The sequence below is a fragment of the Pseudomonas sp. QD4 genome, assembly GCF_049199125.1.
GTDB lineage: Bacteria > Pseudomonadota > Gammaproteobacteria > Pseudomonadales > Pseudomonadaceae > Aquipseudomonas.
On record NZ_JBLZOM010000001.1, the window covers coordinates 2199086 to 2256000 of the forward strand.

General features: G+C 61.7%; 51 protein-coding genes (2 of these 51 running past the window's edge). 28 read left to right on the plus strand and 23 right to left on the minus strand.

Annotation, left to right across the window (positions count from 1 at the left end):
• The 3 genes in view from mfd to ACOZJV_RS09980 are tightly spaced (at most 11 nt apart) and all read left to right on the plus strand, a layout consistent with a single transcriptional unit that may run on beyond the window.
• On the plus strand, window positions 1–1487 hold the 3' end of the coding sequence (gene mfd / locus ACOZJV_RS09970) for a transcription-repair coupling factor (RefSeq protein WP_421547506.1). 1963 nt of this gene lie to the left of the window's left edge; the window shows 1487 of its 3450 coding nt (coding positions 1964–3450); its start codon lies beyond the left edge, outside the window; the stop codon is at window positions 1485–1487.
• A 10-nt stretch (window positions 1488–1497) separates the two neighbouring features.
• Entirely contained in the window at window positions 1498–2064 is a 567-nt protein-coding gene (locus tag ACOZJV_RS09975) for a CsiV family protein (protein WP_078471218.1), read from the plus strand.
• 11 nt (window positions 2065–2075) lie between these two features.
• Window positions 2076–4766 (plus strand): DEAD/DEAH box helicase, encoded by a 2691-nt coding sequence (locus ACOZJV_RS09980; RefSeq protein ID WP_421547507.1) that lies wholly within the window; start codon window positions 2076–2078, stop codon window positions 4764–4766.
• A 47-nt stretch (window positions 4767–4813) separates the two neighbouring features.
• Here ACOZJV_RS09980 and ACOZJV_RS09985 read toward each other — a convergent pair whose 3' ends face one another.
• From ACOZJV_RS09985 to ACOZJV_RS09995, 3 genes are all read right to left on the minus strand, one after another.
• Window positions 4814–5557: an S-methyl-5'-thioinosine phosphorylase gene (locus tag ACOZJV_RS09985; protein WP_421547508.1), complete on the minus strand. Its 744-nt coding sequence runs from the start codon at window positions 5555–5557 to the stop codon at window positions 4814–4816.
• Window positions 5558–5569: 12 nt separating this feature from the next.
• On the minus strand, window positions 5570–6568 hold the full coding sequence (nagZ, locus tag ACOZJV_RS09990; RefSeq protein WP_178102962.1) for a beta-N-acetylhexosaminidase: 999 nt from the start codon (window positions 6566–6568) through the stop codon (window positions 5570–5572).
• 204 nt (window positions 6569–6772) lie between these two features.
• Window positions 6773–7480 carry a TetR/AcrR family transcriptional regulator gene (locus tag ACOZJV_RS09995; protein WP_078471214.1) on the minus strand — a complete coding sequence of 236 codons (708 nt, stop codon included), beginning with the start codon at window positions 7478–7480 and terminating at the stop codon, window positions 6773–6775.
• A gap of 252 nt (window positions 7481–7732) precedes the next feature.
• On the opposite strand from ACOZJV_RS09995, the gene lexA reads away from it, so the two are divergent.
• Together lexA and sulA are read left to right on the plus strand one after the other, a co-directional pair.
• Entirely contained in the window at window positions 7733–8341 is a 609-nt protein-coding gene (gene lexA, locus ACOZJV_RS10000) for a transcriptional repressor LexA (RefSeq protein WP_078471213.1), read from the plus strand.
• A 10-nt stretch (window positions 8342–8351) separates the two neighbouring features.
• Window positions 8352–8825, plus strand: coding sequence for an SOS-induced cell division inhibitor SulA (gene sulA, locus ACOZJV_RS10005; protein ID WP_078471212.1), 474 nt, complete (start codon window positions 8352–8354; stop codon window positions 8823–8825).
• Between the two features lie 106 nt (window positions 8826–8931).
• On the opposite strand, the gene ACOZJV_RS10010 is transcribed toward sulA, so the two are convergent.
• The 10 genes from ACOZJV_RS10010 to ACOZJV_RS10055 form a co-directional block, all read right to left on the minus strand.
• Window positions 8932–9165, minus strand: a complete 234-nt coding sequence (locus ACOZJV_RS10010) for a hypothetical protein (protein WP_078471281.1) — start codon at window positions 9163–9165, stop codon at window positions 8932–8934.
• Window positions 9166–9312: 147 nt separating this feature from the next.
• A complete protein-coding gene (locus tag ACOZJV_RS10015) occupies window positions 9313–9870 on the minus strand; it encodes a LemA family protein (RefSeq protein ID WP_421547509.1) in 558 nt (185 codons plus the stop codon).
• 2 nt (window positions 9871–9872) lie between these two features.
• Window positions 9873–10889 carry a hypothetical protein gene (locus ACOZJV_RS10020; RefSeq protein ID WP_421547510.1) on the minus strand — a complete coding sequence of 339 codons (1017 nt, stop codon included), beginning with the start codon at window positions 10887–10889 and terminating at the stop codon, window positions 9873–9875.
• A gap of 154 nt (window positions 10890–11043) precedes the next feature.
• Entirely contained in the window at window positions 11044–12060 is a 1017-nt protein-coding gene (locus ACOZJV_RS10025) for a hypothetical protein (RefSeq protein WP_421547511.1), read from the minus strand.
• A 49-nt stretch (window positions 12061–12109) separates the two neighbouring features.
• Window positions 12110–12634: a DUF6586 family protein gene (locus tag ACOZJV_RS10030; RefSeq protein ID WP_421547512.1), complete on the minus strand. Its 525-nt coding sequence runs from the start codon at window positions 12632–12634 to the stop codon at window positions 12110–12112.
• Between the two features lie 156 nt (window positions 12635–12790).
• Window positions 12791–15400 (minus strand): type I DNA topoisomerase, encoded by a 2610-nt coding sequence (topA, locus tag ACOZJV_RS10035; protein WP_078471207.1) that lies wholly within the window; start codon window positions 15398–15400, stop codon window positions 12791–12793.
• Window positions 15401–15514: 114 nt separating this feature from the next.
• Window positions 15515–15751, minus strand: a complete 237-nt coding sequence (locus tag ACOZJV_RS10040; RefSeq protein WP_421547513.1) for a DUF1653 domain-containing protein — start codon at window positions 15749–15751, stop codon at window positions 15515–15517.
• Between the two features lie 100 nt (window positions 15752–15851).
• Window positions 15852–17027, minus strand: coding sequence for an acetyl-CoA C-acyltransferase FadA (fadA, locus tag ACOZJV_RS10045; protein WP_008028488.1), 1176 nt, complete (start codon window positions 17025–17027; stop codon window positions 15852–15854).
• Window positions 17028–17059: 32 nt separating this feature from the next.
• The gene (gene fadB, locus ACOZJV_RS10050; protein WP_421547514.1) at window positions 17060–19207 is read right to left on the minus strand and encodes a fatty acid oxidation complex subunit alpha FadB; all 2148 of its coding nucleotides are present in this window, start codon (window positions 19205–19207) and stop codon (window positions 17060–17062) included.
• 579 nt (window positions 19208–19786) lie between these two features.
• On the minus strand, window positions 19787–20224 hold the full coding sequence (locus ACOZJV_RS10055; protein ID WP_201130228.1) for a hypothetical protein: 438 nt from the start codon (window positions 20222–20224) through the stop codon (window positions 19787–19789).
• A 104-nt stretch (window positions 20225–20328) separates the two neighbouring features.
• Here ACOZJV_RS10055 and ACOZJV_RS10060 point away from each other — a divergent pair, with 104 nt between their 5' ends.
• Window positions 20329–20766, plus strand: a complete 438-nt coding sequence (locus tag ACOZJV_RS10060; RefSeq protein ID WP_078471202.1) for a universal stress protein — start codon at window positions 20329–20331, stop codon at window positions 20764–20766.
• Window positions 20767–20833: 67 nt separating this feature from the next.
• On the opposite strand, the gene ACOZJV_RS10065 is transcribed toward ACOZJV_RS10060, so the two are convergent.
• Window positions 20834–22750: an ATP-binding cassette domain-containing protein gene (locus ACOZJV_RS10065; protein ID WP_078471201.1), complete on the minus strand. Its 1917-nt coding sequence runs from the start codon at window positions 22748–22750 to the stop codon at window positions 20834–20836.
• A 213-nt stretch (window positions 22751–22963) separates the two neighbouring features.
• Here ACOZJV_RS10065 and ACOZJV_RS10070 point away from each other — a divergent pair, with 213 nt between their 5' ends.
• Window positions 22964–24892, plus strand: a complete 1929-nt coding sequence (locus ACOZJV_RS10070; RefSeq protein WP_078471200.1) for a transglycosylase SLT domain-containing protein — start codon at window positions 22964–22966, stop codon at window positions 24890–24892.
• A gap of 138 nt (window positions 24893–25030) precedes the next feature.
• On the opposite strand, the gene ACOZJV_RS10075 is transcribed toward ACOZJV_RS10070, so the two are convergent.
• Window positions 25031–26797, minus strand: coding sequence for an ABC transporter transmembrane domain-containing protein (locus ACOZJV_RS10075; RefSeq protein ID WP_161955747.1), 1767 nt, complete (start codon window positions 26795–26797; stop codon window positions 25031–25033).
• A 255-nt stretch (window positions 26798–27052) separates the two neighbouring features.
• On the opposite strand from ACOZJV_RS10075, the gene ACOZJV_RS10080 reads away from it, so the two are divergent.
• Window positions 27053–27232, plus strand: a complete 180-nt coding sequence (locus ACOZJV_RS10080; RefSeq protein ID WP_078471199.1) for a PA1571 family protein — start codon at window positions 27053–27055, stop codon at window positions 27230–27232.
• A 95-nt stretch (window positions 27233–27327) separates the two neighbouring features.
• On the opposite strand, the gene pdxB is transcribed toward ACOZJV_RS10080, so the two are convergent.
• Window positions 27328–28470 (minus strand): 4-phosphoerythronate dehydrogenase PdxB, encoded by a 1143-nt coding sequence (gene pdxB, locus ACOZJV_RS10085; RefSeq protein WP_421547515.1) that lies wholly within the window; start codon window positions 28468–28470, stop codon window positions 27328–27330.
• 190 nt (window positions 28471–28660) lie between these two features.
• Between pdxB and ACOZJV_RS10090 the strand changes: the two genes are divergently transcribed.
• Window positions 28661–30070: an MATE family efflux transporter gene (locus ACOZJV_RS10090; protein WP_421547516.1), complete on the plus strand. Its 1410-nt coding sequence runs from the start codon at window positions 28661–28663 to the stop codon at window positions 30068–30070.
• On the opposite strand, the gene tusA is transcribed toward ACOZJV_RS10090, so the two are convergent.
• Together tusA and rlmM are read right to left on the minus strand one after the other, a co-directional pair.
• Window positions 30067–30318, minus strand: coding sequence for a sulfurtransferase TusA (gene tusA / locus ACOZJV_RS10095; RefSeq protein ID WP_078471196.1), 252 nt, complete (start codon window positions 30316–30318; stop codon window positions 30067–30069). The two genes, ACOZJV_RS10090 and tusA, sit on opposite strands and share 4 nt — an antisense overlap.
• Before the next feature lie 113 nt (window positions 30319–30431).
• Window positions 30432–31505: a 23S rRNA (cytidine(2498)-2'-O)-methyltransferase RlmM gene (rlmM, locus tag ACOZJV_RS10100; RefSeq protein WP_421547517.1), complete on the minus strand. Its 1074-nt coding sequence runs from the start codon at window positions 31503–31505 to the stop codon at window positions 30432–30434.
• Window positions 31506–31709: 204 nt separating this feature from the next.
• On the opposite strand from rlmM, the gene acnA reads away from it, so the two are divergent.
• From acnA to ACOZJV_RS10115, 3 genes are all read left to right on the plus strand, one after another.
• Window positions 31710–34451, plus strand: a complete 2742-nt coding sequence (acnA, locus tag ACOZJV_RS10105) for an aconitate hydratase AcnA (protein WP_201130221.1) — start codon at window positions 31710–31712, stop codon at window positions 34449–34451.
• 157 nt (window positions 34452–34608) lie between these two features.
• The gene (locus ACOZJV_RS10110; RefSeq protein ID WP_421547518.1) at window positions 34609–35400 is read left to right on the plus strand and encodes a CPBP family intramembrane glutamic endopeptidase; all 792 of its coding nucleotides are present in this window, start codon (window positions 34609–34611) and stop codon (window positions 35398–35400) included.
• A gap of 231 nt (window positions 35401–35631) precedes the next feature.
• On the plus strand, window positions 35632–37197 hold the full coding sequence (locus ACOZJV_RS10115) for a methyl-accepting chemotaxis protein (protein ID WP_078471192.1): 1566 nt from the start codon (window positions 35632–35634) through the stop codon (window positions 37195–37197).
• Between the two features lie 90 nt (window positions 37198–37287).
• Here ACOZJV_RS10115 and ACOZJV_RS10120 read toward each other — a convergent pair whose 3' ends face one another.
• Window positions 37288–37980, minus strand: coding sequence for an alpha/beta family hydrolase (locus tag ACOZJV_RS10120; RefSeq protein ID WP_421547519.1), 693 nt, complete (start codon window positions 37978–37980; stop codon window positions 37288–37290).
• Between the two features lie 99 nt (window positions 37981–38079).
• On the opposite strand from ACOZJV_RS10120, the gene ccoN (ACOZJV_RS10125) reads away from it, so the two are divergent.
• The 14 genes from ccoN (ACOZJV_RS10125) to hemN all read left to right on the plus strand — a co-directional run bounded on the left by ccoN (ACOZJV_RS10125) (window position 38080) and on the right by hemN (window position 52310).
• Window positions 38080–39504 carry a cytochrome-c oxidase, cbb3-type subunit I gene (gene ccoN / locus ACOZJV_RS10125; protein WP_078471190.1) on the plus strand — a complete coding sequence of 475 codons (1425 nt, stop codon included), beginning with the start codon at window positions 38080–38082 and terminating at the stop codon, window positions 39502–39504.
• 10 nt (window positions 39505–39514) lie between these two features.
• Window positions 39515–40123 (plus strand): cytochrome-c oxidase, cbb3-type subunit II, encoded by a 609-nt coding sequence (gene ccoO / locus ACOZJV_RS10130; RefSeq protein ID WP_020300406.1) that lies wholly within the window; start codon window positions 39515–39517, stop codon window positions 40121–40123.
• A 3-nt stretch (window positions 40124–40126) separates the two neighbouring features.
• A complete protein-coding gene (locus tag ACOZJV_RS10135; protein WP_020300405.1) occupies window positions 40127–40345 on the plus strand; it encodes a cbb3-type cytochrome oxidase subunit 3 in 219 nt (72 codons plus the stop codon).
• Complete coding sequence (ccoP, locus tag ACOZJV_RS10140) at window positions 40342–41289, plus strand: cytochrome-c oxidase, cbb3-type subunit III (protein WP_020300404.1); 948 nt, start codon at window positions 40342–40344, stop codon at window positions 41287–41289. The genes ACOZJV_RS10135 and ccoP (ACOZJV_RS10140) overlap by 4 nt, the downstream gene beginning before the upstream one ends.
• Window positions 41290–41776: 487 nt before the next feature.
• Window positions 41777–43219, plus strand: coding sequence for a cytochrome-c oxidase, cbb3-type subunit I (ccoN, locus tag ACOZJV_RS10145; protein WP_078471188.1), 1443 nt, complete (start codon window positions 41777–41779; stop codon window positions 43217–43219).
• The gene (gene ccoO, locus ACOZJV_RS10150) at window positions 43219–43827 is read left to right on the plus strand and encodes a cytochrome-c oxidase, cbb3-type subunit II (protein WP_011060240.1); all 609 of its coding nucleotides are present in this window, start codon (window positions 43219–43221) and stop codon (window positions 43825–43827) included. Before ccoN (ACOZJV_RS10145) ends, ccoO (ACOZJV_RS10150) begins: the two co-directional genes overlap by 1 nt.
• Window positions 43828–43832: 5 nt before the next feature.
• Entirely contained in the window at window positions 43833–44018 is a 186-nt protein-coding gene (locus tag ACOZJV_RS10155; protein ID WP_003175465.1) for a CcoQ/FixQ family Cbb3-type cytochrome c oxidase assembly chaperone, read from the plus strand.
• Window positions 44015–44998: a cytochrome-c oxidase, cbb3-type subunit III gene (ccoP, locus tag ACOZJV_RS10160; RefSeq protein WP_421547520.1), complete on the plus strand. Its 984-nt coding sequence runs from the start codon at window positions 44015–44017 to the stop codon at window positions 44996–44998. The genes ACOZJV_RS10155 and ccoP (ACOZJV_RS10160) overlap by 4 nt, the downstream gene beginning before the upstream one ends.
• A gap of 271 nt (window positions 44999–45269) precedes the next feature.
• Complete coding sequence (ccoG, locus tag ACOZJV_RS10165) at window positions 45270–46685, plus strand: cytochrome c oxidase accessory protein CcoG (protein WP_020300401.1); 1416 nt, start codon at window positions 45270–45272, stop codon at window positions 46683–46685.
• Window positions 46686–46696: 11 nt separating this feature from the next.
• Entirely contained in the window at window positions 46697–47236 is a 540-nt protein-coding gene (locus ACOZJV_RS10170) for a FixH family protein (protein WP_421547521.1), read from the plus strand.
• A 163-nt stretch (window positions 47237–47399) separates the two neighbouring features.
• A complete protein-coding gene (locus ACOZJV_RS10175) occupies window positions 47400–49850 on the plus strand; it encodes a heavy metal translocating P-type ATPase (RefSeq protein ID WP_421547522.1) in 2451 nt (816 codons plus the stop codon).
• Window positions 49851–49872: 22 nt separating this feature from the next.
• On the plus strand, window positions 49873–50103 hold the full coding sequence (gene ccoS / locus ACOZJV_RS10180; protein ID WP_078471184.1) for a cbb3-type cytochrome oxidase assembly protein CcoS: 231 nt from the start codon (window positions 49873–49875) through the stop codon (window positions 50101–50103).
• Window positions 50096–50779 (plus strand): sulfite exporter TauE/SafE family protein, encoded by a 684-nt coding sequence (locus ACOZJV_RS10185; RefSeq protein WP_078471183.1) that lies wholly within the window; start codon window positions 50096–50098, stop codon window positions 50777–50779. The genes ccoS and ACOZJV_RS10185 overlap by 8 nt, the downstream gene beginning before the upstream one ends.
• Window positions 50780–50927: 148 nt before the next feature.
• A complete protein-coding gene (gene hemN, locus ACOZJV_RS10190) occupies window positions 50928–52310 on the plus strand; it encodes an oxygen-independent coproporphyrinogen III oxidase (RefSeq protein ID WP_201130209.1) in 1383 nt (460 codons plus the stop codon).
• Here hemN and ACOZJV_RS10195 read toward each other — a convergent pair.
• Window positions 52307–52783 (minus strand): hypothetical protein, encoded by a 477-nt coding sequence (locus ACOZJV_RS10195; RefSeq protein WP_421547523.1) that lies wholly within the window; start codon window positions 52781–52783, stop codon window positions 52307–52309. The genes hemN and ACOZJV_RS10195 overlap by 4 nt on opposite strands.
• Before the next feature lie 154 nt (window positions 52784–52937).
• Here ACOZJV_RS10195 and fnrA point away from each other — a divergent pair, with 154 nt between their 5' ends.
• Complete coding sequence (gene fnrA / locus ACOZJV_RS10200) at window positions 52938–53672, plus strand: Crp/Fnr family transcriptional regulator FnrA (protein ID WP_201130207.1); 735 nt, start codon at window positions 52938–52940, stop codon at window positions 53670–53672.
• An 81-nt stretch (window positions 53673–53753) separates the two neighbouring features.
• Window positions 53754–54302 (plus strand): adenine phosphoribosyltransferase, encoded by a 549-nt coding sequence (locus ACOZJV_RS10205; RefSeq protein WP_078471179.1) that lies wholly within the window; start codon window positions 53754–53756, stop codon window positions 54300–54302.
• Window positions 54303–54374: 72 nt separating this feature from the next.
• Here ACOZJV_RS10205 and ACOZJV_RS10210 read toward each other — a convergent pair whose 3' ends face one another.
• The 3 genes from ACOZJV_RS10210 to ACOZJV_RS10220 all read right to left on the minus strand — a co-directional run.
• Complete coding sequence (locus ACOZJV_RS10210; protein ID WP_421547524.1) at window positions 54375–55523, minus strand: acyl-CoA dehydrogenase family protein; 1149 nt, start codon at window positions 55521–55523, stop codon at window positions 54375–54377.
• Window positions 55524–55609: 86 nt separating this feature from the next.
• A complete protein-coding gene (recR, locus tag ACOZJV_RS10215; protein WP_421547525.1) occupies window positions 55610–56212 on the minus strand; it encodes a recombination mediator RecR in 603 nt (200 codons plus the stop codon).
• A 65-nt stretch (window positions 56213–56277) separates the two neighbouring features.
• Window positions 56278–56915, minus strand: partial view of an NADP-dependent oxidoreductase gene (locus tag ACOZJV_RS10220; protein WP_078471176.1) — the 3' portion only. The gene runs 397 nt beyond the window's last position; the window shows 638 of its 1035 coding nt (coding positions 398–1035); its start codon lies off the right edge, out of view; it ends in the stop codon at window positions 56278–56280.

A 56915-nucleotide genomic window follows, 5' to 3' on the forward strand; every position in this document is an offset into this window, starting at 1 on the left:
CGATCCTGGTGCCAACCACCCTGCTCGCCCAGCAGCACTACAACAGCTTCCGCGACCGCTTCGCCGATTGGCCGGTGACCGTGGAAGTGATGAGCCGCTTCAAGTCGGCCAAGGAAGTGAATGCCGCCATCGCCGACCTGGCCGAAGGCAAGATCGACATCGTCATCGGCACCCACAAGCTGCTGTCGGATGACGTGAAGATCAAAAACCTCGGCCTGGTGATCATCGATGAAGAGCACCGCTTCGGGGTTCGCCAGAAGGAGCAGCTCAAGGCCCTGCGCAGTGAAGTCGACATCCTGACCCTCACCGCCACACCGATCCCGCGCACGCTGAACATGGCAGTCTCGGGCATGCGCGACCTGTCGATCATCGCCACGCCGCCGGCACGCCGGTTGTCGGTGCGCACCTTCGTCATGGAGCAGAACAAGAGCACGGTCAAGGAAGCCCTGCTGCGTGAGTTGCTGCGCGGCGGCCAGGTGTACTACCTGCACAACGATGTGAAAACCATCGAGAAGTGCGCCGCCGACCTCGCCGAACTGGTGCCGGAAGCACGGATCGCCATCGGCCACGGCCAGATGCGCGAACGCGAACTCGAACAGGTGATGAGCGACTTCTATCACAAGCGCTTCAACGTGCTGATCGCCTCGACCATCATCGAGACCGGCATCGACGTGCCCAGTGCCAACACCATCATCATCGAGCGTGCCGACAAATTCGGCCTGGCCCAGTTGCACCAGTTGCGCGGCCGGGTCGGGCGCAGTCACCACCAGGCGTATGCCTACCTGTTGACGCCACCGCGCCAGCAAATCACCCCGGACGCGGAAAAGCGCCTGGAGGCGATCGCCAACACCCAGGACCTCGGTGCCGGTTTCGTGCTGGCCACCAACGACCTGGAGATCCGTGGCGCCGGCGAACTGCTGGGCGACGGCCAGAGCGGACAGATCCAGGCCGTGGGCTTCACCCTCTACATGGAGATGCTCGAACGCGCGGTGAAGGCCATCCGCAAGGGTGAACAGCCGAACCTGGACCAACCCCTGGGCGGCGGCCCGGAAATCAACCTGCGCCTGCCGGCACTGATTCCCGAGGACTACCTGCCGGACGTGCATGCGCGGCTGATTCTGTATAAGCGCATCGCCTCGGCCACCGACGAAGACGGCCTCAAGGACCTGCAAGTCGAGATGATCGACCGCTTCGGCCTGTTGCCGGAACCGACCAAGAACCTGGTGCGCCTGACCCTGCTCAAATTGCAGGCCGAGCAACTGGGGATCAAGAAGGTCGATGGCGGGCCGCAGGGTGGTCGCATCGAGTTCGCCGCCGACACTCCGGTCGACCCGCTGGCACTGATCAAGCTGATCCAGGGCCAGCCCAAACGCTACAAATTCGAAGGCGCTACGCTGTTCAAATTCATGGTGCCGATGGAGCGCCCGGAAGAGCGCTTCAATACATTGGAGGCGCTGTTCGAGCGCCTCACTCCGAAATCTGCTTGAAGGACGCCACATGCGCCTGTTTCGCTCGCTGACCCTGCTTCTGGTCCTGGTCGCTCCTGCCGTCCTGGCCGACGACCTGTACCAGGTGGAAATGATCCTGGTCCGGCAGAACGCCGAGCCGGCCATCATCAGCCGGGCAGCGCCCGAGGACTGGGCCGCCGGGGCGCAGCGCCTGTCAGCGGACAGCCAGCGCACCCCGGCCCTGGGCGGTATCGTGGAGAAACTCGCCGCCAGCAGCGACTACAGCGTGCTGATGCACAAGGCCTGGCAACAGCAACTGGGTGAGAACCCGGTCAAGGTGGCCGTCAGCGACGGCCAGGAACAGTTCGGCCAGTTCCCGATCGAAGGCACCCTGGGCCTGAAGCTCGGGCGCTTTACCGATGTCGATGCCGACTTCTGGGTCAACCAGATCGATGGCAACGGCCTGGTCACCGCCAGCGAACGCCTGAAGCAGCAAAGCCACACCCGAAACGGGCAGCTCAACTACCTCGACAATGGCCACCTGGCGCTGCTGATCAAGATCACCTCACTCTCCGCACCTGCGCCACGCCAAGCGCCTGCTGAAATACCGGACTGAATCAAGTCCCCATGCCCTCGACCCTGACCAAACCCCTGGCGCCTTCGTGGGTCAGCCGTTTCAAGGAACAAGCCCTGGAGCGTGGCCGACGCTACGCCCTGGAAAACCGCGTAAGGATTGTCCAGGCCGGCGACAGTACCATCACTGCCAGCTGTGAAGGCTCCGGCGGCAACGTTTACCGCCAGACCATCCACTTGCGCGAGTCGGCCAAGGGCACCCTGCTGCTGGGCGAATCCAGCTGCAGTTGCCCGGTGCACAACCACTGCAAACACCTGGCGGCGGTGCTGCTGCAGGTCCAGGAAACCCTGGCCTACCCCGCAGCCGCCAAGGACGCCGAACTGCTGGAGAAGCTGCAGGCGGTGCTCGACAATCGCAACCCCGCCGCCCTGCCGCAGCAGCTGCTGGACAACGTGCAGCCGGTGCCGCGCCTGTGGCTGGCGAGTGTCGAGTTCAGCGCCTTCGAGCCGCGCAACGGCAAGATGCAGCGCTATATTCAGCACCGCGCCGCCCTCTCCTTCAGTTACCTGGACGAGTACGTCAGCGGGCAGAAAAACGCTGACATCCTGATCCGCCAGGAACATCAGGTCCTGCGCATCAAGCGCCAGCCCGAGGTCGAGCAACGTCATCGGGAAACACTGCGCGGCCTGGGCTTCAAGATCGCCACTCGGCAAAGCAAGGCCCTGCCGGAAAGCGCCGGCGAACTGTTCGAGATGGTCAATGACAGCGCCTGGCTGACCTTCACCCTCAATGAGCTGCCGAAGTTGCGCAGTCAGGGCTGGGAACTGCAGATCGACGAAGATTTCGGCTTCGACCTGACCACCGTCGATGACTGGTACGCCACTGTTGAAGAGGCACCCGGTCGCGACTGGTTCGACCTGGAGCTGGGGATTATCGTCAACGGCGAACGCCTGAGCCTGCTGCCGATCCTGCTTAACCTGATGCGCTCCCACACCGAACTGCTCAACCCGGAACGCCTGGCCAAACGCCGCGACGACGAGCTGGTTCTGGTGAACATCCCCAATCGCCCCAACTCACCCCACGGCGCGCTGCAGGTGGCGCTGCCCTATGGCCGCTTGAAACCGGTGCTGGCGACCCTGGGCGAGTTTTACCTGCAAGAGCCGGGTGAAACCGCCCTGCGCCTGAACAGCGCCGATGCGATCCGCCTCAATCCGCTGGAAGAACTGCCCCTGCTGTGGGAGGGCGGTGATCACATCCGCACCTTTGCCCAGCGCCTGCGGGATATCCGCGACTATTCAGCCCCGGCCCCCGAGGGCCTGAATGCCACGCTGCGGCCCTATCAGCTGGAAGGCCTGAACTGGATGCAGTCGCTGCGGCAACTGGAAGTGGGCGGCATCCTCGCCGATGACATGGGCCTGGGCAAAACCCTGCAGACCCTGGCCCATGTCCTGAGTGAGAAAAACGCCGGGCGCCTGGATCGCCCGTGCATGGTGGTGATGCCCACCAGCCTGATCCCCAACTGGCTGGATGAGGCGGCGCATTTCACGCCGCAGCTCAAAGTCCTGGCGCTGTATGGCGCGGGGCGTAAAAAGCATTTCGAGCAACTGGCCGACTACGACCTGCTCCTGACCACCTACGCCCTGCTGCCCAAGGACATCGATCAGCTTAGCGCCGTGGCGCTGCATGTGCTGGTGCTCGATGAGGCGCAGTACATCAAGAACCCGTCGAGCAAAGCCGCCCAGGCCGCCCGCGCGCTGAACGCCCGGCAACGCCTGTGCCTGTCCGGCACGCCCCTGGAAAACCACCTGGGGGAACTGTGGTCGCTGTTCCACTTCCTGCTGCCCGGCTGGCTCGGCGACGTCAAAAGCTTCAACCGCGACTACCGAGTCCCGATCGAGAAACACGCCAGCGAAGTGCGCCTGCAACACCTGAACGGCCGGATCAAACCCTTCCTCCTGCGCCGCACCAAGGAGCAGGTCGCCACCGAACTGCCGCCCAAGACCGAGATCATTCACTGGGTCGACCTCAATGAAGCCCAGCGCGATGTGTACGAAACCATGCGCCTGGCCATGGACAAGAAGGTCCGCGACGAAATCACCCGCAAGGGCGTGGCCCGCAGCCAGATCATCATCCTTGAAGCCCTGCTCAAGCTGCGCCAGGTCTGCTGCGACCTGCGCCTGGTGAATGACACGCCACCACCAAGGGGCAGTACCTCGGGCAAGCTCGACAGCTTGATGGAAATGCTGGAAGAGCTGTTCGAGGAAGGTCGGCGAATTCTGCTGTTCTCCCAGTTCACCTCGATGCTGACCCTGATCGAGGCCGAACTGAAACGCCGCAACATCGCCTACGCCCTGCTGACCGGGCAAACCCGCGATCGGCGGACACCGGTCAGGGACTTCCAGAGCGGCAAACTGCAGATTTTCCTGATCAGCCTGAAAGCCGGCGGGGTCGGCCTGAACCTGACCGAAGCCGACACCGTGATCCACTACGACCCGTGGTGGAACCCGGCCACTGAAAACCAGGCCACCGACCGCGCCTACCGCATCGGCCAGGAGAAGCCGGTATTCGTCTACAAGATGATTGCCCGGGGCACGGTGGAGGAGAAAATCCAGCACCTGCAAAAGGAAAAGTCCGACCTGGCGGCGGGCGTGCTGGATGGGCGCAAGGCCGGGGACTGGAAACTGCAGAGCGAAGATATCGAGGCACTGTTTGCGCCCCTGCCAGACAAAAAGACCGGCCGCTGAAACAGCCTGCGCCCCCCCCCTGAGGCACGCAGGCTCTTCGTCGCTGCTTAAGCGTTGGCCGCCAACACCCGGGCCAAGGTTGACTTCACCTTGCCCATGCCGTCATGCAGCGCCTGCTCGATCTCGGCCATGGTAATCACCGCGGTGGACTTGCCAGCCGCCGGGTTGACCACCAGCGCCAGACAGGCGTAATCCAGCTCCAGCTCACGGGCCAACGCCGCTTCAGGCATGCCGGTCATGCCAACGATGTCGCAGCCATCACGCTCCAGGCGCGCGATCTCGGCCACGGTCTCCAGGCGCGGGCCCTGGGTGCAGGCATACACGCCATGGCTGCTGTAGGCGGCGCCTTCAGCGGCCAACGCGGCAATCAACTGCTGGCGCAGCAGCTCACTGTAGGGGTAGCTGAAGTCGATATGGGTGACCTGCTCCAGATCATCCGCAAAGTAGGTGTGTTGGCGCCCGCTGGTGTAGTCGATCAGTTGGTGCGGCACACAGAAGTGCCCGGTACCCATTGCCGAATGAATGCCACCCACCGCGTTGACCGCCAGGATCGCTTCGGCCCCGGCCTGCTTCAAGGCCCAGAGGTTGGCCCGGTAGTTCACCTGATGCGGCGGCAAGCGGTGCGGGTGACCGTGGCGCGCCAGGAACAGCACTTCACGGCCGGCATACTCGCCGATCTGGATCTCGGCCGAAGGCGCGCCATAGGGCGTGTCCAGCGGCAACGACTGGCGAATGCTCAAGCCTTCGAGCTGAGTCAGGCCGGTACCACCGATAATCGCGTAAACCGTCATTGTGAAAAGTCCTTAATCGATCAGTTGGGCATCTTTGAGCGCGCCAAGCGCAGTCAGCCAGCGCGGGTTCTGGCGATATTCGGTGCTGGCAACGGCCTGCCCGCGCATCCGCGCAATCCGGGCCGAGGGCTTGACCTTGAGCCGCTGGGCAGCACTGAGGGCCAGCTCGGCGGCAGCACGGTCGTTGCACACCAGCCCCATGTCACACCCGGCCGACAGCGCCGCCTCGATCCGGCTGGCCGCATCGCCGACCACGTGGGCGCCTGCCATCGACAGGTCGTCGCTGAAGATCACGCCATCGAACTGCAATTCGCCGCGCAGGATGTCCTGCAACCAGCGCCGGGAGAAGCCGGCGGGCTGGGGGTCTACCTGTGGATAGATCACGTGGGCCGGCATGACTGCGGCGAGCTGCCTGCTCAGGCGGGCGAAGGGAACCAGGTCCTTGGCGCGAATCTCGTCGAGGCTGCGCTCGTCATTGGGAATCGCCACATGGGAATCCGCCTCGGCCCAACCGTGCCCGGGGAAATGCTTGCCGGTAGCCGCCATGCCCGCGCTGTTCATCCCGCGGATAAAGGCGCCGGCCAGCAGCGCAGCACGCTCTGGATCGCCCTCAAAGGAACGGCTGCCGACCACCGCACTGCGCTGATAGTCGAGGTCCAGCACCGGGGCGAAACTCAGGTCCAGCCCGACCGCCAGCACTTCTGTGGCCATGATCCAGCCACACTGCTCGGCCAGGTACTCGGCATTCGGATTGTCGGCAATAGCGCGCATGGCCGGCAGCCGCACGAACCCCTGGCGCAGGCGCTGCACACGGCCGCCCTCCTGGTCCACAGCCAGCAACAGGTCGGGGCGAATGGCACGAATGGCTGCGCTCAACTCGCGCACCTGGCGTGGATGTTCGATGTTACGGGCAAAAATGATCAGGCCGCCCACTTCGGGCTGGCGCAGAAGTTGGCGATCTTCGGCCGTCAGCCAGGTACCGGCGACGTCCACCATCAAGGAGCCTTGCAGGCCAGCGCTCATAGAAAATCCTTAGTAACCCGGTGCATGCCCGGCGCCGAACATCGTGCCGGCAAGACGCGGGCACAGCAACGGCTTGCCACGAATACAACCCGGCAAACCGCAGTCGGCGAAGAGAGTGAAAAGAGGTGTAAAACCAGAGTCGGCATGGGCGGCTAGCTTAGCGGATGTAAGCTGCCGCGCCCACCCGTGCGATCAGGCCTTGGCGACTGCCGGGGCCGATTTGCTGCGCGGCTTCAACTGCGCGCTGGCCATGGCGTCATCGGTGACGCCGGTTTCGGCGCGCATCCCGGCCGCGAGGAACGGTACCATCAGGCGCATCACCTGCTCGATCGAGGTATTGACCCCGAAATCGGTCTCGGCAATGGCCCGCAACGCCTTGATCCCGGACATGCTGAACGCCGCAGCACCGAGCATGAAGTGCACGCGCCAGAACAATTCGATGGGAGGAATACGCGGAGCCGCTTCGTTGACCAGCAACATGTAGCGGCGAAAGACCTTGCCGTACATATCTTCCAGATAACGCCGCAAGTGACCCTGGCTCTGACTGAAGGCCAGCCCCAGCAAACGCATGAAGATCGACAGGTCGTTGCCGCTGCGTGGTTGCACCACCAGCGCCTGCTCGACGAGGATTTCCAGCAGTTCTTCGAGGCTTGGCTTGTTGTCCGGCTTGGACTGGCGACGTTCGAGCTCTCGATCGAGGCTCGCGCAGAACGGCCCCAGGAAGCGTGAAAACACTGCCTGGATCAGGGCCTTTTTTGAACCGAAATGATAATTCACCGCCGCCAGGTTGACCCCGGCCTTGCTGGTGATCAGCCGCAATGAAGTCTCGGCAAAACCTTTCTCCGCGAACAACTGTTCCGCAGCATCAAGAATGCGTTCAACGGTTTCCGACTGGGCCATGACTACTCCGCCTGACAAACACTTGTTTGAAACATACGTTTCAGCCCTTGTATTGTCAAGCCTGCCGGTCCGTTTTGCGGCCGGCCAGTCAGCTATTTAATCACACCTGCAGCCCGCTGTAGCCAGCCTCGCCCGGCAAGGCCCCGCCACCCCCACGGTGACCGCCCGGCGGCAGCGGAAAAAAGGAGGATTGCCAAGTACGATTCACTGTATATAATCCCAGTCACTGTATAAAAAGACAGAGCGATCGAGATGATAAAACTGACGCCACGCCAAGCTGAGATTCTGGCCTTTATCAAACGCTGCCTTGACGACAACGGCTATCCGCCAACCCGTGCGGAAATCGCCCAGGAGCTCGGCTTCAAATCGCCCAACGCCGCCGAGGAACACCTCAAGGCCCTGGCCCGCAAGGGCGCGATCGAGATGACCCCAGGCGCCTCTCGCGGCATCCGGATCCCCGGCTTCGAAGCCAAGAATGACGACTCCACCCTACCGATCATTGGTCGTGTTGCGGCCGGCGCGCCGATTCTTGCCCAGCAGCACATTGAAGAGTCCTGCAACATCAACCCGACCTTCTTTCACCCCCGTGCCGACTACCTGCTGCGCGTCAACGGCATGAGCATGAAAGACATCGGCATTTTCGACGGTGACCTGCTTGCCGTTCACACCACTCGCGAGGCCCGTAACGGCCAGATCGTGGTGGCGCGCATCGGTGATGAGGTCACGGTAAAACGCTTCAAGCGTGAAGGCAGCAAAGTCTTCCTGATTGCCGAAAACCCTGAGTTTGCCCCCATCGAAGTCAACCTGAAAGATCAGGAACTGGTGATCGAAGGCTTGAGTGTCGGCGTGATTCGCCGCTAAAGGAGGCTTTATGCAGTTCCCACACGCACCACAGCAAACACAACTGCCACTGTTCGAAGCATTCATGATGCAGCCCCTGGCACCGCTGCTCAACGAAGTAGTCGAGACGCCCTGGAATAACGATCCGGAAGTTTTCAGTGAACTGTCGTTACGCGGTGCGGCGGGGAGCTGCCTGAGCTTGCTGGCCCCAATCCTGAGGGAGCTGAGCGAAGAGCAGGATGCACGCTGGCTGACCCTGATCGCCCCACCCTCCAGCCTGACCCAGGCCTGGTTGCGAGATGCCGGGCTCAATCGCGAGCGGATCCTACTGCTGCAGCCAAGGGGCTCGCAAAGTGCTCAACAACTGACCTGCGAGGCACTGCGCCTGGGCCGTAGCCATACCGTGGTCAGTTGGCTCAACCCGCTGAGCAGCAACGCCAAGCAGCAATTGATCAGCGCCGCGCGCACGGGTGATGCGCAGAGCCTGAATATCCGCCTGGGCTAGTAGAGAGGGGTCTCGACCCGTAGTCGTTCAAATGACACAGGGCTTCTCCAGGATTGAGAAGCCGATATAAAGCGACGAATAACCGCTGAAAAACCGACAAACGGACTCAGTGAAGAACCCGCGGCCCATCTTCCTTCTCGATTTCGCCTTCAACCAGACGTCCAGCCATCTGTACGCCGACGCTCAACATGGCTTTTGCCACTTCCACGTGCTGACCTTGCAAAAAGGCTTTGGCATCCTCGGAGAAATCCAAAGTAACCAGAGAACCCTCGTCCTCAGCTCTGCGCAGCTCGATACGGCCGTCTGGCAACTCGACAATTTCTAGAAAGGACGTTGGCATAAAGGTCTGTTCTCCACGAAAGGGCGCGATTATATCAGTCATCGCCCCCGCCCCGCTCAGGATCTTGCGTATGGGGCGCGAGAGCTTCCACCCTGGCCCCACACATCAAACCTCTAGCCGAGCCGACAGCGCAGCATGCCAGGGCCTTCAGAAATTGGGTTTGTATCCAAAACCTGCCGAGGCCTGGCTGTCGGAGAACGGAGTGATCAGCGACTTCTTCAGGGTCAGTTGATTGACCACGGAACCAGGGAACAACTGAATGGTGTTATTGAAATTCTCCACACTCAGGTTGAACAGCGTAATAGCGCCACCGATATTGCTCTCCTGCTCGGCAACCTCGCGCATCAAGTTGTTCAACAAGCCTGCAGACTTGAGATCCGGGTACGCCTCAAACGCCAGGTTCAATCCCCCCAGCAACGCTTTGGTGCCCTGATCCACCGACTTCAGCGCATCGCCATCCGCAACCGATGGCAAGCTGGTGATGGCCGTGCGCAGCCCGACTATCTTCTCCAGCAACTGACTTTCGTACTCCTGAAAACCAGCCACCTGCGGCTCTAGCACATCCAGCACCTTGATCTTCTGCCGCTCATAGGTCAGCACATCCGACCAGGCGCGTTGCACGCGGTTATAGGCACTGACGATCTTGTTGTAGTGCACATAGGCCAGGACTCCCACGGCAACCGCGATGATCAACAACAATTCCATACTTACCGCTCCATTTCATCAGTGGCTTTCAAGGCAGGCTCGAAATTATTGTCATGCAACTCTGCCAGCTCGTGCACCAACGCCAGGACTGGGAACAGACCCGGCAGTTCCAGTCCTTGTTTGATATTGGCGTAGAAGGCCGACAGGTCTTTTAGCGTCCCAGGGTCCTTGTAGGCCATGACCTCGGGATTATCGAAACTCAGGCACAGGCGGCCTTGATCGGAAAATTCCAGATTCACATTCGTCAGCCGTCGGGAAAGGTTGAGCAAGAACGCCAGGGTGGTGGGCGTCGCGAACTTCGCGCAAGCCAACTCGCTCTCGCCACTCAGGCTGAACACCCGATTGAATTCATCGGACGTAGTGTCGAACCCCTTGAGCTTGGTTCTTTTTTTATTCGAAGGATGAGTGCGCGCCTTCACACCTTTGACCCAGGGAAAATCCACCACCAGGCTGTAGCGATCAAAACCGGTATAGATCCTCTCGGTCTTGCCGTCAGAGTCGGTTTTATCGCGGGAATTCACGTAATACAGGTGGTGAAAAACAAAGGACAGCTGGTGCAGCGTCCCCTGATAGACACCTTTGGCCGAGTCCGTAATGCGGCGGCTGTCATTGCCGCGGTCATAGTCATCGAACTCTTCGCTCAATCGCTGGAAACGCTCATCGGCGGAACCGCCCGGATCGCGCAGGCCGTTACTGAGAAAGGAGCATTTGCGGGCTATTTTCTTCGGCAGATCATCAATGACATTGGCGCGGCTCATCCAGGTATACAGGCTGGCAAACCCCAGGCATCCGGTGGCAAACCACATCCAGATCACGCCCGCCATGGCCGGTATCGCCGAAACGATGGCCAGCAGCAGCAACACCAAAGGCAGAGCATGATCGAACGTCAGCCCCCCCTTGAACGACTTGAGGTTATCGATGATTTGCAACAGATCGTCATTGGACCTGGCGCGTGCGACCTCTGAGTCACTGCGCTCCAGGAGCCGGACCAACTCAGCATCATGTTTCAGAAACTGCATCACTCTTCCTTGATCAATCTGCTGGATTCAGAACTTTCTGTAGATGGCGCAGGCCTGATGGCCGGCTTCCACGAAAGGTCGGAATTGTACCAGCCATGGCCGGTCGCTCTTTCGGGTTTTTCAGGTGAGGGAGCCACGTCAAAGCCTGCGCAGGTTACAGCGCCACTTTCTTGGTGACGGCCAAAAGATGATCAAGCGGATGGTCGTGCAGCTCCGCCAACCGATGCATGCGCTCCAGTACCGGATTAAGCCCCGGTAACGCGATGCCCTCGATCATCCGCTGGCGAAACGCCGCCAGGTCACTGAGCGACCCCGGATCGGCATGGGCAAAGACTTCTGCATTATCAAAGCTCAGGCAGAGCCGGCCCTCACTGGAGAACTCCAGATTCACCTTGTTCAAAAGCCGTGATAAGTCCAACAGCAGGCTCAAGGTCGCGGGCGTGGCGAAGCTTTCGAAACGGGCCTGATCACTGCTTCGCAGCAGAAAAGCGCGATCGAATTCGTCGCAGTCGGTTTTGAAGCGCTGACCCGCCAAGGGCATTTCCAGAGGGTCGGACTGGACCGAAATCCCCTTCAACCAGGGAAACTCCAGCACCAGGCTATAGCGATCGAAGCTTTTATAGGCGGTCCTGTAACCGCTGGCGCCCCGCTCACTGACGGCGTTTACGTAAAGCAGATGGTGATACTCGAACGCCAGCGAATGGCGGGCGCCTTGGTAGACACCCTGGGCCGAGGCCACAATATGACGCCGCTCATTACCGCGCCGGTAATCACCGAATTGGCTGTCGAGCTTCGTCAGGCACCAGTCAGCACTGCTGTCTGGCTCGCTCAAGCCATTGCTGAACAGCGCACACTTGCGGGCGATACTCGCCGACAGCTCCGTCAGCGAACCAGAGAGTCCTTTCTTCACGTAGTAGCTGAAAATACAACACGCCACGGCCACCCAGACCATGCCACCCATGCCGTCCATCAACAGCGCAACGACCAGCGAAACAAAGGCCACTACCAGCAGCAGTATTGACTGCGCGTGATCAAACTCCAGCTCACCGGGGAAGACTTCAAGCCTGTCCAGCACGTCTAACAGGTCGGCCGTGGACTGGGCCCGAGTGACCCGTACCTGGCAGTCTTGCAACAATCGATTCAACGCGTGATCACGCAAGAAAAACAACATGATTCATCCTTGATCTCACCCCTGAGCGCGGATCAATCCGCGCTCGGCCTCAGCATTCGTTCAAGCCATCGCGAAAGCGAATCGCCAGGGCCTTGAGGTTCTGCCGCCAGCTTTCCAGCTCCTCCCGGCTCAACTCATCCACCGGCTCTTCTTCATCCAGGCTGACAGCCACAATCAACGGCTGGGTAACGTCGCCCTTGGGCTTGTGCGGGGCACGCGGCGGCTGGAACAGCGCGGCATGAGCCGCCAGCAGTTTCGCCAGCCAGGTTTCGCGGTTTTGCGCCAACTCGACCAACTCGGCGAGTTCGGGGATCGCAAGGCTGTCCAGCACCTCACGGGTCAGGATCAATTCCGCACGGGCTGCATTGGCCTGGGGCAAGCGATAGAACCCCGCAATCTCATGACACAGCCCCAGCAACGCACCGTACAAGTGAAACAGCACCGACTCGCGACCGGCCTGTACCAGCGCCTGGGCGTTCATCGCCCGCCCTTCCTCGGCCCGGGCCAACGCCTCAAGGGATAAGCCGGCGAAGTAAATTTTCTGATTGGTACGGGTATAGAGTTCGTGGGCCATGACGGCAGCCTCCACAACGGAAAGAAAACAGCGAGCTGGTCGCACAGTGTCGTGGATCATTCCCGCCAACCGCAAGCCAAAAGAAAGGCCGCGTAGCCCTTGAGAGCGCACGCGGCCTGTCTTCAGCACCCGGAAATGAACCCGGGCATCACCCTATCAACGCTTGTCTTCGACCTTCCATTTGCCGCCGTCGTAGAACGCTTTCCAGCCGGTAGGCTTGCCGTCCACCTCGGTCTGCACGTACTGCTCCTTGGTCTTGCGACTGTAACGGATCACCGCTGGACGACCGTCCGGGTCCTTCTGCGGTGCATCACAGAGGAAGTGGTACTTCGGATCGATCTCGTCCTTGTGCGGCAGGATCTCGATCACCAGCGGCGCACGGGTTTCGCGGTTTTTCGGGAACTGGCTGGCAGCCAGGAACAGTCCCGAAGCGCCGTCACGCAGGATGTAGGTGTCGTTGACCTTTTCGCATTTCAGCTCAGGCATCTTCACCGGGTCCATCTTCGGCGGCGCCGCGTCACCGCTTTTCAGCAGCTTGCGGGTGTTTTTGCAGGTCGGGTTGGTGCAACCGAAGAACTTGCCGAAACGGCCGGTCTTGAGTTGCATCTCGCTGCCGCACTTGTCGCATTCCAGGCTCGGGCCTTCATAACCCTTGATCCGGTAGCTGCCTTCCTCGATCTCGTAACCGGCGCAATCCGGGTTGTTACCGCAGATGTGCAGCTTGCGCTTCTCATCCAGCAGGTAGGCGTCCATCGCGGTGCTGCAGATCGGGCAACGGTGCTTGCCGCGCAGTACCAGGGATTCGGATTCACCCTCGTCATCCGCGGCAATTTCATCACCCGGCACCAGGTTCACGGTGGCCTTGCAACGCTCTTTCGGCGGCAGGCTGTAGCCCGAGCAACCGAGGAACACACCAGTAGAGGCAGTGCGGATCTGCATCGGCCGGCCGCAGGTCAGGCACGGAATATCGGTCATCACTGGCTGATTGGCACGCATGCCGCTTTCAGCGCTTTCGGCTACTTCGAGTTTCTTCTTGAAGTCGCCGTAGAACTCGTCGAGCACGCTTTTCCAGTCGCGCTCGCCCTGCGCCACGTCATCGAGGTTCTCTTCCATGCCGGCGGTAAAGCCGTAGTCCATAAGGTTGGAGAAGCTTTCCGAAAGACGCTCGGTAACGATGTCGCCCATTTTTTCCGAATAGAAACGACGGTTATGCAGCGCTACGTAGCCGCGGTCCTGAATCGTCGAAATGATCGCCGCGTAGGTCGAAGGACGACCGATACCGCGTTTTTCCATTTCCTTGACCAGGCTGGCTTCGGAGTAGCGCGCCGGCGGCTTGGTGAAGTGCTGGCTCGGATCGAGCTTGATCAGCTTGAGCACGTCGCCCTGAGCCATATCCGGCAATACATCGTCATCGCCCGGCTTGCTGATTTGCGGCATGACGCGGGTGTAACCGTCGAACTTCAGGATGCGGCCCTTGGCACGCAGCTCGAAGTCTCCAGCGGCGACGCTGACGGTGGTCGAGAGGTATTGCGCCGGCAGCATCTGGCAAGCCAGGAATTGGCGCCAGATCAGCTCGTAGAGCCGCTCAGCATCACGCTCCATGCCCGACAGCTTGCTTGGCTCGGTGTTGGCATCGGAAGGACGAATCGCTTCGTGAGCCTCTTGTGCGCCTTCCTTGCTGCTGTAGACGTTCGGGGTTTCCGGCAGGTACTTCTTGCCGAACTCACCTTCAATATAAGTACGCGCCATCGCCACGGCATCGGCCGAAAGGTTGGTCGAGTCGGTACGCATATACGTGATGTAGCCCGCTTCATACAGACGCTGGGCCATCATCATGGTTTTCTTCACCCCGAAGCCCAGGCGGTTGCTCGCGGCCTGCTGCAGGGTGGAGGTGATGAACGGCGCCGAAGGCTTGCTGCTGGTCGGCTTGTCTTCACGCTTGACGATGCTGTAGCTGGAAGCCTTGAGCTTCTCCAGCGCGGCCATGGCCTGGGCTTCATTGAGCGGCTTGAAGGCCTCGCCGTTTTCACGGGCCACATCAAAACGCACCTTGGCGCCCTTGGCTGTACCGAGGTCGGCATGGACTTCCCAGTACTCTTCCGGGTTGAACGCACGAATCTCGCGCTCACGCTCCACCACCAGCTTCACGGCTACCGACTGCACGCGACCGGCGGACAGGCCACGAGCGATCTTGGCCCACAGCAGCGGCGACACCATGTAGCCCACGACACGGTCGAGGAAACGCCGCGCCTGCTGGGCGTTGACACGATCGATGTCCAGCTCGCCCGGCTTGGAAAAGGCTTCCTGAATCGCCTTCTTGGTAATTTCGTTGAACACCACGCGCTTGTAGCGGCTGTCGTCACCACCGATGGCTTCCCGCAGGTGCCAGGCAATAGCCTCCCCTTCGCGGTCCAAGTCGGTTGCGAGATAGATGGTGTCAGCATCCTTGGCGAGCCGGCGCAGCTCTTCGATGACCTTTTCCTTGCCAGGAAGGATCTCGTACTTGGCTTTCCAGCCGTGTTCCGGATCGACACCCATGCGCGAGACCAGCTGCTTGCGCGCCTTTTCTTTAGGCGACAAGGCCGGAGCTTCGCCTGCAGCGGCCTTGCCACGCTTGGCAGGCTCCTTGGCGGCGCTCGCCGAACCGCTGGTGGGCAGGTCTCGGATATGGCCGATACTCGACTTCACCACGTATTGGTTACCCAAGTACTTGTTGATGGTCTTGGCCTTAGCCGGGGATTCCACAATGACCAGCGATTTGCCCATGGATCAGAAAATTCCTGAATTCGAGAAGAGAAAGGCGGTTGGCGCCTGACGCGGCACCGCTATATATAGTGGCAACAAGGTGAGGTCAAGCGCAGGGTACTGCGCGACCTGCGCTTATTCCTTTGAAAAAAGACTGGCTTCGGCCTGCACCAAAGCAAAGCGTGGCACCTGCTCGCCGTCAACCTCGACGGACTCCAGGAACATGCTCAAGGGACGCACCCAGAAGCCGTAATCGCCATACAGGGCTTGGTAGAACACCACTTCTTCTTCGGTTTCCGAGTGCCGCGCCACGTTGAAAACGCGGTACTGCGGCCCCTTGTAATGCTGATAGAGCCCGGGTTGTAACGGCATGCTTTGGCCCTCACACAAATCTTTTCAAAATAAAAACAAAATAAATCTTCCGAAAAACAAAAACCGGGGCACTTGGCCCCGGCTTCCATCAACGAGACGCTTAAACGCGTTCGAAGACGGTGGAGATGCCTTGGCCGAGACCAATGCACATGGTGGCCACCCCAAAGGTGCCGCCATTCTGCTTCATCACGTTCAGCAATGTGCCGGAGATACGGGCACCGGAACAACCGAACGGGTGACCCAGGGCGATCGCGCCGCCGTGCAGGTTAACCTTCTCGTTCATCTTGTCGAGTACTTTCAGATCTTTCAGCACTGGCAGGGCCTGTGCGGCGAAAGCTTCGTTGAGCTCGAAGAAGTCGATATCGTTGATGCCCAGGCCTGCACGCTTGAGTGCTTTCTGGGTCGCCGGTACTGGACCATAGCCCATGATCGCCGGGTCCACACCCGCCACGGCCATCGAGCGAATCACCGCCAGAGGCTGGATGCCCAGGTCCTGGGCACGCTGCGCCGACATCACGATCATGCACGAGGCACCATCGGTGATCTGCGACGAAGTACCAGCCGTCACGGTGCCGCCCTTGGGGTTGAACGCTGGCTTGAGTGCCGCCAGGCTTTCCAGGGTGGTTTCCGGACGAATGGTTTCGTCATAGTCGAACAGCTTCAAGAAGCCATTCTCGTCGTAGCCCTGCATCGGGATGATTTCGTCCTTGAACTTGCCTTCCACCGTCGCCTTGTGGGCGAGTTGGTGGGAGCGCACGCCGAAGGCATCCTGCTGCTCGCGGGTAATGCCGTGCATCTTGCCGAGCATTTCAGCGGTCAGGCCCATCATGCCCGAGGCTTTTGCCGCGTACAGCGACATGTGCGGGTTCGGATCGACACCGTGCATCATGCTCACGTGGCCCATATGCTCGACGCCGCCGACCACGAACACGTCACCATTACCGGTCATGATCGCTTGCGCAGCAGTGTGCAGCGCGCTCATCGACGAGCCGCAGAGGCGGCTGACAGTCTGGCCGGCAGCCGTATGCGGGATCTGGGTCATCAGCGACGCCATGCGCGCGATGTTCCAGCCCTGCTCCAGGGTCTGGTTGACGCAGCCCCAGATCACATCCTCGACTTCGTTCGGATCGACCTTGACGTTGCGTTCCAGCAGTTTGCTGATCAGGTGCGCCGACATGTCTTCGGCGCGGGTGTTGCGGTGCATGCCGCCCTTGGAGCGGCCCATCGGAGTACGACCGAAGTCGACAATCACGACGTCTCTAGGATTCAAGCTCATAAAATTTCACTCTCGCTCTAGTGTTTGGACGCTTAACCGAAGAACCGCTGGCCAGTCTTGGCCATTTCACGCAGTTTTGCGGTCGGGTGGTACAGCGCGCCCAAATCAGCGTACTGGTCGGCCAGGGCAACAAACTCTGCGACACCGATAGAGTCGATGTAGCGCAGCGCACCGCCACGGAATGGAGGGAAACCAATACCGTAGACCAGGCCCATGTCAGCTTCGGCGGCGGTTTCGACGATGCCGTCTTCCAGGCAACGCACGGTCTCCAGGCACAGCGGGATCATCATCCAGTTGATGATGTCTTCGTCAGTGACTTCACGCTGCTCGTAGACAATCGGCTTGAGCACTTCCAGCACCGACGGGTCGGCGACTTTCTTCTGCTTGCCCTTCTTGTCGGTCTCGTAGGCGTAGAAGCCCTTGCCGTTCTTCTGGCCCAGGCGCTTGGCTTCGTAGAGCACGTCGACTGCCGAGCGGCGGTCGTCTTTCATGCGGTCCGGGAAGCCTTCAGCCATCACGTCACGACCGTGGTGGCCGGTGTCGATGCCGACCACGTCCATCAGGTACGCCGGGCCCATTGGCCAGCCGAATTTTTCCATGATCTTGTCGATACGGACGAAGTCCACACCGGCGCTGACCAGCTTGGCGAAACCGCCGAAGTACGGGAACAGGACGCGGTTGACCAAAAAGCCCGGGCAGTCGTTGACCACGATCGGGTTCTTGCCCATTTTCTTGGCGTAGGCAACGGTGGTGGCAACAGCCAGCTCGCTGGACTTCTCGCCACGGATCACTTCCACCAGCGGCATCATGTGCACCGGGTTGAAGAAGTGCATGCCGACGAAGTTTTCCGGACGCTTGAGGGCCTTGGCCAGCAAGGTGATGGAAATGGTCGAGGTGTTGGACGCGAGGATGGTGTCCTCTTTGACCTTGTCTTCGACTTCAGCCAATACCGCCTGCTTGACCTTCGGGTTCTCGACAACCGCTTCGACCACCAGGTCGACGTGGCCGAAGTCACCGTAGGACAGGGTCGGACGAATGCCGTTGAGCACTTCAGCCATCTTCGCGGCGGTCATGCGGCCTTTATCAACGCGGCCTACCAGCAGCTTGGCGGCTTCTGCCAGGCCCTGCTCGATACCGTGCTCGTTGATGTCCTTCATCAGGATCGGCGTACCCTTGGATGCCGACTGATAAGCGATACCGCCACCCATGATGCCGGCGCCGAGTACGGCAGCCTGCTTCACGTCCTTGGCGATTTCGTCGTAGGCCTTGGCCTTTTTCTTCAGCTCCTGATCGTTCAGGAACAGACCGATCAGGCTCTGCGCGGCAGAGGTCTTGGCCAGTTTGACGAAGCCTGCGGCCTCGACTTCCAGGGCTTTGTCGCGACCGAAGTTCGCGGCCTTCTGGATGGTCTTGATCGCTTCAACCGGGGCCGGATAGTTCGGGCCAGCCTGGCCGGCTACGAAACCTTTGGCGGTTTCGAAAGCCATCATTTGTTCGATCGCGTTGAGCTTGAGCTTTTCCAGCTTCGGCTGACGCTTGGCCTTGTAGTCGAATTCACCGGAGATGGCACGCTTGATCAGCTCCAGCGCGGCATCCTTGAGTTTGTCCAAGGCGACGACGGCATCGACGGCGCCGACTTTCAGCGCGTCTTCAGCACGGTTTTCCTTGCCGGCGGCAATCCACTCGATGGCGTTGTCGGCACCGATGATGCGCGGCAGACGCACGGTACCGCCGAAGCCCGGGTAGATGCCCAGTTTGACTTCCGGCAGGCCGATCTTGGCGCTGGCGGCCATGACGCGGTAGTCCGCCGCCAGGCACATTTCCAGACCGCCGCCCAGCGCGATGCCATTGATCGCGGCAACGGTCGGAACGTTGAGGTCTTCGAAATCGCTGAAAATCTTGTTGGCTTCGAGGTTGCCTGCAACAAGCTCTGCATCCGGCAGCTTGAAGTTGTCGACAAATTCGGTGATGTCGGCGCCGACGATAAACACGTCCTTGCCACTGCTGACGATCACACCTTTGATCGAAGCATCTGCCTTGATGGTGTCTACCGCCTGACGCAGTTCGTTCAGGGTTAGACGGTTGAACTTGTTGACGGACTCACCCTTGAGGTCGAAATTCAATTCGACGATGCCACTTTCAAGAGCCTTAACCGTGATGGCTTTACCTTCGTAAATCATCAACTGATCTCCACGATATGGAAGCTGAACAGTACACGTCGGACGCTGACTTCTGGCTTGGCACTGACCTGAATGTCGGTGCTGATGCCAATCCGCCAGGCACACCCGCCGACGCGATAGTCGGGATTCTGCGAGAGTCGCCTGCTAATACAAACGCTCAATTCATACGCCCGTTTGATTTGGGTACGCCACATTCAGGGAAAAACCACCAATTGTCAATCGCCCAAAATGCGGTTTGAAATGCGACTTTGCGGTCACTTCAATATCATGGGCTCGCAGCAACAGGCCGGCGTATCCTCTGCCATTCATAGAATCAATAGTTAGAAAATTCGCCCTAACTGTTATGCCAGGCACCGATACACCGTCTACGCTGGCAACCACCGCAGAATAGATACCGTTGCACGTTTATCCGAGACAGGGCGTAAGATCGAGCGCACGCGAAGACCCGCACCAGCCAGTGGCGCGCTGTTTCAAGACTGAATTACCGGCCTGCCTGGCCAACCCCGGCCCGATGATGATATCGGGCTTTTTATTGCCTGCGATTTGGCCTGCGCCATTGCAGCGCCAGGCCTGCCCGGTTCAGGCCAGGGCCTTGAGCACCGAGGCGATGTCCTGCAGCACGCTCAACTCGCCGCGCTCGTTCCAGTACAGGGCGATCATCTGCTTGTCGGCCTCGATCTTGAACACGGTGGCGGGCAACTTTTCCAAATGCCCTAGCAACGCCTCATCCACGCATGCTTCACGCCACTGATTGACCCACACCCCGGGTGCGGTCTGCCAATAGCTGAAGCACAGCGGCTGGGTGCTGCGCCTTGGCCGGTGATACTGCGGACACGGGTTCGGCGGCTCCTGTCCCAGCCAGTGCGGCCACTCCTGGGGCGCCAACTGCATGGCCAGGCCGATACGCCGCGCCTCCATGCGCATGGCTATCTGGCCGCTCTGGCGGTGCGAGGGGCGCAACCATGCCAGGGGGCTCAAGACCACCGCAAGGATTGACACCACTATCCATACCGTCATATCTGTACTCCCGATTCTTGATGAGCGGGTTGCGCCACCTTTGGACCAACCCGCTTGAAACCAGCCATACTTGAAGCTATTGCAATCCTCAGGAGGTGCACCTCATGTCCTACCACCATATTCTGGTCGCTGTAGATCTAACCGAAGAGTGCGATCCTGTTATCCATCGCGCTCGCGAACTTTCGGTGAGCAACGGCGCCAAGCTGTCCCTGGTGCATATTGTCGAACCCATGGCCATGGCGTTCGGCGGCGATGTGCCGATGGACCTGTCGCAACTGCAGCAACAACAATTCGACCAGGCCAAAGAGCGTCTGGACCGACTGATCATCAAGTACCCCGAGCTGTCCAAGGAATACAGCCACCTGACCTACGGCCAGCCACGCCAAGAGATCCACCATCTGGCCAAGGAGCAGGCTTGCGACCTGATCGTGGTCGGCAGCCACGGCCGACACGGCCTGGCCCTGCTGCTGGGCTCCACCGCCAATGACGTGCTGCATGGCGCGCCTTGCGACGTACTGGCGGTGCACCTGGTCAAGCGCTAAGCCTTACGCGCCAGCCCCTACAAAAAGCCCGACATCATCGTCGGGCTTTTTGTCAGTGCTGATTCACTCAGGCATCCAGCTCGGCCCAGCGCTCGACCAACACTTCAAGGTCAGCGTTGAGCTTTTCCAAACCGGCAATCACCGCCGCTGTTTCCGTGGATGGACGCTGATAGAAACCGGCATCGGCCATCTCGGCCTCGACCGCAGCAATCTGCTGCTCCATGGCTTCAATCTCACCTGGCAGAGCTTCAAGCTCGCGCTGCAATTTGTAGCTGAGCTTTTTCTTCGCCGCCGAAGCCTCCTGAACCGGTGCCGCTTCCACCACCGGAGCCACCACCGCGGAGTTCAGCTCGGCCTTGCCCGACTTGTTCTCGGTCACGCCCAGCAGGCGCGGCGAGCCGCCCTGACGCAGCCAGTCCTGATACCCGCCGACGTATTCACGAACCTTGCCTTCGCCTTCAAAGACCAGGGTGCTGGTGACCACGTTGTCGAGGAATGCCCGGTCGTGACTGACCATCAGCACGGTGCCGTTGAAGGTCAGCAACACCTCCTCCAGCAGTTCGAGGGTTTCCACGTCGAGGTCGTTGGTGGGTTCGTCGAGGACCAGCAGGTTGGCTGGTTTGCTGAACAGTTTGGCCAGCAACAGACGTGCACGCTCACCACCCGACAGCGCCTTGACCGGCGTGCGGGCACGCTGCGGGCTGAACAGGAAGTCGCCGAGGTAGCTCAGCACATGACGGCTCTGACCATCGATATCGATAAAGTCGCGACCTTCGGCGACGTTGTCGATCACGGTCTTCTCCAGGTCCAGCTGATGGCGCAACTGGTCGAAGTAGGCCACGTCGATGCGCGTCCCCTCTTCCACTGTGCCGCTGGTCGGTTGCAGGCCGTTGAGCATCAGTTTCAGCAGCGTGGTCTTGCCGGTGCCGTTGGCGCCCAGCAGACCGATACGGTCGCCGCGCTGCAGAACCATAGAGAAGTCCTTGATCAGGAACGGGCCACCCGGGTGGGCGAAGCTCACGTTTTCCAGAACCATGACCTGCTTGCCGGACTTGTCGGCGGTATCCAGCTGGATGTTGGCTTTGCCGGTACGCTCGCGACGCTCGCTGCGCTCGACGCGCAAGGCTTTCAGGGCGCGTACACGGCCTTCGTTACGGGTGCGGCGAGCCTTGATGCCCTGGCGGATCCAGACTTCTTCCTGGGCCAGTTTCTTGTCGAACAGCGCGTTGGCGGTTTCCTCGGCGGCCAGCGAGGCCTCCTTGTGCACCAGGAAGCTGGCGTAGTCGCCGTTCCAGTCGATCAGGCCGCCACGGTCCAGTTCGAGAATTCGGGTCGCCAGGTTCTGCAGGAAGGAACGGTCGTGCGTGATGAACAGCACGGCGCCCTGGAAATCCTTGAGGGCTTCTTCCAGCCAGGCAATCGCACCGATGTCCAGGTGGTTGGTTGGTTCGTCGAGCAGCAGCAGGTCCGGCTCGGACACCAGCGCCTGAGCCAGCAGCACGCGACGACGCCAGCCGCCGGACAATTCGGCGAGGGTCTTGTCGGCCGGCAGTTGCAGGCGGCTCAGGGTGCTGTCGACCAATTGCTGCAAGCGCCAGCCATCACGGGCTTCGAGGTCTTGCTGGACATGCATCAGCTTGTCCAGGTCTTCTTCGGTGACGCAGTTCTGCGCCAGGTGATGGTATTGGGCGAGCAACGCGCCCACGCCATCCAGGCCTTCGGCGACCACGTCGAACACTGTCCGCTCGTCGGCCACCGGCAATTCTTGCGGCAGTTCGCCGATCTTGAGGCCAGGCGCGCGCCAGACGGAGCCGTCATCGGGCTTCTGATCGCCCTTGACCAGCTTCATCATGCTGGACTTGCCTGTGCCGTTTCGGCCGATGATGCACACCCGCTCACCACGGGCGATCTGCCAGGACACCTTGTCCAACAACGGCATAGCGCCGAAAGCAAGGGACACATCGCTGAATTTGAGCAGGGTCATGAGCTTCTCCAAAAACCGGGCGCGCATTCTACCTGACTTGAGACCGCAGAAGGCCGGCATTTTCAATGTCGAAGCACTCTGCATAACAAATGTTGCGAACTGATGCCGCACAGCCTGCAAAGCTTTCGTCTGCTGGCGGCAAAAGGCTAAGCTACGGACAATTCAGTGCGAGCGTGGCTTGCACTTGTCATGATTTCTCTGCACGGATGTCTCATGCGCAGTCGCCTTTTCAGTCTTTTATCGTGCTTGCTTCTTTCTGCCACCGCTGCTCAATCCGCCCAGGCCGTGGACCTCTCCACTCAACGCCAGTATTACGATGAAGCCAAGCGCGCCTTGGCCAAAGGCGATTCCGGGCCCTACATGCGCTACAGCCAGGCCCTCAGCGATTACCCGCTGGAACCCTACCTTGCCTACGACGAGCTGACTGCGCGCCTGAAAACCGCGAGCAACGCCGAAATCGAGAAATTCCTCGCCGAACATGGCGATCTGCCCCAGGCCAACTGGATGAAGTTGCGCTGGTTGCGCTGGCTGGCCGATCGCGGTGACTGGGCGACGTTCGTCAAGTACTACGACCCCAAACTCAACTTCACCGAGCTGGACTGCCTGAACGCGCAGTATCAGATCGGCCACAACCTCAAGGCCGAGGGCTACGCCAACGCAGAAAAACTCTGGCTGAGCGGCAAGAGCCAGCCGGCCGCCTGTGATGGCCTGTTCGGCGTGTGGGCCGCCGAAGGCCAGTTGACCGAACAGAAACGCTGGGAGCGCACCAAACTCGCAGCCCAGGCCCGCAACTACCCGCTGGCCAACAGCCTGGTGAACGGCCTGACCACCCTCGCCCCCCGTGGGCGCTTGCTGGTGGAAGTGGCGCAAAAGCCGGAGCTGCTCAACCAGCCCACACGCTTCACCCCTGCCGATGAGCCGATGTCCGACATCGTCAGCCTCGGTCTGCGGCGCCTGGCCCGCCAGGATCCGGACAAGGCCATGGCCCTGCTCGACGGCTACGCCAGCAGCATGCATTTCTCCCGCGATGAAAAAGTCGCCATCGCCCGTGAGATCGGCCTGACCCTGGCGCGCCGCTTCGACGGCCGCGCCCTGGACGTCATGACCAAGTACGACCCGGAGCTGCGGGACAACACCGTGTCTGAATGGCGCCTGCGCCTGCTGCTGCGCCTGGCGCGCTGGGACGACGCCTATCAACTGACCCGACGCCTGCCTCAGGACCTGGCCACCACCAACCGCTGGCGCTACTGGCAGGCCCGCAGCCTGGAACTGGCGCAGCCGCAGAATCCGCAGGCGCAGACCCTCTACAAGAACCTGGCCCGCGAGCGCGACTTCTATGGTTTCCTGGCTGCCGACCGTTCGCAATCGCCCTACTCCCTGGTCAACAAACCCCTGGTCATGAGCCAGGCGCTGATCAACAAGGTACGCAACACCCCCGGCGTGCGCCGTGCCCTGGAGTTCCACGCCCGCGGCCAGATCGTCGATGGCCGGCGCGAGTGGTACCACGTCAGCCGTCACTTCAACCGTGACGAAATGGTGGCCCAGGCCAAGCTCGCCTATGACCTTAAATGGTACTTCCCGGCCATCCGCACCATCAGCCAGGCGCAGTACTGGGATGACCTGGACATCCGCTTCCCGATGGCCCACCGCGACACCCTGGTGCGCGAAGCCAAGGTCCGCGGCCTGCATTCGAGCTGGGTGTTCGCCATCACCCGCCAGGAAAGCGCCTTCATGGACGACGCCCGCTCCGGCGTCGGCGCCAGCGGCCTGATGCAACTGATGCCCGGCACCGCCAAGGAAACCGCGCGCAAGTTCAGCATCCCCCTGGCATCACCCCAGCAAGTGCTGGACCCGGACAAGAACATCCAGCTCGGCGCCGCCTACCTGAGCCAGGTCCACAGCCAGTTCAACGGCAACCGCGTGCTCGCTTCCGCCGCCTACAACGCCGGCCCCGGCCGCGTGCGCCAGTGGCTCAAGGGCGCCGACCACCTGAGCTTCGACGTCTGGGTTGAAAGCATCCCCTTCGACGAAACCCGGCAATACGTGCAGAACGTGCTGTCGTACTCGGTGATCTACGGCCAGAAACTCAACTCGCCACAGCCGCTGGTGGATTGGCATGAGCGGTATTTCGACGATCAATAAGAGAAGCAGCGGCGAGCGGTAAGCTACAAGCCGCAAGCTCAAGCCTGAAAGCAAAATGCCCGCTTTGAGAAATGCGGGCATTTTTATATGCGCCTCAAAAACCGCTACAAGCTTGTAGCTTGCGGCTTAGAGCTGCCCCTACTCCTTCTCGCTGAACTGCAACGCCGCCAGACGTGCATAGAGAGGGTTACTGGCGATCAGTTGCTGATGAGTGCCCACCGCAACCAGCTTGCCCTGGTCCATCACCGCGATCCGGTCGGCGTTTTTGACCGTGGCCAGACGGTGGGCGATGACCAGGGTGGTGCGGTTCTGCATCAGGCTGGGCAGGGCTTGTTGAATCAGGTGCTCGCTCTGGGCGTCGAGGGCGCTGGTGGCTTCATCCAGCAGCAGGATCGGCGCGTCCACCAGCAGCGCCCGGGCGATGGCCAGGCGCTGGCGCTGGCCACCGGAAAGCCCCAGCCCACCATCCCCCAGATGGGTCTGGTAACCGTTGGGCATCTTCTCGATGAATTCATCGGCGTAGGCAATCTTCGCCGCCTCACGTACCTGCTCCAGGGTCGCCCCGGGGTTGCCGTAGCGGATGTTCTCCTCGACGCTGCCGAAAAACAGTGCCGGACTTTGTGACACCAGGGCAAAGCAGCGCCGCAAATCCTGTGGATCGAGCTGGGTCAGCGGTACGCCATCAAGCAGGATTCGCCCCTGCTGCGGGTCGTAGAAGCGCAGCAGCAAATCGTAGATGGTCGACTTGCCGGCGCCTGACGGGCCGACCAAAGCCAGGGTTTCGCCGGCATGGATCTCCAGGCTCAAGCCATCCACCGCATTGCTTTCAGGCCGTGAAGGATAGGAGAAGCGCACATTTTCCAGGGCCAGCTCACCCCGCACTCGCGGCGGCAGGGCCACCCCATCAGTGGTCGGCGGCTGGATAATGCTTTCCGAGCGCAGCAGCTCGGCAATTCGCTCGGCAGCCCCCGCCGCTCGCTGCAACTCGCCAATCACCTCGCTCAACGTGCCGAACGCACTGCCCACAATCAGGCTGTAGAACACGAACGCCGCCAGCTCGCCACCGGAAATCCGCCCGGCGATCACGTCCATGCCACCGACCCACAACATCACCCCGACCGCGCCCAACACCAGCACGATCACCAGGGTGATCAGCCAGGAACGCTGGACGATACGCTTGCGCGCGGTGTTGAACGCCTCTTCCACGGTCAGCGCAAATCGCTGCTCGTCCTGGCGCTGGTGGTTATAGGCCTGCACGGTCTTGATCTGGCCAAGGGTCTCGGACACATAGCTGCCGACATCGGCGATACGGTCCTGGCTCAAGCGCGACAGATTGCGCACCCGCCGGCCGAAAATCAGGATCGGCGCCAGCACCAGCGGCAAGGCCACCACCACGATGCTGGTGAGCTTGGGGTTGGTGATAAACAGCAGCACGATGCCGCCGATCACCATCAGCGCGTTACGCAGGAACAACGAGAGCGACGAACCGATTACCGACTGCAACAAGGTGGTGTCGGCGGTCAGCCGCGATTGGATTTCAGAGCTGCGATTACTCTCGTAAAACCCGGGATGCAGGTAGATCAGGTGGTTGAACACCTGCCGGCGAATATCTGCCACACACCGCTCGCCGATCCACGACACCAGGTAGAAACGGGCGAAAGTGCCCACGGCCAGCCCCAGCACCAGCAACAGAAACAGGCCGATGGATTGATTGAGCAAGTGTGGCGAACGGGTCATGAACCCCTGGTCCACCAGCAGCCGAATGCCCTGCCCCATGGACAAAGTGATGCCGGCAGTGACGATCAGCGCCAGCAGTGCCCCGAGGGCCTGCCAGCGGTAAGGCGCAATAAACTGACTGGCCAGGCGAATAGCCCGGCGTTGGTGCGAAGAAAGCATGACGATCATCCGATAGGTCACCAGGAGCGAGGCACTGCCAAGCCTACACCGACCCATTGGCCGGAACTTACGCGAATCACAATGAGTCAGGTTAAATATGACCGCTGACACTAGAGCCTAGAGGCTATTGATCTAATGTCCGGCTGGCACTCGCGGGGGATTTCTGGTGGAGTGAGAGCACTGCCGGGGCCCTGTAGTCCGCTGTCACAGCCCGGTCACCTGGCGGTTATAAACTAAGCACACAACCTGATGAGGAGACAGGCCATGTCCTTGCAACACAGCAGCGATGACAAGATTCAAGTGATTCGTACCCAGCCAAACCAGTCTCTAGGGTGTGCCATCATCGACGCTCAGGGTCGCGAAGTACCGATTACTGAAGACATGATCCAGAGCGCATGCCGCGAACTGGAAAAGCGACTGGTCAAGCCTGCCCAGCAAGATTGAGCCCTCGCCTCGCATTCTCTTGACCCGGCCTCGAAGCCGGGTTTTTTATGCCTGCCTTCCCTACTGCGCGGGCCTCGCGACCCGCCGCAGGCTATTCAGGCCAGGGTCGCACCCAAGGCAGTGACGATCTGCTGCAGCGCTGGCGAATCGCCCTGAATGTGCACGCTCAGGCCGTCGATCTCACGGCGTTCGGGGTAGTGTTTGCGCAGGCCGTCGAAGGCACTGCGCTGCTCGGCCGGGGTGCCGCCCAGGCTGCGCCGGAAGTCGGCGTCGTCCCGGCGCGGGTCGTACACCGCGCGGCAGACAGTCGCCAGCGCCCAGGCAGGGTCGGCATTGGCGTTGAGCCAGAGGTGCGAAACCCACGGCTGGGGCAGCAGCGTATCCAGGCTGACCTGCTCCGCCTGGCCCGAAAACCGGCAGTAGGCCTGGTAAATCTGCGCGGTGCCGCGCTGCTTGCCATCCAGGCTGTAACCGGCAATATGCGGCGTGGCCAGGACACACAGATCGGCCAGGGCCTGATCCACCCTGGGCTCCTCCTCCCACACGTCCAGCACTGCCTGCAGGTCTTCGCGCTCAAGCAGCACTTCGCGCAGGGCGTGGTTATCGACCACCGGGCCACGGGCAGCGTTGATCAGCCAGGTACCCGGCCTGAGTTGTTGCAGGCGCGCCTTATCCAGCAGGTGCCAGGTCGAGAGTTCGCCGCTGCGGGTCAAGGGCGTGTGCAGGCTGATAACGTCGCACTGCTCGATCAATTGTTCCAGGCTCACGTAGTCGCCACCTTCGGCGGCCTGGCGCACGGGGTCGCACACCAGCACATTCCAGCCCAGGCCACGCAGTACCTGGATCAGCCGCCCGCCCACCTCGCCCGCACCCACCACGCCATAGGTGCGCCCGGGCAGCGCGACGCCTTCGATTTCCGCCAGGGTCAACAGGCTGGCGAGCACGTAATCCACCACGCCACGGGCGTTGCAACCCGGCGCGCTGGACCAGTGAATACCGGCCTGGGCGAAGTACTCGAGGTCCAGGTGATCGGTGCCAATGGTGCAGGTGCCGACGAAACGCACCTTGCTGCCTTCAAGCAGGGCTTGATCGACGTTGGTCACCGAACGCACCAGCAGCACATCCGCTTCGGCAACGGTCGCACGGTCGATGGAGCGTCCTGGGAATCGGCGAATTTCACCGAAACCGGCAAAGAACTCTTCGATCAGCGGGATATTTTCGTCGGCAACAATCAGCATGGCAGGCTCCTTTCGCGGAGCCGCAGTGTAGGCGTAGTGGAGGGTCAGGGGCCAGTGCCAATACCGCCGCAGCCTGATTTCAGGCGGGCTGCAGCGCTTACAAATCCGCAACACAGGATGTTTTCCTGACCGCAGCGTCAACGCGTAGAATGTCGCGTCCTGCGCCACCCCACCTATGGACGCTTCGCCTGTGAATTCTGTCTCCGACACCCCCGCCGCCACTTCCCTCAAGCGCCCCGCCCGGGTCTATCTCGAGCTGCGCAACCTGCTTGGGCTGGCGCTGCCGATCATGATCGCGCAGCTGGCGACCACCGCCATGGGCTTTGTCGATGCGGTGATGGCCGGCCGGGTCGGGCCTCGGGACCTGGCGGCAGTGGCCCTGGGCAACTCGATCTGGATCCCGGTCTTTCTATTGATGACCGGCACCCTGCTGGCAACCACGCCCAAGGTTGCGCAACGCCACGGCGCCGGGCTGCCTGGCGAAATCGGCCCGCTGGTGCGCCAGGCCTTGTGGCTGGCGCTGGTGGTGGGGCTGATGGCGACCCTGATTCTGTTCAACGCCGAGCCGGTGCTGCACCTGATGAAGGTCGACCCCGAACTGATCGAGCCGTGCATGGGCTACCTGCGCGGCATCGCCAGCGGCCTGCCGGCAGTGGCGCTGTATCACGTCATGCGCTGCTTCAGCGACGGCCTGGGCCGCACCCGGCCGAGCATGGTCATGGGCCTGTGCGGGCTGGCGCTGAATATCCCGATCAACTACGTGTTCATCTATGGCCACTTCGGCGTGCCGGCCATGGGCGGCGTCGGCTGCGGCTGGGCAACGGCCATCGTGATGTGGGCCATGATGTTCGGCATGGCCAGTTGGACCCGCTGGGCCCCGGCCTATCGCAACATTGACCTGTTCGGTCGCTTCGACTGGCCGCAATGGACGGTGATCAAGCGTTTGTTGAGCATCGGCCTGCCCATCGGCATCGCGGTATTTGCCGAGTCGAGCATCTTCGCGGTGATTGCCCTGCTGATCGGCAGCCTTGGCGCCACCGTGGTCGCCGGGCACCAGATCGCCCTCAACGTCAGCTCCCTGGTGTTCATGATCCCCTACTCCCTGGGCATGGCCGTGACCGTGCGGGTCGGCCAGGCCCTGGGCCGCAGCGAACCACGTGAGGCGCGGTTTGCCGCCGGGGTCGGCATGGGCACGGCGCTGGCTTATGCCTGCCTCTCGGCCAGCATGATGCTGTTGCTGCGCGGACCGATTGCGAGCATCTACACCACCGACCCCATGGTGATCCATGTGGCGTCGATGCTGATTGTGTATTCGGCACTGTTCCAGTTTTCCGACGCGATCCAGGTCACCGCCGCCGGCGCCCTGCGTGGCTATCAGGACACCCGGGTGACCATGGTCCTGACCCTGTTCGCCTACTGGGGCATTGGTTTGCCGGTGGGGTATGCGCTGGGGCTGACCGACTGGTTCGGCCCCGCACGCGGCCCGAGCGGGCTCTGGGAAGGGTTGATCGTGGGCCTGAGCTGCGCGGCGCTGATGCTGTCGATCCGCCTGACCCGCAGTGCGCGCAAGCGGATCCGCATCAGCCGCTCGCTGGGTTAAGCGAGCTTCTTGCGGATCCAGTACAGATAGGTTCCGGCCTCTTCCTGCTGCGCCACCAGTTCGTGGTCGAGAAACACACAGAACTTGGGAATGTCGCGGCGGGTGGACGGGTCGGTGGCGATGACCTTGAGCAGGCCGCCAGGCGCCAGGTCGCGGATGTGCTGGTGCAGCATCATCACCGGCTCCGGGCAATTGAGGCCCGTGGCGTCGAGGGTCCCGTCAACGGGGGTATCGATGGTTGGGTTCATTACTCACTCCTGAAACTGGCCGGCATTGTCGCGCAACACCGAAACCAGGTCATCCGTAGCCATGTTTTTTCAGATGAATTGTTGCGGGCGCGACCACCAGGCCACGCCGGTTCTCAACGGGCCTTGGGCTTGCTGACATCCAGCCGGCGCAGGTGGCAGGTCACTTCCTCACGGTCGTGGTACAGCTGCTTGCACCCCACCGCCACACGAATCCCGCGGGCCTTGAAGCCCTCTTCGATGCGCTCGAGCAGGCGCTTCACTTCCGCATAACGCTGCTTCATCGGCAACTTCAGGTTGACCACAGCCTCGCGGCAATGTCCCTCGCCGATCCAGGTTTCCAGCAGGGCAGCGTTGCGCGCCGGCTTCTCGACGATGTCGCACACCATCCAGTCCACAGGCTGCTTGGGCTTGAAGGTAAAGCCGTCGGCCATCAGATGCTGGACCAGGCCGGTGTCCATCAGGCTCTCGGCCATCGGCCCGTTGTCGATGGCCGTCACCAGCATGCCGCGGTTGACCAACTGCCAGGTCCAGCCGCCGGGGGCGGCACCCAGATCGACACCGGTCATGTCGCTGTGCAGGCGCTCGTCCCATTGATCACGGGGGATGAAGTGATGCCAGGCCTCTTCCAGCTTCAGGGTCGAACGGCTGGGCGCTTCGCGCGGGAATTTCAACCGCGGAATGCCCATCGGCCACATTGCCGAATTACCGGCATCGGCCAGGCCGACAAACACCTCGCGCCCGCTTTTGAAGGTCAGCAGCAAACGTGGCCGGCCTGGGTCATCCACCAGCTTGCCAGCGGCCGTCAGGGCCTTGCGCAGCGGGCCTTCGAATTTCTTGCAGAAGTTCGACAGTTCCTTGCCGTCATTGGTGTCGACCACTTCCAGCCACAAACTGCCGCAGGTCGGGAAGCTCGCCAGATGAGCCAGGATCACGCTGATCCGGTCGCTTTCCGGCAGATCGATAAACATGCCCCGCGCCCATTGCCGAGGGAAGATCAGCTCGGCGAAGCGCAGCCCCTTCATCAAGCGCTCGGCACCGTTGTCTTCGGTGCAGACAAACTCGGCGCAGGCGGCAGCGGTCTTGGCCTTGGCATAGCCGGCCACGTTGAGGCGCGCGGCATGGTCGGCGATCTCGGAGCAGACTTCGCCTTCAAAACCTGGGCGGCAATGCATAAAGAGGGTGTTCATCGAATCTCCTGGGCAACGTCAATGAATCGCGGACTTGCCCTGTAGCAAAGCCTGTCACGAAAACCGGCGCATGATAGCCGAGTTCGGAACCTTGGACTTGTCCATAGAGTCCAGTTATTAGCCAGCTACTTAAAACAGGGCTAGGTTAAGAGCTCTGTCCGTCCCGTCAGGTCCGTAGCCGTGCGGACCATAAGGAGTCATTCAATGCCGTCCCTCGATAGCCTGAGAACCCTTGAAACGTTAAAAGTCGACGACAAGACCTACCACTATTTCAGCCTGCCACAGGCCGCCAAGAGCCTGGGCGACCTCGACAAACTGCCGATGTCGCTGAAGGTCCTGCTGGAGAACCTGCTGCGCTGGGAAGACGACAAGACCGTCACCGGCGCCGACCTCAAGGCGATTGCCGCCTGGCTCAAGGAGCGCCGCTCCGATCGTGAAATCCAATACCGCCCGGCGCGGGTGCTGATGCAGGACTTCACCGGCGTGCCCGCCGTCGTCGACCTGGCCGCCATGCGCGCGGCCATGGCCAAGGCCGGCGGCGACCCGCAACGCATCAACCCGCTGTCGCCGGTGGACCTGGTGATCGACCACTCGGTGATGGTCGACAAGTTCGGCACCACCAGCGCCTTTGAACAGAACGTCGACATCGAAATGCAGCGCAACGGCGAACGCTACGCCTTCCTGCGCTGGGGCCAGAGTGCCTTCGACAACTTCAGCGTGGTGCCGCCGGGCACCGGTATCTGCCACCAGGTCAACCTGGAATACCTCGGACGCACGGTCTGGACCAAGGACGAAGACGGCCGCACCTATGCCTTCCCCGACACCCTGGTGGGCACCGACTCCCACACCACCATGATCAACGGCCTCGGCGTACTGGGCTGGGGCGTGGGCGGGATCGAAGCCGAAGCCGCGATGCTGGGGCAGCCGGTGTCGATGCTGATTCCGGAAGTCATCGGCTTCAAGCTCACCGGCAAGCTCAGGGAAGGCATCACCGCCACCGACCTGGTGCTGACCGTGACCCAGATGCTGCGCAAAAAAGGCGTGGTGGGGAAATTCGTCGAGTTCTACGGCGACGGCCTGGCCGACCTGCCGCTGGCCGATCGCGCGACCATCGCCAACATGGCCCCGGAGTACGGCGCGACCTGCGGCTTCTTCCCAGTGGATGAAGTGACCCTGGAATACCTGCGCCTGTCCGGGCGTCCGGCGCCATTGGTGAAACTGGTGGAGGCCTACAGCAAGGCCCAGGGCTTGTGGCGCCTGCCCGGCCAGGAGCCAGTCTTCACTGACAGCCTGGGCCTGGACATGGGCACCGTGGAAGCCAGCCTGGCCGGACCGAAACGGCCCCAGGACCGAGTTTCCCTGCCCAACGTCGGCCAGGCTTTCAGTGACTTCCTGGACCTGCAATTCAAACCCACCACCAAGGAAGAAGGCCGCCTGGAAAGCGAAGGTGGCGGTGGCGTGGCCGTGGGCAATGCCGACTTGGTGGGCGAAGCCGACTACGACTACGAAGGCCAGACCTATCGCCTGAAAAACGGCGCGGTGGTGATCGCGGCCATTACCTCCTGCACCAACACCTCCAACCCCAGCGTGATGATGGCGGCCGGCCTGGTGGCGAAAAAAGCGGTGGAAAAAGGCCTGAAGCGCAAACCCTGGGTCAAGACGTCCCTGGCACCGGGCTCGAAAGTGGTCACCGACTACTACAAGGCCGCCGGCCTGACTCAATACCTCGACCAATTGGGTTTCGACCTGGTGGGGTATGGCTGCACCACTTGCATCGGCAACTCCGGGCCGCTGCCCGAGCCGATCGAGAAAGCCATCCAGAAGGCCGACCTGACCGTGGCCTCGGTGCTCTCCGGCAACCGCAACTTCGAAGGCCGGGTCCACCCGCTGGTGAAAACCAACTGGCTGGCCTCGCCACCCCTGGTGGTGGCCTATGCCCTGGCCGGCACTGTGCGCACCGATATCAGCAGCGAACCTCTGGGTGAAGGCAAGGACGGCAAGCCGGTGTACCTGCGGGATATCTGGCCCAGCAGCCAGGAAATCGCCGACGCGGTGGCCCAGGTCAGCACCCAGATGTTTCACAAGGAATACGCCGAAGTGTTCGCCGGCGACGAGCAATGGCAAGCCATTGAAGTGCCTCAGGCCGCGACCTATGTCTGGCAGAAGGACTCCACCTACATCCAGCATCCGCCGTTCTTCGACGATATCTCCGGCCCGCTGCCGGTGATCAAGGATGTCAGCGCTGCCCGGGTCCTGGCGCTGCTTGGCGACTCGGTCACCACCGACCACATCTCCCCGGCCGGTAACATCAAGGCCGACAGCCCGGCGGGCCAATACCTGCGCGAGCAAGGGGTGGAACCGCGTGACTTCAACTCCTACGGCTCGCGCCGTGGCAACCACGAAGTGATGATGCGCGGCACCTTCGCCAACATCCGTATCCGCAACGAAATGCTCGGCGGCGAGGAAGGCGGCAACACGATCTACATTCCCACCGGCGAGAAACTGGCGATCTACGATGCCGCCATGCGTTACCAGGCCAGTGGCACGCCGCTGGTGGTGATTGCCGGCCAGGAATATGGCACTGGCTCCAGCCGTGACTGGGCGGCCAAGGGCACCAACCTGCTGGGGGTCAAGGCGGTGATTGCCGAAAGCTTCGAGCGCATCCACCGTTCCAACCTGGTGGGCATGGGCGTGCTGCCGTTGCAGTTCAAACTCGATCAGAACCGCAAGAGCCTGAACCTGACCGGCAAGGAGACCCTGGACATCCTCGGCCTTTCCAACGTCGAACTGACCCCACGGATGAACCTGACCCTGGTCATCACTCGCGAGGATGGGCGCCAGGAGAAAGTCGAGGTGCTGTGCCGGATCGATACCTTGAATGAAGTCGAGTACTTCAAGGCGGGGGGGATTCTGCACTACGTGCTGCGCCAACTGATCGCTTCGTAAGACGCGATCGGGTCCTGAATCACGCTGACAAAACACCGCCTTCGGGCGGTGTTTTTCGTCGCCCTGCCCCGCCTTGCCTGCCTCGCTATAATCCCCCGCCGCGCACGATGGCTGCACCGGCACGCCATCTACCCATTTTTTGCAACAAGGATTCCCCATGAGCGCCTTGCCATGGCTGTACCTGGCTGTTCTTTCCATGGGCTACGCCCTGGCCCTGACCTATGGCCAACTGAGTCTGCTCGCCGCCGTGCCGGTGGCCCTGCTGCTGTGCGCGGGCCTGGCGGTGCGCCAGCGCCGAAGCCCCATCGGCCGCTACCTCGGCCACGGCCTGTTTGTGGTGCTGGCCCTGGCGCTGGCCATGCATTGGTTGCCCGGCTTCCATAACGGCCGGGCCATCGGCCCCGAGCGCTTCACTGACGACGCCGTGCCGTTTTCCATGTACCTGAACCTGGACAAGCCGCTGATCGGCTTCTGGCTGTTGCTGGCCTGCCCCTGGATCGTCGGCCGCCGCTCGTTGCGCCTCGGGCTGTACGCAGGCGCCATGGCGCTGGCGCTGAGTGCGCTCGCGGCGTTGGGTGGCGCGGTGTGGCTTGGCATCATCAGTTGGGCGCCAAAATGGCCGGACTCGGCCTGGCTATGGCTGCTCAATAACCTGCTGCTGGTCACCCTGGTCGAGGAAGCACTGTTTCGCGGCTATATCCAGGGCGGATTGAGCCGGCGCCTGCACCACCTGCCCTACGGTCAGGACCTGGCACTGCTGTGCGCCGCCCTGCTGTTCGGCCTGGTGCACCTGGGTGCCGGCTGGCAATGGATGCTCCTGGCCAGCATCGCCGGCGTCGGCTATGGCCTGGCCTATCGATTTGGCGGCCTGGGGGCGGCGCTGGCCACCCACTTCGGCCTGAACCTGCTGCATTTCGGGCTGTTTACCTACCCCATGCTCGCGGGCTGAATCCGCCGACAATTGGCACTGAAGTACTTATAAACAGTACTTCAGTACTATTGACTGCCCGCACCCAAGCCTATTGATTGTTGCCCTCGCCCTACGGCGACAACTGCCCCTAACGCTTATTTGCAAGCGACACCTCCCGCCAATGAGACCTGGTGCAGATTATTGAAAAATAATCTCAATAATTGGCCGACCCGGCCGACAACACATCAAAGCCTTGCGGATTGAAAAACCATGCGTAATAACCAGCCCGTCACCCAGCGCGAACGTACCTTCCCGGCTCAGCAACGGTTGATCTCCACGACCGATGCCAAAGGCGTGATCACCTACTGCAACGACGCGTTCGTCGAGATCAGCGGGTTTTCGCGTGAAGAGCTGGTTCGCGCACCGCACAACCTGGTCCGTCACCCAGACGTTCCAGCTGCGGTGTTCGCGCATATGTGGGGCACTCTGAAACAAGGCTTGCCATGGATGGGCATTGTCAAAAACCGCTGCAAAAGTGGTGACCACTACTGGGTCAACGCTTATGTCACGCCGGTGTTCGAAGGCAATCAGGTGGTCGGTTACGAGTCGGTGCGGGTCAAGCCCACTGCCGAACAGATCCGCCGCGCCGAAGCGCTTTACCAGCGCATCAACCAGGGCAAGTCGGCCATTCCGAAACGCGACAAATGGCTGCCGGTGCTGCAGGACTGGCTGCCGTTTATCCTGGTCAGCCAGCTGAGCTTCATGATCGGCGCCTGGCTCAACTCCCACTGGGGCTTCGCATTGGCCGCCGCGCTGTCGGTGCCCCTGGGCCTGCTCGGCCTGAGCTGGCAGCAACGCGGCCTCAAGCGCCTGCTGCGCCTGGCCGAACAGACCACATCCGACCCGTTGATCGCGCAGATGTACACCGACAGCCGTGGCGCACAGGCGCGTCTGGAGATGTCCATCCTCAGCCAGGAAGCGCGCCTTAAGACCTGCCTGACACGCTTGCAGGACACCGCAGAGCACCTCAACGAGCAAGCCCGTCAGTCCGACACCCTGGCCCACCAGAGCTCCACCGGCCTGGAACGCCAGCGGGTCGAGACCGAACAAGTGGCCACTGCGGTAAACCAGATGGCGGCCACCACCCAGGAAGTGGCGAGCCACGTGCAACGCACCGCCGACGCGACCCAGGAAGCCAACCGCCTGACCGGTCGCGGTCGCGACATCGCCGGCGAAACCCGCGAGGCGATTCAGCGCCTGTCGGTGGTCGTGGGTGAAACCGGCCTGACCGTGACCCAGCTGGCCAAGGACAGCGATGAAATCGGCGGCGTGGTCGATGTGATCAAGGGCATCGCCGACCAGACCAACCTGCTGGCGCTGAACGCCGCCATCGAAGCGGCGCGCGCCGGCGAAATGGGTCGCGGCTTTGCCGTGGTGGCCGATGAAGTGCGGCAACTGGCCCAGCGCACCAGCGAGTCCACCGGGCAGATCCACACCCTGATCGCCAAGCTGCAGCAAACCGCCAGCACCGCCGTGCAAACCATGGACGCCGGGCACCGCCAGGCCGAAGAAGGGGTGGCACGGGTTCTGGAAGCCGACCAGGCACTGATCGGCATCAGCGAGGCGGTGGCCAATATCACCGACATGACCACCCAGATCGCCGCGGCCACCGAAGAGCAAAGCGCCGTGGCCGAAGAGATCAGCCGCAATATCAGCACCATTGCGCAACTGGCCGATCAAACGTCGGAACAGGCCCAGCACTCGGCGCAACTGAGCGAAGAGCTGACCCGCACCGCCAACACTCAGTACTCGTTGGTGGAACGCTTCAACCGCTGATGCCTTGAGCGGTAAAAAAAACCGGAAGCCCAGGCTTCCGGTTTTTTTATGGGCGTCGTCCAGGCCACTGCAAGGCGCCCACGACCATCCTTAAAGCGCGCGCAGGAAAGACGCGACCTGACTCGCGGCAGCCTCCAGATGTTGCTCATGGGTGAAGCCAGAGGCCTTGAGCGGCTTCAAATCGTGATCACCGGCCGCCAACCAGTGCAGCTGGATGCTCGGCGCCAATGCATAGGTCTCTACCGTCGCCCGATTGCCCAGGGCATCACGTTCGCCCTGGATGATCAGGGTCGGCGTGGCAATCTCGGCCAGATGGGCTACGCGAGGCTTCTCCGGCTTGCCCGCGGCATAGAACGGGTAACCCAGGCACACCAGGGCATCGGCGCTCAATTCATCGGCCAGCAAGCTGGCCATGCGCCCACCCATGGACTTGCCGCCAATGGCCAGGCGCCCAGCGACATGGGGTCGCACCCGGGCATACACCTCGCGCCAGCATTCCAGCAGTTTCGGGGCCGGATTGGGGGGGCGCCGGCCACCGTCCAGGCGCCGCTGGGCCATGTAGGGAAACTCGAAACGCAAGACGCCGACCCCATGGCTAGCAAGGCGTGCAGCCATATCGTTCATGAACCCGCTGTCCATCGGCGCACCGGCTCCGTGAGCCAGGATCAGTGTCAGCGGCTCGCCACTGCCCGGCGCCGGCGCGGCATCCCACAACCCGCCGAGTTCCTTGACGCACTGCGCCCATTGATCCCCGTCAATACTGGCCTTGTGCTCTTTGCCCATGCTTGCCTCGCTTTTAGTCTGCCTATAACTCCAGAAGAAGTGAGCGCGCCTTGCCGTGCGCAGTCGCTTTCACTTCAGCTGAACCGTGGATGGGGAACCATGAACACTTCTATCAGTACCGCCTACAACTACAAGGTGGTCCGCCAATTCGCCATTATGACGGTGGTGTGGGGCATCGTCGGCATGGGGCTCGGGGTTTTTCTCGCTGCCCAGTTGGTCTGGCCCGAACTTAACTTCAACCTGCCGTGGACCAGCTTCGGTCGTCTGCGCCCGTTGCACACTAACGCGGTGATCTTCGCCTTCGGTGGCTGCGCACTGTTCGCCAGCTCCTTCTACTCGGTGCAACGCACCTGTCAGACCCAACTGTTCGCGCCGAAAATCGCCGCGTTCTGCTTCTGGGGCTGGCAACTGGTGATCGTCCTGGCGGCCATCAGCCTGCCGCTGGGCTACACCAGCTCCAAGGAATACGCCGAGCTGGAATGGCCGATCGATATCCTGATCACCATCGTCTGGGTCGCCTACGCCATCGTGTTCTTCGGCACTCTGGTCAAGCGCAACACCAAGCACATCTATGTCGGTAACTGGTTCTTCGGTGCGTTCATCATCACCGTGGCGATCCTGCATATCGTCAACAACCTGGAAGTGCCGGTCAGCCTGACCAAGTCCTACTCGCTGTACTCCGGCGCGACGGATGCCATGGTCCAGTGGTGGTACGGCCACAACGCCGTAGGTTTCTTCCTGACGGCCGGCTTCCTCGGGATGATGTACTACTTCGTGCCGAAACAGGCCGAGCGTCCGGTGTACTCCTATCGCCTGTCGATCGTGCACTTCTGGGCCCTGATCACCCTCTACATCTGGGCCGGTCCGCACCACCTGCACTACACCGCGCTGCCAGACTGGGCGCAGTCCCTGGGCATGGTGATGTCGCTGATCCTGCTGGCACCAAGCTGGGGCGGCATGATCAACGGCATGATGACGCTCTCGGGCGCCTGGCATAAGTTGCGCAGCGACCCGATCCTGCGCTTTTTGGTGGTGTCCCTGGCGTTCTACGGCATGTCGACCTTCGAAGGTCCGATGATGGCGATCAAGACTGTGAACGCCCTCTCCCACTACACCGACTGGACCATCGGCCACGTGCACGCAGGTGCCCTGGGCTGGGTTGCAATGATCTCGATCGGCGCGCTCTACCACATGATCCCGAAAGTCTTTGGTCGCCAGCAGATGTACAGCCTGGGCCTGATCAACGCGCACTTCTGGCTCGCCACCATCGGCACCGTGCTCTACATCGCCTCGATGTGGGTCAACGGTATCGCCCAGGGCCTGATGTGGCGCGCAGTCAACGAAGACGGCACGCTGACTTACTCCTTCGTCGAAACCCTGGTGGCCAGCCACCCAGGCTTCATCGTGCGACTGGTGGGCGGTGCAATCTTCCTCAGCGGCATGTTCCTGATGGCTTACAACACCTGGCGCACCGTGCGGGATGCACAACCCGCTGAAGTTGCCGCCGCTGCGCAGATGGCCTGAGGAGTTAGCCATGAAACACGAAACGATTGAAAAGAACGTCGGCCTGCTGATGTTGCTGATGGTGTTCGCCGTCAGCATCGGCGGCCTGACCCAGATCGTCCCGCTGTTCTTCCAGGACGTCACCAACAAGCCAGTGGAAGGCATGAAGCCCTACACGGCGCTGCAACTGGAAGGCCGCGACATCTACATCCGCGAAGGCTGCGTCCAGTGCCACTCGCAGATGATCCGGCCGTTCCGCGCCGAGACCGAGCGCTACGGCCACTACTCGGTCGCCGGTGAAAGCGTCTGGGACCACCCGTTCCTGTGGGGTTCCAAGCGTACCGGTCCGGACCTGGCCCGGGTCGGCGCACGCTACTCCGATGACTGGCACCGCGCGCACTTGTACAACCCGCGCAACGTGGTGCCTGAGTCGAAGATGCCGGCCTACCCATGGCTGGTCACCGCACCGGTGGACAGCAGCCACACCGAAACCAAGCTCAAGGTCATGCGCGGCTTCGGCGTACCGTACACCGACGAAGACATCAGCGGCGCCGTGGCCAGCCTCAAGGGCAAGACCGAAATGGACGCGCTGGTCTCCTACCTGCAAGTGCTCGGCACTGCCATCAAGAGCAAGAGGTGAGCCATGGGTCTTGAATTCGATACTGGAATGATCCGCGGCCTCGGCACGCTGGTGGTGGCAATTGCCTTCATCGGCCTCTCGCTCTGGGTATTCAACTCCAAGCGCAACCCGGAGTTCGCCCAGGCGAGCCTGCTGCCGTTTGCCGACGAGCCGCTGCCGGACGCCGTTACCCAACCTGACGCTCAACCTGAAGAGCCTGCAACAAGGAGCATTCGGCCATGACCACCTTCTGGAGTACGTGGATCTGCGTACTGACCATTGGCAGCCTGATCGGTCTGACCTGGCTGCTGATCGGCACGCGCAAGGGCGAAACCAAGGGCAGCGTCGACCAGACCATGGGCCACAGCTTCGACGGCATCGAGGAGTACGACAACCCGTTGCCGCAATGGTGGTTCCTGCTGTTCGCCGGCACCCTGGTATTTTCCGTGGGCTACCTGATCCTTTACCCAGGCCTGGGTAACTGGAAAGGCGTGCTGCCGGGCTATCAGGACGGCTGGACCCAAACCAAGGAATGGGACAAGGAAATGGCCAAGGCCGACGCCAAGTTCGGGCCGATCTTCGCCAAATTCGCAGCCATGCCCGTGGAAGAAGTGGCCAAGGACCCACAAGCGCTGAAAATGGGCGGCCGTCTGTTCGCCTCCAACTGCGCGGTGTGCCACGGCTCGGATGCCAAGGGCGCGTTCGGCTTCCCCAACCTGGCTGACAACAGCTGGCGCTGGGGTGGTTCGGCAGACACCATCAAGGCCACCATCATGAATGGTCGCCATGCGGCAATGCCGGCCTGGGGTGAAGTGCTGGGTGAAGACGGGGTCAAAAACGTCGCAGCCTATGTCCGTCACGAACTGGCCAAGCTGCCCTTGCCCGCCGACAGCAGCGCCAACCTCGCTGCAGGACAGCAAGCGTTCAGCACCACCTGCGTAGCGTGCCATGGTCCTGAAGGCCACGGCGTCGAAGCCATGGGGGCGCCGAACCTGACGCAACCGGCCGCGTTCATCTACGGCACCAGCCTGACCCAACTGCAACAGACCATTCGCCATGGTCGCCAGGGCCAGATGCCGGCCCAGGAAGCCCTGCAAGGCAACGATAAAGTGCATTTGCTGGCCGCTTACGTATACAGCCTGTCCCACCCTGCTGATGGCGCAACGCCAGAAAGCAAAGCCGAATAAGCCCCGGCTGCTCGACCTGACTGCCGCATCGGATCAAGATGCGGCAGCTCCCCGCTACTGCGCGACCAAGTGTCGCACCCTTCGCCGACCTCGCTTTCCCCTCTTCCCATTCGGGTCTACGCTTGTTTCGACAGTGGGCCTGGAACCGCCATTCAGCAGCTGACGACAACCGACGACTCAGACATTTCTGCGTGATGTCAGGCGCAAAGGCTGGTTTATACCGGCTGTCGCGTCACTCGCCGTCCGTCACCTGAATAACGTGTTCATACACAGTCAGTTACATCTCACCTGACCGCCATGGATTTTTTGTCCGAGGCGACAATTTTTGCCACCTGATTTTGTCCCTACGCGGAACATGGAAAGGGCGCAGAATCTGGTTTGGCAAGCATTGACGCAGATCAGGTTGCGTTGCAATGGCACCCCGGTTTCTCCATACTTGCGACCGCTTTTTACTCCTAATAAAACACCCAAACCGTGGAACCTTAGAATGAGCACAGCAATCAGTCCGACTGCTTATAACTATAAGGTAGTCCGCCAGTTCGCCATCATGACGGTGGTCTGGGGGATCCTTGGCATGGGGCTTGGTGTCTTCATTGCCTCACAACTTGTGTGGCCTGAATTGAACTTCGGTCTTCCCTGGACGACGTTCGGACGCCTACGCCCACTGCACACCAACCTGGTGATCTTCGCCTTCGGTGGATGTGCACTGTTTGCCACTTCCTATTACGTCGTGCAGCGAACCTGCCAAACGCGACTGATTTCCGACACGCTGGCCGCCTTCACCTTCTGGGGATGGCAAGCCGTGATCGTCGGCGCGATCGTTACCTTGCCGCTGGGTTACACCACCACCAAGGAATACGCGGAACTGGAATGGCCCCTGGCCATCCTGCTGGCCATTGTCTGGGTCGTCTACGGTCTGGTGTTCTTTGGCACCATCACCAAGCGCAAGACCAAGCACATCTACGTCGGCAACTGGTTTTACGGTGCCTTCATCGTCGTGACGGCGATGCTGCACATCGTCAACCACGCCTCGCTGCCGGTCAGCTTCTTCAAGTCCTACTCGGCTTACGCCGGTGCGACCGACGCCATGATCCAGTGGTGGTACGGCCACAACGCGGTAGGTTTCTTCCTGACCACCGGCTTCCTGGGGATGATGTACTACTTCGTGCCGAAGCAGGCCGAGCGCCCGATCTACTCCTATCGCCTGTCGATCGTGCACTTCTGGGCCCTGATCACCCTGTACATCTGGGCCGGTCCGCACCACCTGCACTACACCGCACTGCCGGACTGGGCACAGTCCCTGGGCATGGCGATGTCGATCATCCTGCTGGCGCCAAGCTGGGGCGGCATGATCAACGGCATGATGACCCTGTCGGGCGCCTGGCATAAGCTGCGCACCGACCCGATCCTGCGCTTTTTGGTGGTGTCCCTGGCGTTCTACGGCATGTCGACCTTCGAAGGTCCGATGATGGCGATCAAGACCGTCAACTCGCTGTCGCACTACACCGACTGGACCATCGGCCACGTACACGCCGGTGCTCTGGGCTGGGTGGCAATGATCTCGATCGGCGCGCTCTACCACATGATCCCGAAAGTCTTCGGTCGCCCGCAGATGCACAGCATCGGCCTGATCAACACCCACTTCTGGCTCGCGACCATCGGGACCGTGCTCTACATCGCCTCGATGTGGGTCAACGGCATCACCCAGGGCCTGATGTGGCGTGCAATCAACGATGACGGCACCCTCACCTACTCCTTCGTCGAAGCCCTGCAAGCCAGCCACCCTGGTTTCATCGTTCGTGCCCTGGGTGGTGCGTTCTTTGCCAGCGGCATGCTGTTCATGGCCTACAACGTGTACCGCACCGTTCGCGCCTCGAACCCGGCTGAAGCTGAAGCCGCTGCTCAGATCGCTGTAGTTGGAGCTCACTGATGAAGCACGAAGTAGTCGAGAAGAATATCGGCCTGCTGGCCTTCTTCATGGTCATCGCCGTCAGCATCGGCGGCCTGACCCAGATCGTCCCGCTGTTCTTCCAGGACGTGACCAACAAGCCGGTCGAAGGCATGAAGCCGCGCACCGCCCTGGAACTGGAAGGCCGCGACGTTTATATCGCCAACGGCTGTGTCGGCTGCCACTCGCAGATGATCCGTCCGTTCCGCGCTGAAACCGAACGTTACGGCCACTACTCGGTCGCCGGTGAAAGCGTCTGGGACCACCCGTTTCTGTGGGGTTCCAAGCGTACCGGCCCGGACCTGGCCCGAGTCGGCGGTCGTTACTCCGATGACTGGCAGCGTGCGCACTTGTACAACCCGCGCAACGTAGTGCCCGAGTCGAAAATGCCGGCTTATCCGTTCCTCGTGGAAAACAAGCTCGACGGCAAGGACACCGCCAAAAAAATGGAAGTCTTGCGCACGCTCGGCGTCCCTTACACCGACGAAGACATCGCCGGTGCCAAGGATGCTGTGAAGGGCAAAACCGAAATGGACGCGCTGGTGGCCTATCTGCAAGGCCTGGGCACCATCATCAAAAGCAAACGGTGATCTAGATGGATATCGGGATGATTCGAGGCCTGGGCACCGTTGTCGTGATGGTGGCTTTCATCGGCTTGGCGCTATGGGTGTTCAGCCCCAAGCGCAAGTCCGAGTTTGAAGACGCGACCTTGCTGCCCTTCGCGGATGATCCCGAAGCCATCAAGCACGTCGAGCAAGCTTCTAGGAGTAACAAAGAATGACTACGTTCTGGAGTCTGTACGTCACAGTCCTCAGTCTGGGTACCATCTTCGCCCTGACCTGGCTGCTGCTGTCGACCCGCAAGGGCCAGCGCGCCGAGCAGACCGACGAGACGGTTGGCCACTCCTTCGACGGGATCGAGGAGTACGACAACCCGCTGCCGAAATGGTGGTTCATGCTGTTTGTCGGCACCATCATCTTCGCCCTGGGTTACCTGGTGCTGTACCCGGGTCTGGGTAACTGGAAAGGCCTGCTGCCGGGTTATGCCTACCTGGATAACGACAAGAAAACCGAGTTCGCCAACGGCCAGTCCGGCTGGACCGGCGTGCACGAATGGGAAAAGGAAATGGCCAAGTCGGATGCCAAGTTTGGGCCGATCTTCGCCAAATTCGCTTCGATGCCCATTGAAGAAGTGGCCAAGGACCCGCAAGCGCTGAAGATGGGTGGTCGCCTGTTCGCCTCCAACTGCTCGGTGTGCCACGGTTCCGATGCCAAGGGCGCCTACGGCTTCCCGAACCTGACCGATGCCGACTGGCGCTGGGGCGGCGAGCCGGAAACCATCAAGACCACCATCATGGGCGGTCGCCACGCAGTGATGCCGGCCTGGGCCGAAGTCATTGGCGAGCAAGGCGTCAGCGATGTGGCGGCTTACGTCCTGACCAACCTCGATGGGCGCAAGCTGCCGGAAGGCGCCAAGGCCGACGTGGCTGCGGGGCAGAAGCTGTTCGCCGCCAACTGCGCGGTCTGCCACGGTCCGGAAGGCAAGGGCACTCCAGCAATGGGCGCACCTAACCTGACCCACCCGGCCGCCTTCATCTACGGCTCGAGCTTTGCCCAACTGCAGCAGACCATCCGTTACGGCCGCCAGGGCCAGATGCCTGCCCAGGAACAACTGCAAGGCAACGACAAGGTTCACCTGCTGGCCGCTTACGTCTACAGCCTGTCGCACAGCGACAAGGCGCCTGAGACAGACGCCCAGTAAGGCAAACGCCTGAAACAAAAAAAGGCCCTGCCCATGTAAATGAGCGGGGCCTTTTTGTTTTTATGCCCTCGCCGCCCCGGCAAAGCTGTCCATAATTCACAAGTCAATTGATTCAAGTCATTACACCATCAATTGATTTCCCCCAACGCGACCAAAGGTCGCACCCTTGGGCCAGAGCGACAGGCGTATCATTGCGCCACTGCACTACCTTTCTTGACCGCGGTCGGCACGTACTGACCGAGGCATTTTTCCACTGCCGTGGGATGCAATGATGAGCAATCAGATTCCGGTACAAAACGTTACCCCGCCTGCCAAGAACGCGAACAACAGCGTCGACCTTTACGCCTCCCGAGAAAAAATCTACACACGCGCCTTCACCGGACTGTTCCGCAACCTGCGGATGCTCGGGGGTGCCGGATTGTTCCTGCTGTATTTCGGCACCGTCTGGCTCAACTGGGGTGGCCACCAGGCCGTCTGGTGGAACCTGCCGGAGCGCAAATTCTTCATCTTCGGCGCCACCTTCTGGCCCCAGGACTTCATTCTGCTGTCCGGGCTGCTGATCATCGCCGCCTTCGGCCTGTTCTTCATCACCGTCTATGCCGGGCGTGTCTGGTGCGGCTACACCTGCCCGCAAAGCGTCTGGACCTGGATCTTCATGTGGTGCGAAAAGGTCACCGAAGGCGACCGCAACCAGCGCATCAAACTCGACAAGGCGCCCATGAGCGCCAACAAGTTCGTGCGCAAATTCAGTAAACACAGCCTGTGGCTGCTGATCGGTTTCGTCACCGGCATGACCTTCGTCGGTTACTTCTCACCGATTCGCGAATTGGTGATCGACTTTTTCACCGGCGAGGCAGATGGCTGGTCGTACTTCTGGGTCGGCTTCTTCACCCTGGCCACCTACGGCAACGCCGGCTGGCTGCGCGAACAGGTGTGCATCTACATGTGCCCGTATGCGCGCTTCCAGAGCGTGATGTTCGACAAGGACACCCTGATCGTCTCCTACGACCCGCGCCGGGGTGAAGCCCGTGGCCCGCGCAAGAAAGGCGCCGACTACAAGGCCATGGGCCTGGGCGATTGCATCGACTGCACCATGTGCGTACAGGTCTGCCCGACCGGCATCGACATCCGCGACGGCCTGCAGATCGAGTGCATCGGTTGCGCCGCCTGCATCGACGCCTGCGACAGCATCATGGACAAGATGGAGTACCCGCGGGGGCTGATCAGCTACACCACGGAGCACAACCTTTCCGGGCAGAAAACCCATAAACTGCGCCCGCGCCTGATCGGTTATGCGCTGGTGCTGCTGGCCATGATCAGCCTGCTGGTCACCGCGTTCTTCATGCGTTCGCTGGTGGGTTTCGACGTCAGCAAAGACCGCGTGCTCTACCGTGAAAACGCCGAGGGCCGGATCGAAAACGTTTACAGCCTGAAGATCATGAACAAGGACCAGCGCGACCACACCTACGTCCTCGACGCTGCCGGCCTGCCGGACCTGAAACTGCAAGGCAAACGCGAGATCAAGGTGGCGGCCGGCGATATCGTCAGCATGCCGGTCGAGCTGTCGAGCGCCCCGGAACAACTGCCGTCGAGCACCAACGAGGTGAAGTTCATCCTCAAGGACGCCGACGATGAAAGCGTCCACGTTGAAGCCAAGAGCCGGTTCATCGGCCCACAAATTCGTTGAGAGAAGTCATCATGCCCGCAGCAACCGCCGCAAGCCCTTGGTACAAGCACCTCTGGCCCTGGATCATCATCGGCATCCTGGCCTGTTCGGTGACCTTGACCCTGTCCATGGTGACCATTGCAGTGAACAACCCGGACAACCTGGTCAACGACAATTACTACGAGGCCGGCAAGGGTATCAATCGCTCGCTGGACCGCGAACTGCTGGCCCAGACCCTGAAAATGCGCGCCAACGTGCACCTCGACGAGCTGACCGGCGAAGTCGAGCTGCGCCTGAGCGGCAACAGCCAGCCCTCCACCCTGGAGCTGAACCTGATCTCGCCGACCCAGCCGGAAAAAGACCGCAAGATCACCCTGGCCCGCAGCGAAACCGAGCAAGGCCGCTATATCGGGCAACTGACCGACAAGGTCGAGGGCCGTCGTTTTGTCGAACTGCTGGGCGTGGAGGGCGACAAGACCTGGCGCATGTTCGAAGAGGAACAAGTCAGCCATGACAAGGACCTGCTGCTGGGCGACGAGCCTCTGCAAGGCGCCGAAGACCTGAAGAAGTAATGCGCTCCCCTGTGGCTAGGGAGCGTGCTCCCGCAAGGCCGCAACGCGGCACCATGGTTTGCGACGCCGATCGTTCAGGTCCTGCGCTTGCGCGACAGTGCATCGACCTGACTGGCGGGCACGCGCCCGCTTCCTGGCCACAACGGTTTTAATGGCTACGCACATGACCACGCCCCTCCCCTGCTACCACTGCGCATTGCCGGTTCCGTCCGGCAGCCGCTTCACCGCTGTCGTCCTGGGCCAGGCCCGCGAATTTTGCTGCCCCGGCTGCCAGGCGGTTGCCGAGGCGATCGTCGCCGGCGGCCTGGAAAGCTACTACCAGCATCGCAGCGAAGCCTCGGCCAACCCTGAGGCGCTGCCGGTGCAACTGGTGGATGAACTGGCGCTCTACGACCGCGCCGATGTGCAAAAACCCTTTGTCCGGCACCAGGGCGACCTGGCAGAAACCACGCTACTGATGGAGGGCATCAGTTGCGCCGCCTGTGGCTGGCTGATCGAGAAACACCTGCGCAGCCTGCCCGCCGTGGCTGAGGCGCGCCTGAACCTATCCAACCATCGCCTGCACGTAAGCTGGGTCGACAGCCAACTGCCACTGAGCCAACTGCTCAGTGAACTGCGGCATATCGGCTACGCGGCCCACCCCTACCAGGCCGATCGCGCCTCCGAGCAGTTGGCCAGCGAAAATCGCCTGGCCCTGCGCCAATTGGGGGTGGCCGGCTTGCTGTGGTTCCAGGCGATGATGGCCACCATGGCCACCTGGCCGGAATTCAACATCGACCTCAGCCCCGAACTGCACACCATCCTGCGCTGGGTCGCACTGTTCCTGACCACCCCGATCGTGTTCTACAGCTGCGCACCGTTCTTCAAGGGCGCCATGCGCGACCTGCGCACCCGCCACCTGACCATGGACGTCTCGGTGTCCCTGGCCATTGGCGGCGCCTACATTGCCGGGATCTGGACCGCCATCAGCGGGGTCGGCGAGTTGTACTTCGATGCGGTGGGCATGTTCGCCCTGTTCCTGCTGGCTGGGCGTTACCTCGAGCGCCGGGCCCGGGAACGTACCGCTGCCGCCACCGCACAACTGGTGAACCTGCTGCCCGCCTCGTGCCTGCGCCTGGGCGCGGACGGCCAGAGCGAGCGCATCCTGCTCAGCGAACTGGCCCTGGGCGACCGGGTGCTGGTGCACCCCGGCGCCATCCTGCCGGCTGATGGCAAGATCCTCGACGGCCAATCGAGCGTCGATGAATCGCTGCTGACCGGAGAATACCTGCCGCAACCGCGCACCACTGGGGATGCGGTCACCGCCGGCACCCTCAACGTCGAGGGCGCGCTGACCGTCGAGGTTCTGGCCCTGGGCCAGGACACCCGCCTCTCGGCCATCGTGCGCCTGCTGGACCGGGCCCAGGCGGAGAAGCCGCGCCTGGCGGAAATCGCCGACCGCGCCGCCCAGTGGTTCCTCCTGCTGTCATTGATCGCCGCAGCCGCCATCGGCCTGCTGTGGTGGCAACTGGATGCCTCCCGGGCGTTCTGGATCGTTCTGGCGATGCTGGTCGCCACCTGCCCGTGCGCGCTGTCCCTGGCCACCCCGACCGCACTCACCGCGGCCACCGGCACCCTGCACAAACTGGGCCTGCTGCTGACTCGCGGCCATGTGCTGGAGGGCCTGAACCAGATCGATACGGTCATTTTCGACAAGACCGGCACCCTCACCGAAGGGCGCTTGGCCCTGCGCGCGATCCGGCCGCTGAGCCACCTCGACAGCGAGCAGTGCCTGGGCCTTGCCGCCGCGCTGGAAAATCGTTCGGAGCACCCGATCGCCCGCGCATTCGGACGCGCCCCGGTGGCAGCCGAAGAAGTGCTCAGCACCCCGGGCCTGGGCCTTGAAGGCCGAGTCGGCGAACAGCACTTGCGCATCGGCCAGCCGGACTTTGTCTGCGCACTGAGCGGCGCGGCACTGCCAGCCCTGCCTGATGAGGCCGGACAATGGCTGCTGCTGGGCAACCGCCAGGGCCCGCTGGCCTGGTTCGTCCTGGATGATCGGCTGCGCGCCGACGCCCCCGCCCTGCTCGCCGCCTGCAAGGCGCGCGGCTGGCGCACCTTGCTGCTGTCCGGCGACAGCTCGCCGATGGTTGCCAGCGTCGCCGCCGAACTGGGGATCGATGAAGCCCACGGCGGCTTGCGCCCGGATGACAAGTTGCAAGTCCTGCAACAGTTGCATCAACAAGGGCGCAAGGTGCTGATGCTCGGCGACGGGGTCAATGATGTGCCGGTATTGGCCGCGGCCGATATCAGCGTGGCCATGGGCTCGGCCACGGACCTGGCGAAAACCAGTGCCGACGCGGTGCTGTTGTCCAATCGCCTGGAGGCCCTGGTACAGGCCTTCAGCCTGGCCCGGCGTACCCGGCGGGTGATCATCGAAAACCTGCTGTGGGCCGGGCTGTACAATGGCCTCATGCTGCCGTTCGCCGCCCTTGGCTGGATCACTCCCGTCTGGGCTGCGGTCGGCATGTCCATCAGTTCCCTGACCGTGGTGCTCAACGCCCTGCGCCTGACCCGCATGCCAGCCGTGCAGGCAGCCAGCGCCACGCCTGAAACCCGCCCGTTGCCGGCTTGAGCCGCGCGAGCATGGAGTCCAGATGCCAGCTCTTTATGTGATGATCCCGGCGGCCCTGCTGATCGTGGGCATCGCCATCTACATCTTCTTCTGGGCGGTCGACAGCGGTCAGTACGACGACCTCGACGGCCCGGCCCACAGCATTCTGTTCGACGACCAGGACCCGAAGCACCAGGCCGCCGTCGACGAAGCCAAAGGCCAGCCCGAGGCTGAGCCGGCGCCCGGCAAAGACCAGGCACCGCCCCATGCTTGAACTGGCGCCGCTGCTGGTTTCCGCCGTCATCCTCGGCCTGCTTGGCGGCGGGCATTGCCTGGGCATGTGTGGCGGCCTGATGGGCGCCCTGACCCTGGCAATCCCCAAAGAGCAGCGCAGCCGACGCTTTCGCCTGTTGCTGGCCTACAACCTGGGGCGGATTCTCAGTTACGCCACGGCCGGCCTGTTGCTCGGTCTCGCCGGATGGGCGGTGGCCAACAGCCCGGCGGCGCTGTTTATGCGGGTACTCGCCGGGCTGCTGCTGATTGTCATGGGCCTGTACCTGGCCGGCTGGTGGAGCGGCCTGACCCGCATCGAAAGCCTCGGACGCGGCCTGTGGCGCCATATACAGCCATTCGCCAATCGCTTGCTGCCCGTGTCGAGCCTGCCCCGCGCCCTGCTCCTGGGCGCGCTCTGGGGCTGGCTGCCGTGCGGGCTGGTCTACAGCACTCTGCTGTGGTCGGCGAGCCAGGGGAATGCCGTGGACAGCGCACTGTTGATGCTGGCTTTCGGCCTGGGCACCTGGCCGGTGCTGCTGGCCACCGGGCTGGCCGCCGAGCGGGTCACGGCCCTGTTGCGCAAGCGCAGCATCCGCATGACGGGTGGCCTGCTGGTGATCCTGTTTGGTATCTGGACCCTGCCCGGCCCGCACCAGCACTGGCTGATGGGGCACTGAGCAACGCCCGACAGGCGTCTAGCATCACGCTTTACGCTGGTCGCATCGACCCGCGAGCCACCGACCACCCTTGATGCAAATCAAGATGGGCGCCGCATCGACCCCCTAGACTCGCGAACACTGCCAGCCTATCCGGGGGAATTCCCGCATGCTCGACGCCATTCGTTGGGACACTGATCTGATCCGCCGTTACGACCTGGCGGGGCCTCGCTACACCTCATATCCGACTGCCGTGCAATTCAATAGCCAGGTCGGTACGTTCGACCTGCTGCACGCCCTTCGCGACAGTCGCAAGGCCCTGCGCCCGCTGTCGCTGTATGTGCATGTGCCGTTCTGCGCCAACATTTGCTATTACTGCGCCTGCAATAAAGTCATCACCAAGGACCGCGGCCGCGCCCAGCCCTACCTGCAGCGCCTGGAGCAGGAAATCCAGCTGATCGCCTGCCACCTGGACCCCAACCAGAAAGTTGAGCAGCTGCACTTCGGCGGCGGCACCCCGACCTTTCTCAGCCATGACGAACTGCGGCAACTGATGGCCCAGCTGCGCAAGCACTTCAACCTGCTGGACGACGACTCCGGCGACTACGGCATCGAGATCGATCCCCGTGAAGCCGACTGGTCGACCATGGGCCTGCTGCGCGAGCTGGGCTTCAACCGGGTCAGCATCGGCCTGCAGGACCTCGACCCGGCCGTGCAACGTGCGGTCAACCGCCTGCAAAGCCTGGAAGAAACCCGCGCTGTCATCGAAGCCGCGCGCACCCTGCAGTTTCGCTCGATCAACATCGACCTGATCTACGGCCTGCCCAAGCAAACCCCGGACAACTTCGCCCGCACCGTGGACGAGGTGATCAACCTGCAGCCGGATCGGCTCTCGGTGTTCAACTACGCTCACCTGCCCGAGCGCTTCATGCCTCAGCGGCGGATCAACGGCAATGAACTACCGGCCCCGGCCGACAAATTGCAGATGCTCCAGCGCACCATCGAGCAACTGACAGCGGCGGGCTATCGCTATATCGGCATGGACCATTTCGCCCTGCCCGACGACGAGTTGGCCATTGCCCAAGAAGACTCGACCCTGCAGCGCAACTTCCAGGGCTACACCACCCACGGCCATTGCGACCTGATTGGTCTCGGCGTCTCGGCCATCAGCCAGATCGGCGACCTGTACTGCCAGAACAGCAGCGACCTCAATCACTACCAGAACGCCCTGGCCGGCGCCCAACTGGCGACCAGCCGCGGGCTGGTGTGCAACCCGGACGATCGGCTGCGGCGCGAGGTGATTCAGCAACTGATCTGCAATTTCAGCCTGCAATTCGAAGCCATCGAACAGGCGTTCAATATCGACTTTCACGGCTATTTCAAAGACCTGTGGCCACAACTGCGGGCCATGGCCAATGACGGCCTGATTGAGCTGGACAGCACCGGCATCACCGTACTGCCCGCCGGGCGCCTGCTGGTGCGCTCGGTGTGCATGGTGTTCGACGCCTACCTGGAACAACAGAATCGTCAGCGGTTTTCCCGGGTGATCTAGGACTTCATCAACAAGGAGGCGGCCTTGAGCACTTGCTCAGGAGACAGGCCGGACGTTTTCATGGCTTTGGCCAAGGCGTTGTTGGCGGTCAGCAAACCGGCATTGAGCCCCGCCAAGGCGGCTTGCAAGCTGCCGAGTCGGGCTTTGACCTGTTCCGGCGTGAGATGTTTGTCGGCCATGACCGCCTGCATTTCGGCCAATTTTTCGGCGATCTGCTGCTGCAACTTGCGAATCATCTTCAACAGTTGCTGGATATTCTCGGGCAGGCCGCTTTCTTCAATATCGTTGTCGGAGCCCTTGGCAGCGGAGGATTTACTTTGCCCGGCACCGGACAGCGACACTTTGACGCCCTCGGCACTGGGTGCAATGGCCCCATTGGCCGCCTGAGAGGGGTCATCGCCCGCTATCGGCGAAGGCTCGATCAGTGGCTGCAAGTTGTTGTTGCCACTGGAAATGCTGCCAATGGAAGACATGATTTAGGTTCCCTGCACGATTGGCGATGACAGGTTATCGACCCCTGAAAGGAATGCTTTACGACTGAACGTCACTGCGGCGCGGACTGGCTTGAACCTTGTACTGTGAGGTACCCTTACGGCTTATGTGTGTTTCCCCACAAGGATTTTAGTAATGTCCGAGCCAGTTAAACTGCGCGCTCACAACCAGGCCCATTGCAAGGATTGCAGCCTGGCCCCCCTCTGCCTGCCACTTTCTCTGAATCTGGAAGACATGGATGCGCTGGACGAAATTGTCAAACGTGGTCGGCCACTGAAGAAAGGCGAATTCCTGTTTCGCCAGGGCGATAAATTCGACTCCGTCTATGCGGTACGCTCCGGCGCGCTCAAGACCTTCAGCCTGAGCGACAGCGGCGAAGAACAGATCACCGGCTTCCACCTGCCCAGCGAGCTGGTAGGCCTGTCCGGGATGGACACCGAAAGCCATCCGGTTTCCGCCCAGGCGCTGGAAACCACATCAGTCTGCGAAATTCCTTTCGAACGCCTCGATGAACTGGCCTTGCAACTGCCACAGTTGCGCCGCCAGCTGATGCGCGTCATGAGCCGGGAAATTCGTGACGACCAGCAAATGATGCTGCTGCTGTCGAAAAAAACCGCCGACGAACGCATTGCGACCTTTCTGGTCAACCTCTCCGCACGTTTCCGGGCTCGCGGGTTCTCGGCCAATCAGTTTCGTCTGAGCATGTCGCGCAACGAAATCGGTAATTACCTGGGCCTGGCGGTGGAAACCGTGTCCCGGGTGTTCACGCGCTTCCAGCAGAACGAACTGATCGCGGCCGAAGGCAAGGAAGTGCACATCCTCGATCCGATCCAGCTCTGCGCCCTCGCTGGCGGCGCACTGGAAGTCTGACCCTACCCGCCCGCGCCGAGCCAAGCGGCGCAGGCGCGGGTATACTGGCGCGGCCCATTTGCCCGCCAGGACACCCTCACGATGGTCTTCGACAGCTTCGACATCAAATCCCTGATCCGCCCCGTCATCGACTTTCCGAAACCGGGCGTCATCTTTCGCGACATCACCCCTCTGTTCCAGTCGCCCAAGGCCCTGCGCCTGGTAGCCGACAGCTTTGCCCAGCGTTATGTCGAAGAAGACTTCAGCCACATTGGCGCCATGGATGCCCGTGGGTTTCTGATCGGCTCGATCATCGCCTACCAACTGAACAAACCGCTGATCCTGTTCCGCAAACAGGGCAAGCTGCCTGCTGATGTGCTGGCCGAGGGATATCAGACCGAGTACGGCGAGGCCTTCCTCGAAGTGCACGCCGACAGCCTGTGCGAAGGCGACTCGGTGCTGATGTTCGATGACCTGATCGCGACCGGCGGCACCCTGATCGCCGCGGCCAACCTGGTACGGCGCATGGGAGCGAAGATCTTCGAAGCCGCCGCCATCATCGACCTGCCGGAACTGGGTGGCTCGCAAAAACTGGAAGACATGGGCATCCCGACCTTTTGCCTGACCCGGTTTTCCCTGACTGAGCGCTGATTATCCTTCTCGCTGGCACGCCAGCCGCTACCGCCCCATGCAATGCGGCAGCGGCCTTGCCGGCAAATCGCGCTACAACCCCATCTGCTTGCTGATGATTTCGTTCATCACTTCCCGGGTGCCACCGCCGATGGAAAGGATGCGATTGTCGCGGTACAGCCGCTCCACCAGGCTTTCACGCATGTAGCCCAGCCCGCCGAGGATCTGCACCGCGTCATAAGTGATGCGGTCGGCGGTGTCGGTGGCCACATTCTTGGCCATGGAAATCTCCTTGATCACACTCTTGCCGGCGGCCATTTTCGCGGCCTGCCGATACGTGAACTCCCGTGAGACTTCCAGCGCCGTGGCCATCTCCGCCAGGCGATGCTTGAGCACCTGAAACTTGCCGATGGGTTTGCCGAACGCCTCTCGCTCACGCGCCCACTTCAGGCTCTCTTCCAGAGCCAGTTGCGCGGTCATGTTGGCCATCAGCGCCAAGGCGAGCCGCTCGCTCTGAAAGTTGCCCATGATGCAGGCAAACCCCATGTTTTCAGCGCCGATCAGATGCTCCACAGGCACCCGGCAATCATCGAAGAACAGCTCGGCGGTATCGGAGGCCCACCAGCCCATTTTCTTCAACTGACGGCCGACGCTGAAGCCCGGGGTACCCTTTTCGATCAATAGCAGGCTGATACCACCAAAGCCCGGCGCCCCGGTGCGCACCGCCACGGTGTAGAAGTCCGCGCGCACACCGCTGGTGATAAAGGTCTTGCTGCCGCTGACCCGGTAATAATCGCCCTCGCGCACGGCCCGCGTTTGCAGATTGGCCACATCCGAGCCACCGCCGGGCTCAGTCACCGCCAGGGCGCTGATTTTCTCCCCGGACAGTACCTGGGGCACCACCCGATCGCGAACCTCCGCCCGGGCCCATTTGACGATCGGCGGCAAGCCGATATCCAGTGATCCCAAGGCCGCCACCAGGCCGCCGGAGCCGCTGCGCATCAGCTCTTCGCTGGCGGCAATCTTGGCGAACACGTCACCTTCATGGCTGCCACCCAGTGCCTCCGGATAGCCGATGCCGAGGATCCCGGCAGCGCCGGCCTTGAGGTACAACTCGCGGGGGAAGGTCTCGGCCTCTTCCCACTGGTCGATATCGGGAAGGATCTCGCGCTCGACAAAACGTCGCACGCTATCGCGGATCAATTGGTGGCTGGGGTCGAAGTATTCCTGGCAGACAGACATCGGCAAGCTCCTCTGAAGGTCGGAGGAACTTACCAAGCGCTTGCTTGGTTTTCAAGGCGACGCCACGCTCGACGCACCACGAGTCCTTACAAGGCGATAGGTTTGCGCCCGGCGAACGAATGGGCCAGGGTCCCGCCGTCCACCAGCTCCAGCTCGCCACCCAGCGGCACGCCATGGGCAATACGCGAGGTCACCAGGCCCTTGTTGCTCAGCAGTTGAGCGATGTAGTGCGCCGTAGCCTCGCCCTCGACCGTAGGGTTGGTCGCCAGAATCACCTCGGTGAAACTGCCCTGCTCCTCGATGCGCGCCGCCAGTTGTGGAATACCGATGGCTTCAGGGCCAAGGCCGTCCAGCGGCGACAAATGCCCCTTGAGCACAAAATAGCGACCGCGATAACCGGTTTGCTCCACCGCGTACACATCCATCGGCCCCTCGACTACACACAGCAAGGTGTCGTCGCGGCGATTATCCGAGCATTGCGGGCACAGATCGTCTTCGGTGAGGGTCCGGCACAGCCGGCAATGACCCACGCCCTCCATGGCCTGGCTCAGGGCCAGGGCCAGCCGCGAGCCGCCGCTGCGGTCGCGTTCGAGCAATTGCAGGGCCATGCGCTGGGCGGTTTTCTGACCGACACCGGGCAAGGTGCGCAGGGCGTCGATCAGTTGGCGAATAAGGGGGCTGAAGCTCATGGGCAAAGGTCCGACAAAACAACGAGACGCGGTTTATACCCGCGCCTCCGATTAGCGTCAAATGCTCAAGGTTGCGCGACGCGCACCACCAGCTTGCCGAAGTTGCGCCCTTCGAGCAGGCCGATAAAGGCTTCAGGTGCCTGTTCCAGGCCATCGACCACGTCCTCCTTGAACTTGACCTTGCCTTCGCGCACCCAGGGCGCCATGGCGCTGACAAACTCCGGCTGGCGATCAGCGTAGTCATCAAACACGATAAAACCCTGGATGCGCACGCGTTTGGTCAGCAATGCACGTTGCAGCAGCGGCAGGCGATCCGGTCCGGGTGGCGCCTCCTGGGCGTTGTACTGGGCAATCAGCCCGCACAGGGGGATCCGTGCCTTCGGGTTGAGCAGCGGCAACACCGCATCGAACACCTTGCCGCCGACGTTCTCGAAATAGATGTCCACCCCCTTGAAGCAGGCCTGGGCCAGTTCGTCGGCAAAATCCGGGCTGTGGTGATCGATACAGGCATCAAACCCCAATTCCTCAACCACATACCGGCATTTCTCGGCACCGCCGGCCACCCCGACCACTCGCAGCCCCTTGAGCTTGGCTACCTGCCCTACCACCGAACCCACGGCGCCGGAGGCCGCAGCCACCACCAGGGTTTCCCCGGCCTTAGGCTGGCCGATGTCCATCAACCCCATGTAGGCGGTCATGCCCG

What these genes read in the sequence shown, in the direction of transcription:
- ACOZJV_RS09975 (WP_078471218.1), top strand. Translation starts at nt 1,498, where the DNA reads ATGCGCCTGTTTCGCTCGCTGACCCTGCTTCTGGTCCTGGTCGCTCCT.
- ACOZJV_RS09980 (WP_421547507.1), top strand. Translation starts at nt 2,076, where the DNA reads ATGCCCTCGACCCTGACCAAACCCCTGGCGCCTTCGTGGGTCAGCCGT.
- ACOZJV_RS09985 (WP_421547508.1), bottom strand. Translation starts at nt 5,557, where the DNA reads ATGACGGTTTACGCGATTATCGGTGGTACCGGCCTGACTCAGCTCGAA.
- ACOZJV_RS09995 (WP_078471214.1), bottom strand. Translation starts at nt 7,480, where the DNA reads ATGGCCCAGTCGGAAACCGTTGAACGCATTCTTGATGCTGCGGAACAG.
- lexA (WP_078471213.1), top strand. Translation starts at nt 7,733, where the DNA reads ATGATAAAACTGACGCCACGCCAAGCTGAGATTCTGGCCTTTATCAAA.
- sulA (WP_078471212.1), top strand. Translation starts at nt 8,352, where the DNA reads ATGCAGTTCCCACACGCACCACAGCAAACACAACTGCCACTGTTCGAA.
- ACOZJV_RS10010 (WP_078471281.1), bottom strand. Translation starts at nt 9,165, where the DNA reads ATGCCAACGTCCTTTCTAGAAATTGTCGAGTTGCCAGACGGCCGTATC.
- ACOZJV_RS10015 (WP_421547509.1), bottom strand. Translation starts at nt 9,870, where the DNA reads ATGGAATTGTTGTTGATCATCGCGGTTGCCGTGGGAGTCCTGGCCTAT.
- ACOZJV_RS10020 (WP_421547510.1), bottom strand. Translation starts at nt 10,889, where the DNA reads ATGCAGTTTCTGAAACATGATGCTGAGTTGGTCCGGCTCCTGGAGCGC.
- ACOZJV_RS10025 (WP_421547511.1), bottom strand. Translation starts at nt 12,060, where the DNA reads ATGTTGTTTTTCTTGCGTGATCACGCGTTGAATCGATTGTTGCAAGAC.
- ACOZJV_RS10030 (WP_421547512.1), bottom strand. Translation starts at nt 12,634, where the DNA reads ATGGCCCACGAACTCTATACCCGTACCAATCAGAAAATTTACTTCGCC.
- topA (WP_078471207.1), bottom strand. Translation starts at nt 15,400, where the DNA reads ATGGGCAAATCGCTGGTCATTGTGGAATCCCCGGCTAAGGCCAAGACC.
- ACOZJV_RS10040 (WP_421547513.1), bottom strand. Translation starts at nt 15,751, where the DNA reads ATGCCGTTACAACCCGGGCTCTATCAGCATTACAAGGGGCCGCAGTAC.
- fadA (WP_008028488.1), bottom strand. Translation starts at nt 17,027, where the DNA reads ATGAGCTTGAATCCTAGAGACGTCGTGATTGTCGACTTCGGTCGTACT.
- fadB (WP_421547514.1), bottom strand. Translation starts at nt 19,207, where the DNA reads ATGATTTACGAAGGTAAAGCCATCACGGTTAAGGCTCTTGAAAGTGGC.
- ACOZJV_RS10055 (WP_201130228.1), bottom strand. Translation starts at nt 20,224, where the DNA reads ATGACGGTATGGATAGTGGTGTCAATCCTTGCGGTGGTCTTGAGCCCC.
- ACOZJV_RS10060 (WP_078471202.1), top strand. Translation starts at nt 20,329, where the DNA reads ATGTCCTACCACCATATTCTGGTCGCTGTAGATCTAACCGAAGAGTGC.
- ACOZJV_RS10065 (WP_078471201.1), bottom strand. Translation starts at nt 22,750, where the DNA reads ATGACCCTGCTCAAATTCAGCGATGTGTCCCTTGCTTTCGGCGCTATG.
- ACOZJV_RS10070 (WP_078471200.1), top strand. Translation starts at nt 22,964, where the DNA reads ATGCGCAGTCGCCTTTTCAGTCTTTTATCGTGCTTGCTTCTTTCTGCC.
- ACOZJV_RS10075 (WP_161955747.1), bottom strand. Translation starts at nt 26,797, where the DNA reads ATGATCGTCATGCTTTCTTCGCACCAACGCCGGGCTATTCGCCTGGCC.
- ACOZJV_RS10080 (WP_078471199.1), top strand. Translation starts at nt 27,053, where the DNA reads ATGTCCTTGCAACACAGCAGCGATGACAAGATTCAAGTGATTCGTACC.
- pdxB (WP_421547515.1), bottom strand. Translation starts at nt 28,470, where the DNA reads ATGCTGATTGTTGCCGACGAAAATATCCCGCTGATCGAAGAGTTCTTT.
- tusA (WP_078471196.1), bottom strand. Translation starts at nt 30,318, where the DNA reads ATGAACCCAACCATCGATACCCCCGTTGACGGGACCCTCGACGCCACG.
- rlmM (WP_421547517.1), bottom strand. Translation starts at nt 31,505, where the DNA reads ATGAACACCCTCTTTATGCATTGCCGCCCAGGTTTTGAAGGCGAAGTC.
- acnA (WP_201130221.1), top strand. Translation starts at nt 31,710, where the DNA reads ATGCCGTCCCTCGATAGCCTGAGAACCCTTGAAACGTTAAAAGTCGAC.
- ACOZJV_RS10110 (WP_421547518.1), top strand. Translation starts at nt 34,609, where the DNA reads ATGAGCGCCTTGCCATGGCTGTACCTGGCTGTTCTTTCCATGGGCTAC.
- ACOZJV_RS10115 (WP_078471192.1), top strand. Translation starts at nt 35,632, where the DNA reads ATGCGTAATAACCAGCCCGTCACCCAGCGCGAACGTACCTTCCCGGCT.
- ACOZJV_RS10120 (WP_421547519.1), bottom strand. Translation starts at nt 37,980, where the DNA reads ATGGGCAAAGAGCACAAGGCCAGTATTGACGGGGATCAATGGGCGCAG.
- ccoN (WP_078471190.1), top strand. Translation starts at nt 38,080, where the DNA reads ATGAACACTTCTATCAGTACCGCCTACAACTACAAGGTGGTCCGCCAA.
- ccoO (WP_020300406.1), top strand. Translation starts at nt 39,515, where the DNA reads ATGAAACACGAAACGATTGAAAAGAACGTCGGCCTGCTGATGTTGCTG.
- ACOZJV_RS10135 (WP_020300405.1), top strand. Translation starts at nt 40,127, where the DNA reads ATGGGTCTTGAATTCGATACTGGAATGATCCGCGGCCTCGGCACGCTG.
- ccoP (WP_020300404.1), top strand. Translation starts at nt 40,342, where the DNA reads ATGACCACCTTCTGGAGTACGTGGATCTGCGTACTGACCATTGGCAGC.
- ccoN (WP_078471188.1), top strand. Translation starts at nt 41,777, where the DNA reads ATGAGCACAGCAATCAGTCCGACTGCTTATAACTATAAGGTAGTCCGC.
- ccoO (WP_011060240.1), top strand. Translation starts at nt 43,219, where the DNA reads ATGAAGCACGAAGTAGTCGAGAAGAATATCGGCCTGCTGGCCTTCTTC.
- ACOZJV_RS10155 (WP_003175465.1), top strand. Translation starts at nt 43,833, where the DNA reads ATGGATATCGGGATGATTCGAGGCCTGGGCACCGTTGTCGTGATGGTG.
- ccoP (WP_421547520.1), top strand. Translation starts at nt 44,015, where the DNA reads ATGACTACGTTCTGGAGTCTGTACGTCACAGTCCTCAGTCTGGGTACC.
- ccoG (WP_020300401.1), top strand. Translation starts at nt 45,270, where the DNA reads ATGAGCAATCAGATTCCGGTACAAAACGTTACCCCGCCTGCCAAGAAC.
- ACOZJV_RS10170 (WP_421547521.1), top strand. Translation starts at nt 46,697, where the DNA reads ATGCCCGCAGCAACCGCCGCAAGCCCTTGGTACAAGCACCTCTGGCCC.
- ACOZJV_RS10175 (WP_421547522.1), top strand. Translation starts at nt 47,400, where the DNA reads ATGACCACGCCCCTCCCCTGCTACCACTGCGCATTGCCGGTTCCGTCC.
- ccoS (WP_078471184.1), top strand. Translation starts at nt 49,873, where the DNA reads ATGCCAGCTCTTTATGTGATGATCCCGGCGGCCCTGCTGATCGTGGGC.
- ACOZJV_RS10185 (WP_078471183.1), top strand. Translation starts at nt 50,096, where the DNA reads ATGCTTGAACTGGCGCCGCTGCTGGTTTCCGCCGTCATCCTCGGCCTG.
- hemN (WP_201130209.1), top strand. Translation starts at nt 50,928, where the DNA reads ATGCTCGACGCCATTCGTTGGGACACTGATCTGATCCGCCGTTACGAC.
- ACOZJV_RS10195 (WP_421547523.1), bottom strand. Translation starts at nt 52,783, where the DNA reads ATGTCTTCCATTGGCAGCATTTCCAGTGGCAACAACAACTTGCAGCCA.
- fnrA (WP_201130207.1), top strand. Translation starts at nt 52,938, where the DNA reads ATGTCCGAGCCAGTTAAACTGCGCGCTCACAACCAGGCCCATTGCAAG.
- ACOZJV_RS10205 (WP_078471179.1), top strand. Translation starts at nt 53,754, where the DNA reads ATGGTCTTCGACAGCTTCGACATCAAATCCCTGATCCGCCCCGTCATC.
- ACOZJV_RS10210 (WP_421547524.1), bottom strand. Translation starts at nt 55,523, where the DNA reads ATGTCTGTCTGCCAGGAATACTTCGACCCCAGCCACCAATTGATCCGC.
- recR (WP_421547525.1), bottom strand. Translation starts at nt 56,212, where the DNA reads ATGAGCTTCAGCCCCCTTATTCGCCAACTGATCGACGCCCTGCGCACC.